57 protein-coding genes, 1 tRNA gene and 5 pseudogenes (2 of these 63 only partly in view) are annotated in these 54755 nt (G+C 67.1%); 33 read left to right on the top strand and 30 right to left on the bottom strand.

The annotated features are described in order from the left end of the window. The 3 genes in view from NC4_RS24350 to NC4_RS24340 are tightly spaced (each overlapping or abutting the next) and all read right to left on the bottom strand, a layout consistent with a single transcriptional unit that may run on beyond the window. On the bottom strand, positions 1–145 hold the beginning of the coding sequence (locus tag NC4_RS24350) for an aldehyde dehydrogenase family protein (protein WP_067542412.1). 1217 nt of this gene lie to the left of the window's left edge; 145 of the gene's 1362 nt are visible here — the first part of the coding sequence; it begins with the start codon at positions 143–145; its stop codon lies beyond the left edge, outside the window. Continuing rightward, positions 142–885 (bottom strand): gamma-glutamyl-gamma-aminobutyrate hydrolase family protein, encoded by a 744-nt coding sequence (locus NC4_RS24345; protein ID WP_067542409.1) that lies wholly within the window; start codon positions 883–885, stop codon positions 142–144. The genes NC4_RS24350 and NC4_RS24345 overlap by 4 nt, the downstream gene beginning before the upstream one ends. Continuing rightward, entirely contained in the window at positions 866–2230 is a 1365-nt protein-coding gene (locus NC4_RS24340) for a glutamine synthetase family protein (RefSeq protein ID WP_067542404.1), read from the bottom strand. The genes NC4_RS24345 and NC4_RS24340 overlap by 20 nt, the downstream gene beginning before the upstream one ends. A 203-nt stretch (positions 2231–2433) precedes the next feature. On the opposite strand from NC4_RS24340, the gene NC4_RS24335 reads away from it, so the two are divergent. Then, positions 2434–2814 (top strand): DUF4234 domain-containing protein, encoded by a 381-nt coding sequence (locus NC4_RS24335; RefSeq protein WP_067542401.1) that lies wholly within the window; start codon positions 2434–2436, stop codon positions 2812–2814. A gap of 56 nt (positions 2815–2870) precedes the next feature. Here NC4_RS24335 and NC4_RS24330 read toward each other — a convergent pair whose 3' ends face one another. Both NC4_RS24330 and NC4_RS24325 read right to left on the bottom strand, forming a co-directional pair. After that, positions 2871–3821, bottom strand: a complete 951-nt coding sequence (locus NC4_RS24330; protein WP_067542399.1) for an RNA-binding protein — start codon at positions 3819–3821, stop codon at positions 2871–2873. Further along, the gene (locus tag NC4_RS24325; protein WP_067542397.1) at positions 3818–5518 is read right to left on the bottom strand and encodes an ABC-F family ATP-binding cassette domain-containing protein; all 1701 of its coding nucleotides are present in this window, start codon (positions 5516–5518) and stop codon (positions 3818–3820) included. Before NC4_RS24325 ends, NC4_RS24330 begins: the two co-directional genes overlap by 4 nt. A 479-nt stretch (positions 5519–5997) precedes the next feature. Between NC4_RS24325 and NC4_RS24320 the strand changes: the two genes are divergently transcribed. Then, positions 5998–6213, top strand: coding sequence for a three-helix bundle dimerization domain-containing protein (locus NC4_RS24320; RefSeq protein ID WP_067542395.1), 216 nt, complete (start codon positions 5998–6000; stop codon positions 6211–6213). Between the two features lie 59 nt (positions 6214–6272). Here NC4_RS24320 and NC4_RS24315 read toward each other — a convergent pair whose 3' ends face one another. From NC4_RS24315 to NC4_RS44815, 3 genes are all read right to left on the bottom strand, one after another. Continuing rightward, complete coding sequence (locus NC4_RS24315) at positions 6273–6590, bottom strand: hypothetical protein (RefSeq protein ID WP_067542393.1); 318 nt, start codon at positions 6588–6590, stop codon at positions 6273–6275. 211 nt (positions 6591–6801) lie between these two features. Continuing rightward, the gene (locus NC4_RS41140) at positions 6802–7167 is read right to left on the bottom strand and encodes an MmyB family transcriptional regulator (protein ID WP_169814865.1); all 366 of its coding nucleotides are present in this window, start codon (positions 7165–7167) and stop codon (positions 6802–6804) included. Further along, positions 7104–7424, bottom strand: coding sequence for a helix-turn-helix domain-containing protein (locus NC4_RS44815; protein ID WP_157555177.1), 321 nt, complete (start codon positions 7422–7424; stop codon positions 7104–7106). The genes NC4_RS41140 and NC4_RS44815 overlap by 64 nt, the downstream gene beginning before the upstream one ends. A 225-nt stretch (positions 7425–7649) precedes the next feature. Here NC4_RS44815 and NC4_RS24305 point away from each other — a divergent pair. From NC4_RS24305 to NC4_RS40490, 5 genes are all read left to right on the top strand, one after another. Next, positions 7650–7723: transfer RNA gene (locus NC4_RS24305), tRNA-Pro, on the top strand. 679 nt (positions 7724–8402) lie between these two features. Next, positions 8403–9125 (top strand): helix-turn-helix domain-containing protein, encoded by a 723-nt coding sequence (locus NC4_RS24300; protein WP_157555175.1) that lies wholly within the window; start codon positions 8403–8405, stop codon positions 9123–9125. Between the two features lie 35 nt (positions 9126–9160). Next, positions 9161–9526, top strand: coding sequence for a hypothetical protein (locus NC4_RS24295; protein WP_157555173.1), 366 nt, complete (start codon positions 9161–9163; stop codon positions 9524–9526). Between the two features lie 7 nt (positions 9527–9533). Beyond that, the gene (locus NC4_RS24290; RefSeq protein ID WP_067542384.1) at positions 9534–10073 is read left to right on the top strand and encodes an ImmA/IrrE family metallo-endopeptidase; all 540 of its coding nucleotides are present in this window, start codon (positions 9534–9536) and stop codon (positions 10071–10073) included. Continuing rightward, on the top strand, positions 10070–10858 hold the full coding sequence (locus NC4_RS40490; RefSeq protein WP_157555171.1) for a hypothetical protein: 789 nt from the start codon (positions 10070–10072) through the stop codon (positions 10856–10858). The genes NC4_RS24290 and NC4_RS40490 overlap by 4 nt, the downstream gene beginning before the upstream one ends. Before the next feature lie 259 nt (positions 10859–11117). Here NC4_RS40490 and NC4_RS24275 read toward each other — a convergent pair whose 3' ends face one another. Together NC4_RS24275 and cysM are read right to left on the bottom strand one after the other, a co-directional pair. Continuing rightward, positions 11118–12299, bottom strand: coding sequence for a serine hydrolase domain-containing protein (locus NC4_RS24275; protein ID WP_218021277.1), 1182 nt, complete (start codon positions 12297–12299; stop codon positions 11118–11120). A 280-nt stretch (positions 12300–12579) separates the two neighbouring features. After that, positions 12580–12835: pseudogene (gene cysM, locus NC4_RS43115) on the bottom strand (cysteine synthase B); the annotation flags it as partial. Positions 12836–13853: 1018 nt separating this feature from the next. On the opposite strand from cysM, the gene NC4_RS24265 reads away from it, so the two are divergent. Beyond that, on the top strand, positions 13854–14144 hold the full coding sequence (locus tag NC4_RS24265) for a P-loop NTPase family protein (RefSeq protein WP_157555169.1): 291 nt from the start codon (positions 13854–13856) through the stop codon (positions 14142–14144). 26 nt (positions 14145–14170) lie between these two features. On the opposite strand, the gene NC4_RS39320 is transcribed toward NC4_RS24265, so the two are convergent. Beyond that, positions 14171–14614, bottom strand: coding sequence for an LppA family lipoprotein (locus NC4_RS39320; RefSeq protein WP_084529723.1), 444 nt, complete (start codon positions 14612–14614; stop codon positions 14171–14173). Between the two features lie 354 nt (positions 14615–14968). Here NC4_RS39320 and NC4_RS24255 point away from each other — a divergent pair, with 354 nt between their 5' ends. Next, positions 14969–15835, top strand: coding sequence for a hypothetical protein (locus NC4_RS24255; protein WP_157555167.1), 867 nt, complete (start codon positions 14969–14971; stop codon positions 15833–15835). A gap of 13 nt (positions 15836–15848) precedes the next feature. Here the strand turns inward: NC4_RS24255 and NC4_RS24250 are convergent, their stop codons facing one another. Next, positions 15849–16214, bottom strand: a complete 366-nt coding sequence (locus NC4_RS24250; protein ID WP_157555165.1) for a hypothetical protein — start codon at positions 16212–16214, stop codon at positions 15849–15851. 270 nt (positions 16215–16484) lie between these two features. Next, positions 16485–16673 (bottom strand): hypothetical protein, encoded by a 189-nt coding sequence (locus NC4_RS24245; RefSeq protein WP_067542352.1) that lies wholly within the window; start codon positions 16671–16673, stop codon positions 16485–16487. Positions 16674–16738: 65 nt separating this feature from the next. Between NC4_RS24245 and NC4_RS24240 the strand changes: the two genes are divergently transcribed. From NC4_RS24240 to NC4_RS24225, 4 genes are all read left to right on the top strand, one after another. Then, the gene (locus tag NC4_RS24240) at positions 16739–17623 is read left to right on the top strand and encodes a hypothetical protein (RefSeq protein ID WP_067542349.1); all 885 of its coding nucleotides are present in this window, start codon (positions 16739–16741) and stop codon (positions 17621–17623) included. Between the two features lies 1 nt (position 17624). Next, complete coding sequence (locus tag NC4_RS24235; protein ID WP_084529722.1) at positions 17625–19124, top strand: hypothetical protein; 1500 nt, start codon at positions 17625–17627, stop codon at positions 19122–19124. Then, entirely contained in the window at positions 19121–20596 is a 1476-nt protein-coding gene (locus NC4_RS24230; RefSeq protein WP_067542346.1) for a glycosyltransferase, read from the top strand. Before NC4_RS24235 ends, NC4_RS24230 begins: the two co-directional genes overlap by 4 nt. An 86-nt stretch (positions 20597–20682) precedes the next feature. Further along, positions 20683–22347 (top strand): ArnT family glycosyltransferase, encoded by a 1665-nt coding sequence (locus NC4_RS24225; protein ID WP_067542687.1) that lies wholly within the window; start codon positions 20683–20685, stop codon positions 22345–22347. 6 nt (positions 22348–22353) lie between these two features. Here NC4_RS24225 and NC4_RS24220 read toward each other — a convergent pair. Continuing rightward, positions 22354–23483 (bottom strand): annotated as a pseudogene (locus tag NC4_RS24220) (glycoside hydrolase 5 family protein). A gap of 173 nt (positions 23484–23656) precedes the next feature. Between NC4_RS24220 and NC4_RS45180 the strand changes: the two are divergent. After that, positions 23657–24559, top strand: coding sequence for a hypothetical protein (locus tag NC4_RS45180; RefSeq protein WP_439957551.1), 903 nt, complete (start codon positions 23657–23659; stop codon positions 24557–24559). Between the two features lie 14 nt (positions 24560–24573). Here the strand turns inward: NC4_RS45180 and NC4_RS39305 are convergent. Continuing rightward, positions 24574–25724 (bottom strand): annotated as a pseudogene (locus tag NC4_RS39305) (transcription termination factor Rho, short form); the annotation flags it as partial. A 401-nt stretch (positions 25725–26125) separates the two neighbouring features. On the opposite strand from NC4_RS39305, the gene NC4_RS24200 reads away from it, so the two are divergent. The 5 genes from NC4_RS24200 (at position 26126) to NC4_RS24180 (ending at position 31956) form a co-directional block, all read left to right on the top strand. Further along, the gene (locus NC4_RS24200; protein WP_084529721.1) at positions 26126–27475 is read left to right on the top strand and encodes a hypothetical protein; all 1350 of its coding nucleotides are present in this window, start codon (positions 26126–26128) and stop codon (positions 27473–27475) included. Beyond that, positions 27472–28968, top strand: a complete 1497-nt coding sequence (locus tag NC4_RS24195) for a phytoene desaturase family protein (RefSeq protein ID WP_067542336.1) — start codon at positions 27472–27474, stop codon at positions 28966–28968. The genes NC4_RS24200 and NC4_RS24195 overlap by 4 nt, the downstream gene beginning before the upstream one ends. After that, positions 28917–29693, top strand: a complete 777-nt coding sequence (locus NC4_RS24190; RefSeq protein ID WP_067542333.1) for a M50 family metallopeptidase — start codon at positions 28917–28919, stop codon at positions 29691–29693. The genes NC4_RS24195 and NC4_RS24190 overlap by 52 nt, the downstream gene beginning before the upstream one ends. A 146-nt stretch (positions 29694–29839) precedes the next feature. Continuing rightward, on the top strand, positions 29840–30649 hold the full coding sequence (locus NC4_RS24185; RefSeq protein ID WP_067542328.1) for an SAM-dependent methyltransferase: 810 nt from the start codon (positions 29840–29842) through the stop codon (positions 30647–30649). A 71-nt stretch (positions 30650–30720) separates the two neighbouring features. Beyond that, positions 30721–31956, top strand: a complete 1236-nt coding sequence (locus NC4_RS24180; protein ID WP_245721886.1) for a sensor domain-containing diguanylate cyclase — start codon at positions 30721–30723, stop codon at positions 31954–31956. On the opposite strand, the gene NC4_RS24175 is transcribed toward NC4_RS24180, so the two are convergent. Further along, positions 31953–32744, bottom strand: coding sequence for a phosphatidylethanolamine N-methyltransferase family domain-containing protein (locus NC4_RS24175; RefSeq protein WP_067542322.1), 792 nt, complete (start codon positions 32742–32744; stop codon positions 31953–31955). The two genes, NC4_RS24180 and NC4_RS24175, sit on opposite strands and share 4 nt — an antisense overlap. A 124-nt stretch (positions 32745–32868) precedes the next feature. Here NC4_RS24175 and NC4_RS24170 point away from each other — a divergent pair, with 124 nt between their 5' ends. After that, positions 32869–33873, top strand: coding sequence for a TY-Chap domain-containing protein (locus tag NC4_RS24170; RefSeq protein WP_067542319.1), 1005 nt, complete (start codon positions 32869–32871; stop codon positions 33871–33873). On the opposite strand, the gene NC4_RS24165 is transcribed toward NC4_RS24170, so the two are convergent. Next, entirely contained in the window at positions 33870–35264 is a 1395-nt protein-coding gene (locus tag NC4_RS24165) for a cytochrome P450 (protein ID WP_067542683.1), read from the bottom strand. The two genes, NC4_RS24170 and NC4_RS24165, sit on opposite strands and share 4 nt — an antisense overlap. 163 nt (positions 35265–35427) lie before the next feature. On the opposite strand from NC4_RS24165, the gene NC4_RS43110 reads away from it, so the two are divergent. Beyond that, complete coding sequence (locus tag NC4_RS43110; RefSeq protein WP_245721885.1) at positions 35428–35580, top strand: hypothetical protein; 153 nt, start codon at positions 35428–35430, stop codon at positions 35578–35580. Positions 35581–35685: 105 nt separating this feature from the next. After that, positions 35686–36087 carry a hypothetical protein gene (locus NC4_RS43105; protein ID WP_245721884.1) on the top strand — a complete coding sequence of 134 codons (402 nt, stop codon included), beginning with the start codon at positions 35686–35688 and terminating at the stop codon, positions 36085–36087. Between the two features lie 71 nt (positions 36088–36158). Here the strand turns inward: NC4_RS43105 and NC4_RS24155 are convergent, their stop codons facing one another. Beyond that, a complete protein-coding gene (locus NC4_RS24155) occupies positions 36159–36593 on the bottom strand; it encodes a VOC family protein (RefSeq protein ID WP_067542316.1) in 435 nt (144 codons plus the stop codon). A 193-nt stretch (positions 36594–36786) separates the two neighbouring features. Here NC4_RS24155 and NC4_RS43100 point away from each other — a divergent pair. Then, positions 36787–37002: pseudogene (locus tag NC4_RS43100) on the top strand (wyosine base formation domain-containing protein); the annotation flags it as partial. A gap of 865 nt (positions 37003–37867) precedes the next feature. Here the strand turns inward: NC4_RS43100 and NC4_RS24145 are convergent. Together NC4_RS24145 and NC4_RS24140 are read right to left on the bottom strand one after the other, a co-directional pair. Continuing rightward, positions 37868–38896 (bottom strand): GAF domain-containing protein, encoded by a 1029-nt coding sequence (locus NC4_RS24145; protein ID WP_067542310.1) that lies wholly within the window; start codon positions 38894–38896, stop codon positions 37868–37870. Positions 38897–38912: 16 nt separating this feature from the next. Then, positions 38913–39728 (bottom strand): SDR family NAD(P)-dependent oxidoreductase, encoded by an 816-nt coding sequence (locus NC4_RS24140; protein ID WP_067542307.1) that lies wholly within the window; start codon positions 39726–39728, stop codon positions 38913–38915. 219 nt (positions 39729–39947) lie between these two features. Between NC4_RS24140 and NC4_RS24135 the strand changes: the two genes are divergently transcribed. Beyond that, positions 39948–40550 carry an Rv1733c family protein gene (locus tag NC4_RS24135; protein ID WP_157555161.1) on the top strand — a complete coding sequence of 201 codons (603 nt, stop codon included), beginning with the start codon at positions 39948–39950 and terminating at the stop codon, positions 40548–40550. A gap of 22 nt (positions 40551–40572) precedes the next feature. On the opposite strand, the gene NC4_RS24130 is transcribed toward NC4_RS24135, so the two are convergent. The 3 genes from NC4_RS24130 to NC4_RS24125 are packed head-to-tail and all read right to left on the bottom strand — an operon-like array spanning position 40573 to position 42145. After that, positions 40573–41487, bottom strand: a complete 915-nt coding sequence (locus tag NC4_RS24130) for a 2-hydroxyacid dehydrogenase (RefSeq protein ID WP_067542301.1) — start codon at positions 41485–41487, stop codon at positions 40573–40575. Positions 41488–41540: 53 nt separating this feature from the next. Further along, complete coding sequence (locus tag NC4_RS41130) at positions 41541–41696, bottom strand: DUF6131 family protein (RefSeq protein WP_169814863.1); 156 nt, start codon at positions 41694–41696, stop codon at positions 41541–41543. Positions 41697–41704: 8 nt separating this feature from the next. Next, positions 41705–42145 carry a LapA family protein gene (locus NC4_RS24125; protein WP_067542298.1) on the bottom strand — a complete coding sequence of 147 codons (441 nt, stop codon included), beginning with the start codon at positions 42143–42145 and terminating at the stop codon, positions 41705–41707. A 236-nt stretch (positions 42146–42381) separates the two neighbouring features. On the opposite strand from NC4_RS24125, the pseudogene ligD reads away from it, so the two are divergent. The 4 genes and pseudogenes from ligD to NC4_RS24105 all read left to right on the top strand — a co-directional run bounded on the left by ligD (position 42382) and on the right by NC4_RS24105 (position 46853). Then, positions 42382–43319 (top strand): annotated as a pseudogene (gene ligD / locus NC4_RS24120) (non-homologous end-joining DNA ligase). Positions 43320–43412: 93 nt separating this feature from the next. Beyond that, entirely contained in the window at positions 43413–43871 is a 459-nt protein-coding gene (locus NC4_RS24115) for a pyridoxamine 5'-phosphate oxidase family protein (RefSeq protein ID WP_067542295.1), read from the top strand. Positions 43872–44019: 148 nt separating this feature from the next. After that, a complete protein-coding gene (locus NC4_RS24110) occupies positions 44020–45423 on the top strand; it encodes an amino acid permease (protein ID WP_067542292.1) in 1404 nt (467 codons plus the stop codon). A gap of 53 nt (positions 45424–45476) precedes the next feature. Beyond that, positions 45477–46853, top strand: coding sequence for a hydroxysqualene dehydroxylase (locus tag NC4_RS24105; RefSeq protein WP_067542289.1), 1377 nt, complete (start codon positions 45477–45479; stop codon positions 46851–46853). Positions 46854–46912: 59 nt separating this feature from the next. Here NC4_RS24105 and NC4_RS24100 read toward each other — a convergent pair whose 3' ends face one another. Continuing rightward, complete coding sequence (locus NC4_RS24100; protein ID WP_067542286.1) at positions 46913–47467, bottom strand: TetR/AcrR family transcriptional regulator; 555 nt, start codon at positions 47465–47467, stop codon at positions 46913–46915. A 161-nt stretch (positions 47468–47628) separates the two neighbouring features. Here NC4_RS24100 and NC4_RS24095 point away from each other — a divergent pair, with 161 nt between their 5' ends. Continuing rightward, entirely contained in the window at positions 47629–48708 is a 1080-nt protein-coding gene (locus NC4_RS24095) for an oxygenase MpaB family protein (RefSeq protein ID WP_169814862.1), read from the top strand. Continuing rightward, on the top strand, positions 48671–50020 hold the full coding sequence (locus NC4_RS24090; protein ID WP_067542283.1) for an oxygenase MpaB family protein: 1350 nt from the start codon (positions 48671–48673) through the stop codon (positions 50018–50020). The genes NC4_RS24095 and NC4_RS24090 overlap by 38 nt, the downstream gene beginning before the upstream one ends. 48 nt (positions 50021–50068) lie before the next feature. Here the strand turns inward: NC4_RS24090 and NC4_RS44100 are convergent, their stop codons facing one another. The 3 genes from NC4_RS44100 to NC4_RS24075 all read right to left on the bottom strand — a co-directional run bounded on the left by NC4_RS44100 (position 50069) and on the right by NC4_RS24075 (position 51988). Beyond that, the gene (locus NC4_RS44100) at positions 50069–50413 is read right to left on the bottom strand and encodes a hypothetical protein (RefSeq protein ID WP_067542280.1); all 345 of its coding nucleotides are present in this window, start codon (positions 50411–50413) and stop codon (positions 50069–50071) included. A gap of 132 nt (positions 50414–50545) precedes the next feature. Then, complete coding sequence (locus NC4_RS24080) at positions 50546–51187, bottom strand: LysE family translocator (protein WP_067542277.1); 642 nt, start codon at positions 51185–51187, stop codon at positions 50546–50548. Positions 51188–51229: 42 nt separating this feature from the next. Further along, positions 51230–51988: an SDR family oxidoreductase gene (locus NC4_RS24075; protein WP_067542274.1), complete on the bottom strand. Its 759-nt coding sequence runs from the start codon at positions 51986–51988 to the stop codon at positions 51230–51232. 56 nt (positions 51989–52044) lie between these two features. On the opposite strand from NC4_RS24075, the gene NC4_RS24070 reads away from it, so the two are divergent. From NC4_RS24070 to NC4_RS24060, 3 genes are all read left to right on the top strand, one after another. Next, positions 52045–52368 carry a winged helix-turn-helix transcriptional regulator gene (locus tag NC4_RS24070; protein ID WP_067542271.1) on the top strand — a complete coding sequence of 108 codons (324 nt, stop codon included), beginning with the start codon at positions 52045–52047 and terminating at the stop codon, positions 52366–52368. A gap of 8 nt (positions 52369–52376) precedes the next feature. Continuing rightward, the gene (locus NC4_RS24065; RefSeq protein WP_067542268.1) at positions 52377–53087 is read left to right on the top strand and encodes a polysaccharide deacetylase family protein; all 711 of its coding nucleotides are present in this window, start codon (positions 52377–52379) and stop codon (positions 53085–53087) included. Positions 53088–53168: 81 nt separating this feature from the next. Further along, positions 53169–53948, top strand: coding sequence for a GntR family transcriptional regulator (locus tag NC4_RS24060; RefSeq protein WP_067542265.1), 780 nt, complete (start codon positions 53169–53171; stop codon positions 53946–53948). A gap of 86 nt (positions 53949–54034) precedes the next feature. Here the strand turns inward: NC4_RS24060 and NC4_RS24055 are convergent, their stop codons facing one another. From NC4_RS24055 to NC4_RS24050, 3 genes are all read right to left on the bottom strand, one after another. Beyond that, the gene (locus tag NC4_RS24055) at positions 54035–54331 is read right to left on the bottom strand and encodes a hypothetical protein (protein ID WP_067542262.1); all 297 of its coding nucleotides are present in this window, start codon (positions 54329–54331) and stop codon (positions 54035–54037) included. A 106-nt stretch (positions 54332–54437) separates the two neighbouring features. Then, on the bottom strand, positions 54438–54563 hold the full coding sequence (locus NC4_RS44095) for a hypothetical protein (protein ID WP_281186383.1): 126 nt from the start codon (positions 54561–54563) through the stop codon (positions 54438–54440). A gap of 179 nt (positions 54564–54742) precedes the next feature. After that, positions 54743–54755, bottom strand: partial view of an SAM-dependent methyltransferase gene (locus NC4_RS24050; RefSeq protein WP_067542259.1) — the 3' end only. Its footprint extends 785 nt past the window's final position; the window shows 13 of its 798 coding nt (coding positions 786–798); its start codon lies beyond the right edge, outside the window; the stop codon is at positions 54743–54745.

The raw sequence follows: 54755 nt of genomic DNA, 5'->3' as shown, positions 1-54755 counted from the left end.
CCCGATCGCCCGGGGCCAGCGCCCGCCAGCCCGGCAGGGCCCGCTGCGCCCGCTCGATGGCCGCGTCGGTCGCCGCCGCGTCCGCCAATTCGATTGTCGCCAAGACCTTCTCGGTCGCGGGGTTGACGACATCGGTCGTTGTCACCGGTTGCGCTCCTCTCCATAACGTGCCGCCTGCTCCACCAGCGCCCGCAGGAGCCGGTGGTCGGCCGCGTTCTCCTCCGGATGCCACTGCACGCCCACCAGGAACGGGCCGGTCTCCGCCTCCACGGCCTCGATGGTGCCGTCGGCGGCATGCGCGGAGGCCGTGAGCCCCGGCGCGAGCCGGTCGATCGCCTGATGGTGGTGGCAGTGCGCCTTCACCTCCGGGCCGGTGATGGCGGCGACCCGGCTGCCCGGCTCCGTCCGCACCGTCGTGACGCCGAAGGCACCCGGACCGCCGGAATGGTCCGCGTGGCCGAGCCGGTCCGGAAGGTGCTGCACCAGGGTGCCGCCGAGTGCGACATTCACCAGTTGCAGGCCGCGGCACACCGCCAGCACCGGCATTCCGGCGGCGCGCGCCAGCGCGAAGAGCCCGAACTCGGACTCGTCGCGATCCGGCCGCAGGCCCGTGGTCGCGGGATCGGCGGCGGCGTCGTACCGGGCCGGATCGATATCGGCCCCGCCGGTGAGCACCAGGCCGTCCAGTCGCCGCACGAGCTCCGCGCGCGCGGGCCCGGCGGGTGGCAGCAGGACCGGAATCCCGCCCGCCCGCTCGGTCATGTCCACATAGGCGCGGGGGAGTACGGCGCTGTCCACATCCCAGTGGGTGTACCTGGTGCGTTCGGAATAGGTGGGCAGCCCGATGATCGGCCGCCGCGCGCCCTCAGAGTCGTTCGAACCCACGCATCCGCTCCCAATCGGTCACCGCGGCGTCGTAGGCGTCGAGTTCGACTTGCGCCGCATTCCGATAATGTCGCACGACCTCGTCACCGAACGCCGTGCGAGCCACCTTGCTGTCGCCGAACAGCTGTGCCGCATCCCGCAGGGTGCGCGGCACCCGCGGCCGATTGGACCGGTAGGCGTTCCCGTGGAACTCCGGCTCCAGCGGCAGCCGCTGTTCGATGCCGTGCAGACCCGCCGCGATCACCCCGGCGACGGCCAGATAGGGATTCACATCCGCGCCCGGCACCCGATTCTCCAAGCGCAGCGACGCCCCGTGCCCCACCACCCGGATCGAGCAGGTGCGGTTGTCCCGGCCCCAGGCCACGGCGGTGGGTGCGAAACTCCAGGCCTGGAAACGCTTGTAGGAGTTGATATTCGGCGCCAGAAGGTAGGTGAACTCGCGCAGGCAGTCCAGTTGGCCCGCCACGAAGTGGCGCATCAGCTCCGATTCCCCGCCCGTGCCGTCGCCCGCGAAGACCGGCTCTCCCGCCTCATTGCGCAGGCTGATGTGGATGTGGCACGAACTGCCTTCGCGCTCATTGTATTTGGCCATGAACGAGATGCTCCGCCCGTCCTGGGCCGCGATCTCCTTGGCTCCGGTCTTGTAGATGCTGTGGTTGTCGCAGGTGGCCAGGGCCTCGTCGTAGCGGAACGCGATCTCGTGCTGCCCCGGATTGCATTCCCCCTTGGCCGACTCCACATACATTCCCGCACCGGCCATCTCGTTGCGAATCCGCCGCAGCAGCGGCTCGATTCGCGCCGTACCCAGCATGGAGTAATCCACGTTGTACTGATTGGCGGGCCGCAGATCCCGGTAGCCGCCGCGGAAGGCGTCCTCGTAACTGTCGTCGAAGACCAGGAATTCGAGCTCGGTGCCCACATACGCCCGCAGCCCGTGCGCCGCCAGCCGATCCAGTTGTGACCGCAGCACCTGCCGGGGCGAGGCCACCGCCGGTGTCCCCGCGGGCTCCACCTGCTCCACATCGCACAACACCATGGCCGTGCCCGGCCACCACGGCACCATTCGCAGCGTCGCGAGATCCGGCCGCAGGACGAAGTCGCCGTATCCGGTGTCCCACGACGACATCGCGTACCCGTCCACCGTGGTCATCTCGACATCCACCGCGAGGAGGTAGTTGCACGCCTCGGTGGCGTGCTCGAGCACCTCCTCCACGAAATACCGCGCCGAACACCGCTTCCCCTGCAACCGCCCCTGCATATCGGTCATGGCCATCAGCACGGTGTCCACCGTCCCCGCATCGACCAATCGCACAAGCTCCGCAACACCCAGCATCCCGGCACGCATGAGGGTCCTCTCGACGTAGACCAGCTCACGCTAAGCGACCCCGGCCTCCGCCCGTGCCCGAATAACCAAGATCGTCTCCGGCGTGTCCGGCGCACGATCGGCCAACCTGGGAGAAATCACGATCCGTTCACGATGCCGCCGATACAGTGTGCCTGCCCGCGCTGATGGGTGTTCGAAATCGCACGACGACAATAGGTTTGGAAATGAATACTGCCCTCGTGGCATCGCCGGTGCGCAAGCGTAATCCGGTATTGGTGTGGCTGGTCTTCCCGTTGATCACGCTGGGGATCTACTTCTTCGTCTGGTACTACAAGATTCACAAGGAAATGGCGGAAGTGCGGCGGGATCCGGAGGCTCCGGTCACCGGCCCGCTGCTGGTCATGATCTTCCTGTCTTGGACGGGGATCGCGGCCATCATCAGCTTCTGGCGGACGGGTAACCGGATTCGTGAGGCTCAGGAGAGCGCGGGGATCGAGGGGTCCTGCAACCCGGTGATCGGGTTCGTGCTGAACTTCGTATTCGGACTGGGAATTCTGTACTACCAGCTGGAACTGAACAAGATCGCCGACCGGTTCGCGCAGTAGGCGCGGCGGTCATCGCCTGGCGGGCAGCGGCATTCGGCGGCTGCCCGCCTCGGCGTTCAGGGGGTCCAGCGGGCGCGCAGGACGCCGTCGGGGTCGGGGAGGACCGCGGCCGCGAGTGGTGCGGATTCGTCCTCGATACAGGAGATGATCAGGACCGCGCGGGCTTCGGCGAGTGCGGCGGGCAAGTCCGGATAGTGGGATTCGTCGACGATCAGACTGGTCAGATGGCCTTCGGGGTGCTGCCAGACGATCTCGTCGAGGCCCGCCTCGGATAGTCCGGACAGGGCCCCGGTGATGTCCGTGGTGAGGTCGGGCCAGATCCGCAGCCGCGCCCGCGGGGCGAGGCGGGCCCGGACCCCGGCGAGGTCGTCGAGGGTGATCCGGTGCCAGCGTGCGGCATTGTGGAGAAAGCCCTCCTCCAGCACCACCGCCCCGTACCGCCCGGCGAGATCGCCGACCTCGGTCCAGAATGCCGCTTCGGCCGGGCGCGCCGGAGGTTCTCCGTCGAGCTCCGGATTGTACGGGGACCGATCCACCGGCTCGGCGAAAAGGCCGCGGCGCCGGGCGAACTCGACCGCGCGCGGACACGGCCGCGGACTTCCGACCCAGACGTACTGGTCGTAGCCGACGTGGACGAAGAATCCGCTCTCGTCCTCCAATCGGCACCAGGCCCCGTTATCGCGCAACATGGCTCGCACCAGTTCGAGCCCGACATCGAGGGATGTCCGGGCGCCGTCGTGATAGCCGGTCAGATTATCGGGGAACAACCCGGCCAGCCCGTGACCGTCGATCGGTGGTTCGACGCCGAAGGTGACGAACCCGGCCAGGGCGGGTTCGCGGATGGTGAGCCGGGTGATGCCGCACTCCCGGGCGAAGGCGGCCACCGTCTCCAGATAGGCCGCCTCGACCGGTCCGTGATCGCTGGCCGTGTCCTCGGTCCCGATGTAGTGGCCGCGTTCGTCGCGATCGGCCGGGTCGTACTTGCTGAGCCGGTGGACCGTGCTCATCGGCCCATCCTGGCGACGGCCTCGTGTTTGCGGACGCCGTCGTCCCAGACCGGCGCATCGCTCTCGTAGACGACGCCGTCCGAGCCGAAGACCAGGAAGCGGTCGAACCCGCGGGCGAACCAGCGGTCGTGGGTGACGGTGACGACCGTGCCCGCGAATTCGGCGATGCCCTGCTCCAGGGCGTCGGCGGAGTGCAGGTCCAGGTTGTCGGTGGGCTCGTCGAGCAAAAGCAAGGTGACGCCGGACAATTCGAGCAGCAGGATCTGCAGGCGGGCCTGCTGGCCGCCGGAGAGATCGTCGAAGCGCTGCTCCGCGGCGCGGGCCAGGCCGTAGCGATCCAGTACCCGGCTGGCGGCCTCGCGGCCCATGCCGTCGCGGTGTTCGTTGCCGGTGTGCAGGATCTCCAGCAGGGTGCGGCCCGCCAGGTCGGGACGGGAATGCGTCTGCGCGAAATAGCCCGGGCGCACACGGGCTCCGAGCGTGGCGGCGCCGGTGTGCGTGACGGGCGCGAGTTCGAGGTCGCCGATGGGCCGGTGCTCGATATCGGGATCGGTGCCGCCAGTGGCGAGCAATCGCAGGAAGTGGGATTTCCCGGATCCATTGGCGCCCAGCACGGCAACGCGATCGCCGTACCAGACCTCGGTGTCGAACGGGCGCATCAGGCCGGTGAGCTCGAGACCGGTGCACACCAGCGCGCGTTTGCCGGTGCGGCCGCCGCGCAGCCGCACCGATACGTGCTGCCGCACCGGCACCGCCTCCGGCGGTCCGGCCTCCTCGAACTTGGCCAGCCGGGTCTGGGCGGCGTGGTAGCGCGCGGCCATGCCGTCGTTGAACTTCGCCTTCTCCCGCAGCCGCAGGACCAGGGCCCGCAGTTTGGCGTGTTCCTCGTCCCAGCGGCGGCGCAGCTCCGCCAGTCGGGCGGTCCGATCCTCGCGCGCCTGCTGATAGCTCGCGAAACCGCCGCCGTGAATCCACGAGGTCGCACCGCTGATGCCGGGTTCGAGGGTCACGATGCGATTGGCGGCATTGGCGATGAGCTCGCGGTCGTGGCTGACGAACAGGACCGACTTGTTCGATGCGGCGATGGTCCGCTCCAGCCACTGCTTGCCCGGCACATCCAGGTAGTTGTCCGGCTCGTCCAGCAGCAGCACCTCATCGGGCCCGGCGAACAGGGCCTCGAGCACCAGCCGCTTCTGCTCACCGCCGCTGAGCGTGCGCACCGAGCGCCATTTGGCGCGATCGAATCCGATGCCCAGGGCGGCGGTGGTGACGTTGTGCCAGAACGCTTCCACTTCATAACCGCCGACGTCACCCCAGCCGGTCAAGGCGTGGGAGTAGGCCAATTGCGTTGCCTCGTAATCGGTTTCGATCAAGGCGTCCTCGGTGGCGTCGAGCGCCCGCGCCGCCGAGCGCACGGCGGGGGAGGCGACCGACAACAGCAGATCCCGCACGGTCGATTCGTCGTCGACCTGTCCGATGAACTGCCGCATCACCCCGAGCGAGCCGGACCGGGTCACGGCCCCGTCATCCGGAGCCAGATCCCCGGCGATGATCCTGATCAAGGTCGTCTTGCCCGTGCCGTTCGGGCCGATCAGCGCGGCTTTCACACCATCCCCGATGCGAAAGCTCACCCCACTGAGCAACTGCCGTCCATCCGGAAGGAAACAGTCGATATCGGAGACATCCACGTGGGCCATGGGAATCCAGGCAACCCGACCCGCCCGGCTGTCGCAACCGAATTTCCATTCGGTAGCAATGCGGTCGGCCAGCTCTTACGCGCCCGCAGGAGCATGCCGAAATCCTGCTTGCCGCACTGGACGGTATGACAGTCCGCATCCTCGCCGGTCATCTGACCGCGGACGCGGCAGTCCTGGCCCTCGACGCCCATCTCGCGCGTGTCGGTGCGGTCTGCGGGTGAATGTCCCCGCCCGCCAATACGATTGCTTAAGCTTGCTTTCGATCTTCGGAGACGGCCGCTGGGACGGCTCCGGAAGGCGCTGTTGCAGTTGCAATTTCATTTGCTTTCGCATTCCCGGTTTCCGGCGACTTGCGGTGCCTAATTCCCGACAATTTGTGCCACAAAGGCTTTCGGAGGGGTTAAGTTGTCCACTTCACACGGCATCCGCTGGGGCGGTTGGGATGCCGGGTGTTCTCGTATTGGAGGTGAGGCTGAGGTATGACCGCACCTGATGAAGGGCAGCAGATCGACGAGCTCGTCAAGCGGCTGGCCGCCAGATTCCCCGACGTGACCTCGCGGCTGGTCGGCGAGGTGGTTCGCGGAATACATCGCGAATTCGACGGCCATCGGGTCCGGGAATTCGTGCCGTTGCTAGTCGAGCGGATCGCCGAAAGGCAGCTCAGCCGACGGGTGACCTATTTCTCGACGTTGTGATGGGTGAACCGGAAAACCCCTCGCCGACCCGGGTCGGCGAGGGGTTTTGCCCGGAGACGTCAGGCGCAGACGCGATTGAGCTCGGCGGTCACCGGGTCCAGATCGGCGATGTTCGGATCGACCAGGGCGTTCGCATAGGCGGCAATGGCATCGCGCTCCGGACCGGCGGTCACGGCGGCCAGAGTCGACAGCCGGTCGGACAGCTTCTGCGAGATCTCCTTGTCGAACGTGCCGCCCGACATCTCGACCGCCGCATTGATCATGGCAATTGCCTTGTCGCACGCCGGAGATGCGGCCTGGGCCGGCGCGGCGGGCGCCATCAGCAAAGTCGCGGCCGTCGCGGTCAGCAACGTGGCGGAGAACAGTTTGCTCATCATTCCTCTGGCTCTAACGGGTAGGCCCGCAAATCCCTCGTGCGAACCTCTCGACCGCATACCGTACCCGGTCACCCACCCCCGCACGGCCCCCAGATCCCGGGGCACAGCCCGGATGCGAACCACCAGCTATGCGATCGGCGTCATCGTGTACATCGTCCACTCCCGCCGCGGCTCCTCACTCCGCATGATCTGCACGTGCATCGCCGTCCATTCACCCCCCCTCGAGGGGCCGAATCCGCACCGGCCGCCACGTCAGATCCACCACCGAGATATCGGTACCCCACAGCCGCTCCCAATCCGGCGACTCCGCACACATCCGCGTGATCTCCGCAATCCGCCCCGGATCCACGAACCCCGCCGCCATATGCCGAAACGCCTGCACCATGATGTGCGCCTCCCGCTCCCAATCCTCCATCACCACCCGAGCCCGCGGATCCACCAACATCCACACCATCACATTCCCACCCGCCCCCACCCCCGGAAACGCCCGAGCAAACGCCCCATTGACCGCAATCACATCGAACCCCGGCGACGTCTGATAACTGGCCGGAAACGGCATCCCCTCCAGCAAAGCCAACTCCGCCACTGTGGGCCCACCCCCGCCCCCACCCCCAGAGCCAACTCCGGTTGCAATACGGCCCCGGCATATTCGCGATAAGCCCCCGGCACATCCAACACATCGAACAACACCCCCAACGCCCCCGAAGTAGGCGCCCGAGTCCCCTGCTCCAACTTCTGAATCAACCCCTTCGACACCCCCGCCCGCACCGCCAACTCCCCCCGACTCCACCCCAACGCCTCCCGCCTCCCCCGAACAAACCCCCCAATACCCATCTCCGGCCCAACCACCCAAACCCTCCAACCCGCAACACCACCACCAACCCGAAAACCTACTGAAACACCCCCACACCCAACACTTCTGACCCACCCCGCCCACCCCCACCCGCCCACCCACCCCCACCCCCGAAACCAGCCCCCCACGCGCCCAGAACCAGCCGATTTGGTCGAACAGGGGGGTCCTGATGTAATCTCATCGAGCACGAAGCGCAGCGAGTGCAGCGGGCTGTGGCGCAGCTTGGTAGCGCGCTTGACTGGGGGTCAAGTGGTCGCAGGTTCAAATCCTGTCAGCCCGACGCTGGAAACCCCCTCCCGACCTTGTCAGGAGGGGGTTTCTGTTCACTTCACCAGCCGTAGGCGGTGGCCATTTGGTGGCCGCTTCGGCGCCTCCAGATTTGCCGCCTGTGGTCGGAACTTTCGGCCCTGAGTTGAGCGATGCCGCCGGGTGAAGGGGGGAGTTGGCCCGGCGACATCGACATCAACGGCGGTTGCATACCGAGGAGTTGACGCGGCTTCATGGGGAGACAAGCCCAGGGGTCGGGCTGCCATCCCAACGCTCGATCGTACCGGTAACAACGTCAGACCGCGCAATTCCGCACTTGATCGCGAAATTGTCTGAACCCAATGCTGTTGGCATAGAAAGGATCTGGTCCACGCCGCCACCGACATCTGCCGTTGTTGGCGCGGCTGGGTGCTCACCGACCGCCCGAACTGCCGTCCCCCCTTCGGACGACATCTACTCGCACGGCCGGTGAACCGCCTCATCCTTCTGTCACCCATCGTGAAGCGGCGCTGGACTCCACTCGCCATCCATCGATTGGGCGTCGCAAACGTATCATGATCTCCCTGTGAGAGGTAAAAACTCGGCTATTGAGCTCGTTGCGGGGTACTGTGATCTTTCTGTGATGTCGTAACCGCGAGGTCGAGACGGTGAGGGAAGTCAACCATGTGGAGTCGCATAAGGTTCGGTTTGTGGTGACGAAGGGTCTGCAAGAGCGCTTCGGTCGAATCGTGGCCATGCGCCGTGAGGAGCTTGGGCTGTCGCGTCCAGATGTGCGTGTGGCCGGAGGGCCTTCCGTTGCGACGATGGCGCGGATCGAGAGCCCGCAAGGCGGCACGGCCCCGCCGAGCCCGGCGACGCTACGACTCCTCGATGCCGGTCTCCGTTGGGTCGAGGGCAGCGCAGCGAGAGCGCTCCATGGCGGCGAGCCGATGAAGCTGGATGCGCAGGCATTGCTCGCGGGCGCTCGTGCTCCGAGTGGGCGCGAACATGACCCGCTGAGTTTCCGCGTGATCGAGCTCGATATCGACGTTGTGGACGCACTAATCGCTGCGGCGGACAGTTGCTTCCAGCTCTGCGACCGTACCGATCTGCCTGTGGCAGCCCAAGACTGCGCACGTGCGGCGAAGGAGCAACTCGGAGTCGCCATCGGCAGGCTCGCGGCGGCGCAGGCAACCGAGGTGCTGGAGCGGGCCGGTGGGCCGAACAACGAGATTCCCAAGAACATTGAAAGGCTCATCGGTGCGTTATTGGCGGCACCGCCGACGGCCACGGGAATCGAACGGGAGAACCAGCAATACCGACGGTGGCTCGCGCGCACCGCGACGAATCTGGACCCCGCTCTCGAAGACCGCTTCGTCAGGCGATGGCAGTCTAAGCTGAACCGGATCGGCCTGATCGAGGGAGAAAATCGTTGAGCCCAGACAGCGGAGTCGTGCCGCTAGAGGACCGAGTGAACCTGCTGTTCTCTACCGTCATCGATGACGACGGCGTCGAGGTCAGCGCAGCGACTGTGGCGCAAGCGCTTTCGAAGTCCTTGGGTCGGCCGGTGGATTCCGAGGACATCAGGGCACTGCGGCTACCCGGGGCGGAACGACCGAGTTGCGACCTGCTCGACGGGGTGGCTCGCTACTTCGACATGCCCGGGAGCTTCCTGTCCGACGACCCTGATCGGTATTACAGCTCGTTCCGGCAGTTGTACCTGCTGATCGTGCAGCGCGACAAGGGAATTCCTTTCGTCGCTCTGCGTTCGAGCTCAGACCATATGGACGACAAGGCCTTACAGGAGCTGCAGAACTACCTTGAATCCCTCGACTAGAGACGGCGTGGACCAGGACCGATTGATCGCCGAGAGGGCTCTTGCGGAACTGACCGTGCGCCGCCCCTGGTCGATGCGTCGCTTCGTGGAAGAATTGAGCCTGCAGCGGGATCGGCCGATCGAGATCGTCGAAGGACTGGGGGAATTCGAGAGCCTCGACTACTCCGGCATCTGGATCCCACTCCCGGAGAAGGACCTTATCCGGCACCGCTCGGGCTTCACCCAGATCGAGCGCGACGGGATCATCGCGCACGAACTTGGGCACATCATCCTCGGCCATGAGGTCCCCCTCGATGAGCGTATCCAGTATTTCGAGCGAACCGCGCCGTCGATCCCAGCTGCCGTCATCAAGCGACTCATGGCCCAGCAGGCCTGTCTGCGCTCGAACTTCGATCTGCCCTTGGAACGTCAAGCCGAATGGTTCGCGACGCTGCTGATGGAGTCCGCGGCCTCGCTCAGCCAACCGTTGTTCCCGGACCGGGATCTCAACCCGAGACAGCGGCTCATGCTCGAACGGGCTGCCGCGATTTTCGGGTGGTCGGTATGAGCGTCGTCATCGGCGCGATAATCCCGGCAGTGCTTCTCACGCTGGCGGCACATCGCATTCGGTCCAACCGTCATGGCAGCCATCGCGGCACTCATACCGGGATCACCAACCCCCTGACACAGCTCCTGCTGCTTCTCGGTCTGGCGAAGCTGTGCCGGGTCCCGGTGCTGACCGACGACGTCATCAACCCGGTGCTGCGGGACGCGACCGGCGTTGCGAACGTCATGTCCCTTGCTGGAATGACATTCGGCGCGTTGTCGGCGATTCCGATCCTCGGCGTCAGCTCGTACATCACCGGCCGCAACCTCGTGCCACGCGCACAACTCGGTATTGCAGTCGTGATCGTCGTGGCGATGATCACGACATTCCTGCGCACGCCGATGGCGGATACCCCGACGTCGTATATGAGCAATGACTTTGCGGTGACGGGGCCCGTCATGGCGTACTGGGTTGCCTTCCTGGCTCCGCTTGCGAGCGCGCTGGTTCTCGGCTCCGGCTTATATTCTCCGCGAGCTGTGGTGGGTCCGCAGGGGCCCATTCGCGCGCGCGTTGGCCGCTATCGCCCTGTGCGAGGTGTTGGGGTTGGTGTACTGCGCGTTCAAGGTCTACAACCTCTACTTGCAGCATGCGGGGATCGACAACTTCTGGCATCGAAATGCCCCGCCGGTGTCGATTGCCCTCGGGCTTGCAGCGCTGATCGCGGCGGGGGTGTCGGCAGGAATCTATGCCACGCACATCCTGAAGGATCGTTTTCACCGCTATCGGCTGTTGAGGCGTTTCGGTGATCGGTGGCTGGCGGCTCGGGCGGCGAATCCCGATGTCGTACTGGATCGGTCCGATCCATTCCGTCCCACTCGGCCGATGTGCTGGGCGGCATCGCGCTCCGGGGCGACCGCATATCGGCTGCAGATCGAGCTGGCTGATCACGCACACCAGGCTGGGGGCCGAAGCGCCTCCGGCGCCCCCGCGATCACCTGACAACAACGCGATCGCAAGAGCGTGCGGGATACGTCGATGGCGTATCCCGCACGCACTGTGGTCGGCTCAGGTAAGTGCCGTACGCAGCGCGTCGGACCACGGCTGCCAGCGCGGGTCAGGGCCTCCCGTATCGTCACCGACCATGTTGGTGCATGTATAGCCAACGGCGACACCGGATTCGGGATGGGCGAATCCGACTCGCCCGCCGGTGCCGACCTGGCCGAACGCGCCATCACCGAGGAGCTGAGCGGGGCGGGTGAGTTCGTAGCCGTGGGCGAAGTAGTTGCCGCGCGGCATCACGGTCAGGGGCGCCGGATGGGTGAGGCCCTCGGTCTGCGGCCGGCGTGCCCGCTCGACTGCTTCCGGGCCGAGCAGTCGGATGCCGTCGACCTCACCGATCGTCGCCGCGAACATTCGCGCCACCGAACGCGCGTTCCCGATCCCATTGCCGGACGGGACCTCCGCCGCATGACCGTCTCGGGTATTCAGCAATGCGAGACCCTCATCCCGGGCCGCGACCGTCGCGAGCGTCGCACGAACCAGGCGCGCATCGACATCGACACCCATGCGGCTCAACATCGCTTCCACGTCGGCGGCGCCGGGCAGATGCCGGCGGGTGAACTGCGGAACGACACGGTGTTCCTGGCTTTCGGGCAAGGCGATCCACAGACTCAGCCCGAGCGGGTCGGCGATCTCGGCGGCGAGGAACTCGCCGACGCTCTTGCCGGAGACCCGGCGAATCAGTTCTCCGGCCAGGTAACCCCAGGTGAGGGAGTGGTAGTAGAACGCGGTCCCCGGCTGCCACAGCGGGGTCATCGATTCCAAAGCCGAGATGCACTTCGACCAGTCCGTCAATTCCCGTGCCCCGATACCGGATTCGGCATCGAAGCTGGACAGGCCGCCGCGATGCGACAGCACATCGGCGACCGTCATCTCCGCCTTGCCCCCTGCGGCGAACTCCGGCCAATAGTCCCGCACCGGCGCATCGAGGTCGAGCAGGCCCCGATCGGCGAGGATGTGCACGCACGTAGCGGTCATCCCCTTGGACACCGACATGAGCACCGTCAACGATTCCGCGTCCCAGGTCTTCCCCGATACCGGGTCCTGCCCCATCCACAGATCCACCACGACCCGCCCGCCGCGATACACACACAGCTGCGCGGCACCCTCATCATCATCGTGGGCGCGCACAAACCCGTCCCGGAGCCCTTCGAAACCGCGCTCGACAAATCCCTCCACCAACGCCACAAAGCCTCCTCGACCGGATACAGCGGGCACACCTTCGAGGCGAAACCCCTTCGCACCAATACGATATTCGACCGGTCTCCGGCCTGTTCCATGCCGTCTCTCCGGCCCTTGCAATCGCGGCAGTCTCCACCCGGCAAGGTGGCGCCACTCCTCGTTTTCCGCCTAGCTGCTCAATTTCTTGTGCTGTCACCAGTGGTGATGCATCGGCGTGCGGGACCAGGTCGCCAAGCAGGGGCGGCAGGGACTGCAATGAGATCATCACTCCTCTATCAGGATTCAGCTAGTACAGGGCCCAGAGTTGGCCGTCGAGTTTCTCTTCCGCTTGCTCGGGGTGCCGTCGTAGGCGCCGGTGGAGAGGTATCTTCCGCCGCTGTCGGCGAGTACGAAGGCGATGTCGGCGCGGGTGCCCGTCTTGATCGCTTTCTTGGCGACGCCCAGGCGGCGCGCAGGATGGCGCCGGTGGAGAAGCCGGCGAAAATGCCTTCCTCGAGCACCAATTCGCGGGTGCGGCGCACGGTGTCGTAGGGGCCGATGGAGTGGGGTGAGCGCTGGCCAGTGCCATTGCGACCCGGTCTTGTGCGCATAATCCGCGAGACCAGCCTTCCGTTCGCAACATGATCTGGCGGAGGTACGGCGGGGTCAATCGCGACATTGACTTGCTGTGGCGGGAGGTAATGCGCGACGGCCGCGATCCGAGAATGCTGGGAAGTCAGTGGCCGTGCTGAACCCCGGCAATCTGTTTCCCGCGAACCGCGAGTGATCTCGAGGCTCTTGGTCGCATACTGCGATAGTGGGATTCGATGAGCAGTTCGACGAACTGCAAGAGGACGCACGCCGACGAGCCAATGACCGAGCGAGACAAGAACAGGCACTCGAGGACTTTGTCGCCAAGCACAGCTCGGCGGTGATCCAAGAGATCGAAGCTGTGGGAGCCTCCGCCGTACGCAGGCTAACGGAAGCGGGCGTATCGCCCACGCCGGTAGTCACATACGACCCGACTCCGGATCGGTACTATCTCCCGCCTGGTTTCACGATCGGCGGAAACCCTTACCGTCGGTCACGGATCGCCGACTACGCATGGCCCGTGCGTGGCTTCGTTCTCACTACTTCTGGGGTCTTCTTTCAGCCCATGAGTGGCAGCCCTACGAATGTGAATCTCGTCGCTGGTCGCGGTGAGCGCCTCACTGAAGCCGGTGAGCGGCACAAGCGGCACACGGCCCACCTACTGCGTCGACTTCACCTGCCGGACTATCCCTTTTTCATCGACAACACCGTGTACTGGACCTCCAGCTGCAGATCGGGATGGACTGCCTGATCCCGTTTCCAGCGGGAAGCCCACGCGCCGCGGAGATCGCCGACGATGCACGTGTTTCAGCAATCCATAAACAGCTGAACGCTGCTGGCCTGCGCGGCAGTGCCTTCGGCATTATGCCCGACGGTCATGCCGCCTTCGTGAGTCTGGAACATAGCTCAGATGAAGGCAGCTACGTGCAGGGAGTACCTCTGAGTGCTTGGCTCGCGAGGGCTGTCCACGACTTGATGTAGGCATCCTCGATGCCGATCGCTATGGTGAGATGCTCGAACGCCTCACCGTCGCAGCGGAACACGCGCTGCACTTACAGCTTCGACCTGACCTTCGAACAGACCCTTGTTCGGCACGAGGGCCGTCCGCAGGCGTCGGAGTTTCAACCGGAGCAGATGGCGCGGTGGTATCACGGCTGGCAGCCGCTGCCGTTGGTCGACGAAGTCCGCATCGACGTCGGCTGGCCGTTGGAGATGGTTGTCGAAAGGATCCACAACGACCTAAGCGGTGCCGTCGGCACTGCGCTTCCGGCCGACCGATAATGCCGGTGGCGCCGATATGCTGTGCCTCAGGTCCCCACCGAGTGGGTTACCGGCGGATTGTTACGGGTGGGTGAGGTGGTGGGTGACTTCTTTGCGGCGGGAAGGTGGCATGCCGTCTCGGGCCCGATGACCGTGGCGATCTGGGTGCCGAAGTAGATGTTGATGCTGTTGCCCTGGCCGTAGATTTCGACGCTGTGGTCGCCGGGAAGGTCCGAGTACTGAGTCATCTGGTCGGCGCCGTGCTGTGCGGCGATCTCGCGGACTCGGCGCAGGGCTTCCGGCCACACCGCATCGGGGATCGGGATGTCGGAGACGAAGTTTCCCAGGGTTGCCGCTTCGCCGCCTGTCCCGTCGAAGGGGGCTGGCTCTCGCAGTTGACCAGGCCGGGTTCGCGGTTGTGGAACCAGGTCATGCCGGGGGTATGCCGCCGCAGATGCTCGTAGCCGAGCGCGGCGACCACTTCGTCCCAATGGGTCGTGCGTCGAAGAACGGTGGTCTGTATCCGCCCACCGCGGGGGCCGACGAAGAGTCGGGCCCTCCCGTACGCCTCGGCCCGTGCGGCCTCGTCCGCACTCTTCATCGCGGGATCGGCGTCTACCCGCGCGTGTGCCCGGGCAATTGCTCGTAGCACAATCGGCCGCAGTTCCTCGATGATCGGAATTCTCCGGGCGCGTTTACCTTTCGTCCCCTTGTCGACTTCACGGTGTCGGCAATGAAGCCAATCCAATTCGAGACCTACGATCTTGGTTGCGGTGCCAAGCTCGGTGTCAAGAAACCAGCTGATAGTGCTATAGCTTGAAGCGCGACGCGGGGGGAGGGATCCGATGGCTACGGTGCCGACGTGGGCCGTCATCACGTTACCGTTGATCAGTGCTGGAATAGGGTTCGTGGGCAGCTACTTTTCGGCGAAGCTGCTCCGGCGGACAGGGACCGAAACCGTTGCCACGATGAGAGAGAACATTCAGGTGACCCGTTCGGCCGCGGAGGCGTCGGAGCGGTCCGCCGCAGCCGCAGAGCGCTCATCGGTCACCGCAGAGAATGCCGAGCGTGAGCTGAGCAAGTTCAGGCTCCACGACGACACCATGCGGACGCTGTACTGGGCCGCCGACCACGCGATCAGTCAGGAGTCCAATCGTGCGCTGATGGGTCTCGAAGCCTTGGCGGTACTTGTTGAACAGGCGAAGCAGGACCTGAATTCGCGAGCCGGTGAACTGGTTGCTGCCACAGCGGAGGCCGTGCGGAAAGTGGCCGTTCCTACGTTCCTGGCGATCCTGGTCGCGTGGGCTGACAACGCGCAAGAAGCAGTTCGTCGCGGTCGTCGTGGTGACGATGTTGGGGGTGAAGGTGAGGGTGAAGTCAGCAGCGGCGGTGGTGGCCGGGTTTCGGCGGTCGAAATCAATTCTGCTTCCCTCCTATTGGCTCATGCTCCCGCGACCTATCTCGGCGCCGACCTCCGTACGGAGGTCGAGCAGATAGCCCACGCGATGCCCGGTAGCGAGATCGCTGTTGTCCACCTATGCACAGGCAGTCGGTTCGAGCAGTCGGAGAGATCACACGAAGCATCACAAGCAGCGATTAACGCTGCGGCGCAAAGGATGATGCGAAATGCGAATGAGCAGGCGATACGCCGCGATGCGGCCGAGCCCCGGCATCGAGAACCCCCGACGCGGGACATTGGGCTGGAACGGTAAGCGCATAGAAGCATCAGGTTTCGCTGGTGCTGCCGGTCTTGCCGGGGCTCGCGCCGACCGCGATTCTCGGCACCGTGCAGCTGCCGCCGCATGTGGTGCGGGGGACCATCGAGGTGGCATCCGGGGGGGGGCGGCTGGTGGATCGGGTGGAATTGCCGCTGGGCGCGCCCGCGCCGATTCGGCTCTCGCTGGCGGGGGCGCAGGTGAAGCAGAACGCGGTCGCGGTCACGCTGACGTCCTCGCTGGTGCCGGAGGCGGGGTGGTGTGTCACCGACTGGTGGGGGGTGCCGCTCACGCTGGCCGATGTCTCGGTGGTGTACTTCGGCGAGGAACAGCAGCCGACCACGGTGGCGGACTTCCTGCCGCCGATTCTGGGCAAGCTGACCATGTATCTGCCCGCTCAGCCGAGCCGAGTGGAGAGCAATGCCGCGCTCACGCTGGGCACGGCCGTCGTCGCGCGCTACGGACGCCAGCCCGTGGCGGTGGAGATCCGGCAACTCGGCGCGGACGGCCGGGCGCCCGACCATCCGCCCGGATTCCTGGAGCGGCAGGTGGTGATTCGCGAATCCGGCGAGGCCGGACTGCGGGTGGAGAATCCGGGGCCGGAGCCGGTGCTGCGGCTGAGCGGCGATGCCACCAGCCTGCCCGATCAGACCCGGCTGCTGGTGACCGATCTGTCGCAGATCGCGGTGTCCTCGGGCGCGGTGGCGGTGTCGCTGCCGAGCGCTCCGGTCGTGTCGCCGGACAGCGTCACCCTCGGCGAGCTCGGGCAGACCCAGCTCAGCGCGACCTCGCTGGGCAGCGTGCGCGTCGAGTTCGGCGTGGACCAGTCGCGCATCGGCCATCCGGTCAAGGATGTGCGAATTCGCCTGCTGGGCAACTACACCCCCCCTGCCGTCGATCATGAGCGGCGCGATCACCGTGGAGGCGAACGGCAAGTACATCGACAGCTGGCCGCTGGACACCGAGGGCCGCATCGACCGCTGGGTCTCGGTCCCGGACAAGCTGCTCACCCGATTCACCACCGTCGCCGTGACACTGCATCAAACCGGCGTGACCGAGGGCTGTGGCCTGGAACGCCCGGTCACGCTCGCGCTGCATCCCGACACCGAGGTGACCAGTCGTCCCGCGGCCCCGGCCATTCCGGGCGGCTTCGAGGCGCTGCCGCAGGCGCTGCAACCCGAGGTGCAGGTGGGCCTGCACGATCCCGGTTTCGCCGACACCGTGCGCGCGGCGACCATTCTCACCGGGCTGCAACGACTCTCGGTCATGCCGCTGAAACCCGATATCGTCGATTTCGGCACGGCGGTGCGCAGTTCGGTACCGGCGGTGCTGGTTTCGGCCAATGGCGACGGGCTGGAATCGATCGAACTGCCGCTGGATCCGGACAAGGACGATCTGACCCTGACCGTGAACGGCGACCGCGGTGATTCGGCCACCGTCCGCATCGATCCCGGGGTTCCCATCGGATCCCTGCAGACCACCTGGAGCGGCGGCCGCATGGTGGTCGTCGCCACCTCCACCGCCTCGTCCGCCCGATTGGATCGCGCCCTGGACTGGCTGCAGGCCGACCTGGAGCGCTGGCAGGAACTGCACGGCGACGCCCTGTTCCAGGCCGGTGACCGCGAGCCGGAGTTCTTCGACCCGGATGCGGCCATGGACACCGGCGCTGAATCACCGTCGCAGACCATCTCGCTCGCCCGCACCCTCACCATCGCGGGCGCCATCATCGCGCTGCTCGCCGTGGTGGCCGCCGCCATGGTCCTGATGCGCCGCCGCAAGAGCTGACATGTCCGCCCCCGCGACCGCAGATCACAGCCGCAGCACGATGGTCCGCATTGCGCTGCGGGTGGTGCTGATCATTGTCGCTACCGGAGTCGCGTTCTGGGACAAGTGGTTCCGCGTGGTTCAGGGCGTTCGCATCGGCTCCAGCATCGGCCAGGTGTTCGTGGTGATGGCGCTGGCGGCGCTGGCGGCCCTGGGCATCCTCGTGCGCCGCGGCCCGCAGCTGCCGATTCACGACCGGCAGACCGATGTGATCGTCGGCGGCATCCTGCTCGGCACCTCGGTCGCGGTCCAGGGCTTGCTCATGCCGCGCTACCGGTATCTCTACGAGGTGCTGCACCTGGATCTGCTGGCGGCCTGGCTGTTCCTGTTCGGCGCGGCGGTGCTGGTCTTCGGACTGCGGCCGACCTGGCAGTTCTGGCCGAGCTGGTTGTTGCTGCTGGCCATGTTCCCGGTGCCGTACCGGGCGCTGCGCTCGGCGCTGGGCGGCGATCCGCTGCAAGCGGGTATCGCCATGCTGCCGTTGACGGCCTTCGCCACGGCGGTCGCGGTGGGACGTACGCGCACCCGCGCGGCGGTCGGCGCGGTGGGTGCGCTGCTGATCGGGGCCCTGGTGCTCGCGGTCATGCACGACCGGTGGCCGCGCCAGCCCGTCATTGCCTATCAGGTGTTTCCCTCGCTGATCGCTTGCTTCCTCATGTGCCTGGTGATGTACGTCCAGGTGCGGCGCGGCGGTTCGCTCAAACCGCTTGCCCGGCCGGTGGATCCGCTGTCGGCGAAACAGGTCTGGAGCGGGGTGGCGACGGTGGTGGTGGTCGGCGCGGCCGTGGCCTTCCTGCCGATTCCCGAGGGCTACGACCGCGAATTCCCCCGTATCCCCGGACTGAATCTGGCCCGGCCGCACACCGTGCCGCAGGGCTGGACCCTGCTCGCCGAGCGTGACTATCCGTGGGCGAAACACTATTTCGGCAGTCCCGCGGAACTGAACCGGCTGCTCATTCGCTCGGAGACGCGGAATCCCGAGTGGGACAAGGATTCCCGCCGCCGCCGAGTCGTGGTCGACGTGGTCACCGCGCCCAATGGCTACGCCATCGACCGCCTGCCGGAGTTCGTGCTCTACTCCCTGAGCCAGCCGCGCATCACCCCGCCCACCCTGGTCGATCTGGGCAATGGGGTGACCGCGCGCATGAACACCGTGCTCGACGACCAGCGCCTGCTGAGCTGGACGTGGCTGAGCTGGAACTGGCGCGACGAGTACGGCGCCGAGCGGATCAGCCTCATCGCCGCGGACAACCACCTGTCCGACGCCGAATTCCCGCAACCGCAGCGATCGGGTTTCGGGCTGCTCGACAATATTCTCAATACGTTCTTCCGGGGCAGTGCGGTGGTGCTCGACTCCGACGCCGATCCCAGCCTGGTGGACGCCGATACCGAGCACAAGGACGGGCCGCTGCTGACCGAGCTCGCGCGCGAGATCGTGCGCGCGGGGACCGGGCAGCCATGAGCGACACCGAGTCCCCCGAACCGGATTCCGCGTCGGCGCGGGCGCTGCACTATGCCGTGCACGGGCTGCGCGAGAACGATCCCATGGCCTCGGCCTCGGTGGCTTTCCTGCCGTGGCAGCGCAATACGGCCATCGCGGCCCTGGTGCTCATCGTGGTGTGCGCGGTCCTCGCGCCCATGCCGACCTTCACGGTGCTCGTCGGCGTCTGCACGCTGGTGTATCTGGCGGGCATGCTGGACCGGGTCCTGATCTTCAAGCGCGGTCTGCCGCGCGACGCCGTCATGACGGTGGACGATGAACGGGCACTGGCGATTCCGGACTCGGATCTGCCGTCCTACACCATTCTGGTTCCGGCCTACGGCGAGCCCGAGGTGGTCGGCGATCTGCTCGGCGCGCTCGGCGGCCTGAACTATCCGCGCGACCGGATGCAGGTGCTGCTACTGCTCGAAGAGGACGACGAGCCGACCATCGCGGCCGCCCGCAAGGCCGGGATCGGCGGTGTGATCGACTACGTCACAATGGTTCTGGTTCCCGAAGCGCAGCCGCGCACCAAACCGAAGGCCTGCAATTACGGTATGCATCTGGCCACCGGCGACATCGTCACCATCTACGACGCCGAGGACATTCCCGATCCGCTCCAATTGCGCCGGGTGGTGGCCGCTTTCCGCGATCTGCCCGAGAACACCGCCTGCGTGCAGGCCAAACTGTCGTTCCACAATGCCCGGCAGAATCTGCTCACCGCCTGGTTCACCATGGACTACGGGTTGTGGTTCGGCTACCTGCTGCCGGGGCTCATGCGCAGTACGGCACCGATTCCCCTGGGCGGCACCTCGAATCACTTCAAGCGCAGCGTGCTCAAGGAACTCGGCGCGTGGGATCCCTACAACGTCACCGAGGACGCCGATCTCGGCGTGCGATTGGCGGTGCATGGCTACGCGACCGGCGTGCTCGACTCCACCACGCTGGAGGAGGCCAATCCCGATCCCATCAACTGGGTGCGGCAGCGCTCCCGCTGGTACAAGGGCTATCTGCAATCCTGGCTGGTGCACGCGCGGCGGCCGATCCAGCTCTACCGGGCGATCGGGGCGGTGAGCTTCATCCGGTTCACGCTGTTCCTGGCTGGCACACCGGTCATCGCCTGCCTGAACCTGGTGTTCTGGGGTATCTCGGTGGCCTGGATTCTGGGGCAGCCCAGCCTGATCGGGCGGCTGTTCCCGGCGGCGGTCTACTTCCCGGCGCTCATCGCGCTCATCATCGGCAATGCGGCGACCATCTACATGAACCTCATCGCCTGCCGGGAGAACAATCGCCCCGATCTGATCTGGGCGTGCCTGCTCTCGCCGCTGTACTGGCTCATGATGGCCGTCGCATCGGTGAAGGGCTGCTATCAGCTCATTCGCAATCCCTCTTACTGGGAGAAGACTTTTCACGGTCTCGGCACGACCTCGGATAGCGCGGAGGCGACGAGTTGACCGCCACCCTGGAGCGGACCTCCGCGACCCCCGACCATCCGGCGGCGGCGGAGTCCCGCGGCCCGTCTCGTCGCGTGCGGGTGTACGTGTTCGCCGCCGCCACACTGCTGTACGCCGGTGCCGCCGTGTATCTCAGTGTGGGGCACGGGTTCCTGATGGGTGATGCGCTGTCCCGCTCCCAGGTCACCGAGGCGGCGCTGTTCAGCCGGGACCCGCACCTGTCCTCCATCGGGTTCGTCTTCACGCCGCTGACCGCGCTGGCGCAACTGCCGTTCGTCGCCCTGGCGCCGCTGTTCCCGTGGATCACGTACTGGGGGCTCGCGGGTGCGTTCATGTCCGCGCTGTTCATGGCGGGCGCCGTGCTGATGATCCTGGGCATCGGCACCGACCGCGGTCTGCCGGGCTGGATGACCTGGGGTGTCACCGCGGCCTTCGCGCTCAACCCCATGATCGTCTTCTATGCCGCCAACGGTATGAGCGAGGCGCCGTTCCTGTTCTTCCTGTGCTGGGCCGTTCGCTGGCTCATCCGCTGGGTGCGCACCGATGACGTGCACGATCTCACCGCCTGCGGCGTCGCCTTCGGACTGGCGTACCTGACCCGCTACGACGCGGTGGCCCCGGCCGTGTGCGCCGGTGCGCTGGCCTGCGCGATCACCTATCGGCGCAGTGCGGGCGAGCCGCATCGCAGGCAGGCCGCGCTCATGGATCTGGTGCTGGTCGGCGCGCCCGGGGCCGTGGCCTTCTTCGTATGGGCGCTGACCAGTTGGCTGATCACCGGGCAAGCGTTCCAGCAGTTCACCTCCCAGTACGGCAATGCGTCGATCCTGGCCCAGGAGGGCGCCACGGGTGGGTCGGAAGCCGCTGCCGCACTGGAGTATTCGTTCGGCGCGGCGCTCATTCTGGGCCCCGCGCTGCCGCTGCTGATTCCGATCGTCGGCGCGTTGGCGTGGCGACGGCGGGATGCGGAAGTGCTGGTGCCGCTGCTGTTGTGCGGTTCCGTGCTCGCCTTCCAAGCATTCAGCTACGCCTCCGGTTCCACCTTCGCCTTCCTGCGGTTCTATATCGCCGCGATACCGCTGGCGGCGGTGCTGGCCATGCAGATCGCGGCCGCCCGTGGATTCCCGCCCAGCCGCAGGCCCGGCCGCCACGCGGTAATGAACGCTCCCGCACGGGCTTTCCCGCCCGGTCGGCATGCCAGCAGGCCCACGTTCGGATTGCCCGAGTCGGCCTTGGCCGGGACCTTGTGTCTGCTCGTCGCGTCGGTGCCGCTGACTGCCTGGGGTATGACCAGTCAGCCCATGGCGGTGCAGGAGTACGCCCTCGAAGAGGTGATCTTCCCGGATCCCGAGGACGCCTCCGCCTACAACGCCGATCAGCGTCGCATTGCCGCGATGTTCTCCACCGAACGCATCCTGGCCGACTATCTCGACTCCATGAACCTGCCGCGCGGCGCGGTATTGATGGACACCGTATACGGTTTCGCCGTCTCGGCGGCCTCCCGGCACACGGAGCAGTTCGTCGTGCCCTCCGACCGCGATTTCGTGCGCGTGCTCAACCGGCCCGCCGAGCGCGGCGTGAAATACATTCTCACGGTGCCGAATTCGGGTAGCGGCACCTCCGATGCCGTGAACCGCCGCTATCCGACCATCTACGAGAACGGGGCGGGCATCGCGACGCTGTGGCTGGAAATGCCCAATGCCGGTGCGGGTCAACCTGATTGGCGGATATACCGGGTGCTGGGCGCGCAGTGAGGCGGGTCAGGGGCCGAGCGTGATCCGCTCGGCGACCAGCGTCCACAGCGGATCGTGCGGGCCGATGTCGAGGGTGCACTGATCCTCGCGGGGGTCCGGGACGAACGCCCAGAACAGCGCCCCGGCCGCACCCGCCGTTCGCAAGGTGGCGAGCTTGACGGCCATATCGTCACGCCGGGCCGCCAGATCACGGCAGGACCCGGCCTTCTCGCCGACTTCGGCCAGCAGCAAGGGTTTTCCGAGTGCGCGCGCCTGCTCGAAGCGCACCGCCAGGCCGTCGCGCTGATCGCCGGGCAGCACCGCGGGATCCTTCGAATAGTCGTGATAGTCCAGCACATCCACATACGGTGACGCCCCCACGAACTGGTAGTCCGCGCCGGCCGTCCCGCACTGCCCGCCCCCGGTGAAGCCCGAGAAGATCAGCCTGCCCGGATCCAGCTGCCGCACGAGCGCGCCCGCCTCGTCGAAGAATCGCCGCAGCACCTGCGCCGCATCCGGCGGGCAGGTCCGGGCCGACAGCGCGCAATCGCGGCCCTCGCATTCGCTGGCCTCCGGTTCGCCCATCAACTCCCACCCCGCGAGCACCGGACTGTCCTGCCACCGCGACACTGCCGTCCGCACCCAATCCCGATAGCTCATGACCGACCGCCCCCGCACCGGCGTGAACTTCTTCCACCCCTCCACGTACCACTGCCGCTGCTTGAACCGCTCGTCACTGCACCCCCGTCCTGCGCGGACAACACCGGCAACACCACCTGCCCGTGCCGCTCGGCCGCCTCGAACACCGCGTCCACGGCGGTGAAGGTGAGCTCCCCGGTGGTCTTGTCCACCGCGAACGCCTGGAACAGGTTGAACCGGGTGAGCGCATTCTTCGGCAGCGACCCGAAGTACGCGTCCAGATCCACCTCGGCCCCGCACCCGAAATTGATCGACCAGTTGGTGGCCAGCTGTGGCGCATCGAATCCGGAAGGCCACCAATGCTTCCCGTCGAGAAACAGCCCGTCCGCGGTGGCGCGTATCGCCACCGGCTCGACAGTGTGCGCGGGCCGCTGCGCCGGTTCGGAGCACCCCGTCACCCCGACCGTAGCCCCCACCACCGTCACCGCCGCGAACCGTCGAATCCCAATCCGGGCCATTCGTCTCCAATCGGTGCGGTGCGGGGATCGAGCGCGAACGAGCACCCGATTCCACCACACACCCACCCCGATACCGACTGGTCAGACGCCTGGCGTGTTCGCGGCCGTGTCGGATCCGCCGCCGGTAACGTGCCGCGTCGCCACCCGATGCATGGACCATGATGGAGAGATCCGTGACCGGTCTGGTCATGGTGGCGGCCGAAGTGATGGTCACCGTCATTCGCGAGGAACAGCATCAGGCCGCGCTCGCACGGTATGCGCCGCCGCCGGGCCGGAACCGGCTGGTCGCCGCCGAACTCGTCTGGTGTGTGATTCCCAGCGGAAGGTACCGGGGGTTGCCCACGCTCGAGGTGCGCCTCGACGGAGATCGGGTGGGGGAGCTGACCTTCCCGATGTCGCAGCGATACGGGCCCATGGTGTCCTACCTGCACGGCCACGGGAGCCGGGCGGGCTGCGAGGCGGTGATCGCGCACGGCGTCGGAGGTTTGCGACTGACCGCGCGGCTGCCCCGCGACCCCACCGCGATGACCGCCGTACCGGGGGTCGCCCCGGCGAAGAACACCTTCACCAAGCATCCGAAAGCCTGGATCGGCGCCGGGAGCACGGTCGCGGTGCTCTTCCTCGCCGCCATCGCGAGCGGCAACGACGAGCCCGCCGTCTCGACGTCATCGTCCGGCAGACCGACGTCGACGATTGCCGCCGCGCCGACCACCACGGCCGCGGCCCTGCCGCCGCCCACTGTCGCCGAGACCACGACCCCGCCCACGGTCGCCGACGAGACCACGGACGTGCCGCCGACCACCGCCGAGGACACGACGCTGCCGCCGACCACCGACGTGGCGGCGCCACCGCTGCTCGAACCGACCGAAGAGCCCGCACCGCAACCATTCGAAGCGGAAGCGGCGCCGATCGGCGAATGCGACCCGAACTACGGCGGCTGCGTGCCGATCGCCTCGGACGTGGACTGCGCCGGAGGCAGCGGGAACGGTCCCGCGTACGTCGACGGCCCGATCGCGGTGATCGGCGCCGATATCTACGATCTCGATCGAGACAGCGACGGTATCGCCTGTGAGTGAGTCCCGGCGGTGCGTCACGCGGCGCTGTGCGCGCCATTGCCCGCCGAGCGGATCTGGGTCAGGAATTCGGTATTGGTGCGCGTCTGACGGAGTCCGGTCAGCAGGAGTTCCAGCGATTGGTGCGGGTCGCGGTCGGTGAGGGTGCGGCGCATGGCCGTGGTGGCGGCCAGTTCGTCGGGAGTGAGGAGCAGGTCGTCGCGACGGGTGCTGGACTGCGCGATATCGACGGCCGGAAACAGGCGGCGGTCGGCGCTGCGGCGATCGAGTTTGAGTTCGGAATTGCCGGTGCCCTTGTACTCCTCGAAGATGACGGTATCGGCGAGCGAACCGGTCTCGACCAGGGCGCTGGCGATAATGGTGAGCGAGCCGCCGTTCTCCATATTGCGGGCCGCGCCCAGGAACTTCTTCGGCGGGGCCAGGGCGGCGGCATCGACACCGCCGGACAGGACGCGCCCGGAGTTGGGGGCGGCCATATTGTAGGCGCGGGCCAGGCGAGTCAGTGAATCGAGCAGCACCACCACGTCGCGGCCCATTTCGACCAGGCGCTTGGCATGCTCGATGGCCAATTCGGCGACGGCGATCTGCTCGCGCGGGGGCTGATCGAAGGTGGCGGCGGCCACATCGGCGGGGACGCCCGCGACAGATCGGTGACCTCCTCGGGCCGCTCGCCGACGAGCACCAGCAGCAACTGGCACTCGGGATGGTTCTTGGCGATCCCGTGTGCAAAGGCTTGCAGCACAGAGGTTTTGCCCGCCTTGGGCGGGGCGACCACGAGTGCTCGCTGCCCCTTGCCGATCGGGCTCACCAGATCGGCGACACGCGTGGTCAATTCGTGCGGTTCGGTTTCGAGCCGAAGCCGCTGGTTCGGATAGATGGGGACCAGATCCTCGAAGTGGGGCCGGAGTTTCGCCTGTTCGGGAGCCAGTCCATTGACGGTGTCGACCCGCAGCAGGGGCGCGAGCTTGGTCCCGTCCCGGCGGTCCCCGGCCACACCGCCGACGATGTCGCCGCGGCGCAGTCCGTATTCGCGGATCAGCCGGTTGGTTACGTGGATGTCGTGCGGTCCGGCCTGATAGCCGTCGACTCGCACGGTTGCGTGATTGTCCGTGATATCGAGGATGCCGCTGATCGGCACCCGCGCATCACCGACATGAATCATGGTGTCAGTCATTGTCTTTTCTCTCATCGGAGTCGGATGGTCGAGTGAATGGATACGGCGAAGCGCCGTGAATGCAGCCCGGCTGCGGTGAATCCAGCCCGATGACGTCCTATGACGAATCTCGATCGGTGCTGGTGTTAGAAGAAGAATGTGGGAGGGAGATGCTCACCTACATCCACACGGTGACCACTAGAGCCGATCACCAACTAGATCCGCAGCCGAGGATACCGCCGCCCCCGAGATCGCGCAACAACCCCCGATCGGAAGCGCCATTGCGGGGGTAGTGCAGGCGCTACGACGGATTCGGGTGCCTGCCGTAGTGGATTCGGCGGGGATCGTTTCTAGCCTCGAGGGGGTGGATCCATGGCTTCCGGTGCGCCGGGGGGCTCGAGGAAGGGAGTTCGGGCGTGGGGACGGTTGCCGTTGTCGAGGCCGTGAAAACGGGGGGTGGCGAGGATGATTCGGGCACCGATCGGTGGGGATTGCCCACGCGGGTCGTGTTCCGGTTCTGCTTCGTCTACTTCGCGCTGTACTGTCTCGGCATTTCGCAGATGCTCAGAGGGCCGCTGGGGTTGGCCGGGCGGGATCTCGCGCCGGAGGACCTCGATTGGCCGCGAGCGATTGTCGAGTGGGTCGGGCCACACGTGTTCGGGGTCGATGCGCAATGGCGGCTGGTCGGGGGCGGGGACACCACCTATGACTGGGTGCTCGTCGGCACGTTTCTGATTGCGGCCGTTGCCATTACGGCCGTGTGGTCGGTGCTGGACCGGCGGCGTGACGGGTATCCGCGGTTGTACGCCTGGCTCCGGCTGGTGCTGCGGCTCGGGCTGGCGGGGCAGATGTTCCTGTACGGGATGGAGAAGGTCTTTCCCATCCAGATGTGGGTGCCGCTGGATCGGCTGCTACAGCCGCTCGGGGATCTGAGTCCCGCCGGGATCATGTGGGCGCAGGTGGGGGCTTCGCAGCCGTACGAGATCCTGCTGGGGTGTGCGGAAGTCGCGGGTGGGCTGTTGCTGCTCGTGCCGCGGACGGTCATGGCCGGTGCGCTGCTGAGTGCGGTGGCGATGGGGCAGGTGTTCCTGCTGGACATGGCGTACGACGTTCCGGTGAAACTGCATTCGTTCCATCTGCTGCTGATCGCACTGGTGCTGCTGGGCCCGGATTACTCGAAGCTGCTGGGATTCTTCACCGGTCGCGCGGTCCGCACGGCGCCGCGGCGGCCGCTGTTCTCCTCGCGGCGCGGCGCTGCCGTGGCATCGGCGCTGGCGGCGGCGGTGGGGCTGTGGATGCTGGGATCGCACTCGTACGATGCGGGCACGACGTGGAGGAGCCTGGTCGACGCACCGAAAACGGTGCCGCTGTACGGGATCTGGAACGTGGAGGAGTTCACCCGCGACGGTGTGCCGCAACCGCCGCTGGTCACCGATGCCGAACGCTGGCGGCACATTGTCTTCGAGTTGCCCGGGACCGCCACGGTGGTCCGGATGGACGATTCGCGGGAGGTCTACGCTGTGACAGTGGAGGAGGGCACGCGGACGGTCACCCTGATGCTGCCCGGAGCGCCGGATCGGACGGTGCCGCTGCGGTTCGAGCAGCCCGGCCCCGACCGGCTGATCCTCGACGGTCAGGGGATGCACATGAGCGCCACGCGGATCGATCCCGACTCGTTCGCGCTGCGCCGCGGCGGGTTCCACTGGGTGCAGAACGAGGACGGTCATCCGCTGTTCCCGGTCCCGGCCGCCTCGGGTGCGCGATGACCACCGCCATCGTGGTCGGCGCGGGGCCCAATGGCCTCGCCGCCGCGGTGACCCTGGCCCGGCACGGCGTCCATGTGACCGTTCTGGAGGGCTCCGATGCCATCGGCGGCGGTACCCGCAGCGGGGAGTACACCGTGCCCGGACTGCTGCACGACCACTGCTCGGCGGGCCATCCGTCCGCCGCGGCCTCGCCCTTCCTGCGCGGCCTCGACCTCGAAAAGCACGGTCTCACGTGGCTTCGTGCTCCGATCGACCTGGCGCATCCGCTCGACGGCGGGACGGCGGGCATGCTGGCCGGTTCGGTCGCCGAGACCGCCGCGGGGCTGGGTGTCGACGAGCAGCGCTGGAATCGGTTGTACGGCACGGTTTCTACGCGCATTGACGACATCATCGGGGAGATATTCCAGTCGCCCTTCCATGTGCCACGGCATCCGATCAGCCTGGCGCGCTTGGGCATACCGTCGCTGGCTTCGGCCGCGCTGCTCGCCCGCCTGTGGCGGACCGAGGAGACGAAGGCGCTGTTCGGCGGTGCGTGCGCGCACTCGTTCCAGCCGTTGACCAGCCCGCTCTCCGCGGCCCTGGGCCTCATGTTCGTGGCCGTGAACGAGCGCTACGGCTGGCCGGTGGCGCAGGGCGGTTCGCGTGCCATCACCGATGCCCTGGCGGCACTGCTGATCTCACTGGGCGGGCGCATCGAGACCGGCGTGCGCGTCACCTCGCCCGCTGATCTGCCGCCCGCCGACATCACCGTGTTCAATCTCGGGCCGCGCGCGGTTGCGGATCTGATCAGCGATCGCATGCCGAGCCGGATCCAACGCGCCTATCGCCGATACCCTTGCGGCCCTGGCGAATTCAAACTGGACCTGGCTGTCGAAGGTGGCATCCCGTGGGCGAACGAACAGTGCCGCCGCGCCGGAACCGTCCATTTCGCAGGCTCTTTCACCGAGATGGTGGCTTCCGAACGCGACACCAATGCCGGGCGTATGCCCACCCGGCCGTTCATCATCGTCGGCCAGCAGTATCTCGCCGACCTCGCCCGTTCGCGCGGTGACCTCCATCCGGTCTACGCCTACGCCCATGTGCCGAACGGCTTCACCGGGGACGCCACCGAGGCCATGCTCGAGCACATCGAACGTTTCGCCCCCGGCTTCCGCGACCGCATCATCGCGACAACGGTGACGAGCACCGCGGACCTGGCGGCCGCCAACCCGAATTTCGTGGGCGGCGATGTGATCGGCGGCGCGGCCACACCCATGAATCTGCTGACCCGCCCGCGCATCGCACTCGACCCTTACTACACCGGCGTCCCGGGCATGTTCCTCTGCTCTGCCGCCACCCCGCCCGGCGCGGGCGCGCACGGGATGGGCGGCCACAATGCCGCCCTGTCCGCCCTGCGCCGCCTCGAACGGCCGGATGCCCGGCGGTTCGCTATGGTTCGGCGATGGACACCGCAGAGTTCGTCGAACGCGGCAGTTCGATCATCGATCGGCTGACCACCACCCAGACCCCGCCACCGGTGGAATTGGTGATTGGAACCGGCGTGCTCGCGCTCCTACTCGTCGCGTTCCGGCCCACCTGGCGGATCCTGCGCAATGTGGTGACCCTGGCGCACGAGGGCGGGCACGCCTTCACCGCGCTGCTCACCGGCCGTCGGCTCAACAGCATCCGATTGCATTCCGACACTTCCGGACTCACCGTGTCCAGCGGCAAACCCTATGGGCTGGGCATGATTCTGACCAGCGCGGCCGGATATCCCGCACCGGCGCTGCTCGGGCTGGCCTACGCCGCCCTGCTGGGCGCGCATCGGATCACGCTCTTGCTGTGGCTGACCATTGCCCTGCTGCTCATCCTGCTGGTGAAGGTGCGCAATCTCTACGGCGTGCTCAGCGTGTTCGTGATCGGCGGCATCGTGTTCGCCGTGTCCTGGTTCGGCACCGATGTCACCCAGGCCGGGCTGGCGTATCTGGCGGCCTGGTTCCTGATGCTGGCCGCGGCGCGCCCGGTGCTGGAACTACAGCGCAACCGGCGGCACGAACCGAACTCCGATGCCGACCAGCTGGCCCGGCTCACCCGCATTCCGGGACTGCTGTGGGTAGTGCTGTTCGGCGCGATCGCGGTGTGCTCGCTGCTGCTGGGCGGTCGGTTGCTGCTGGCGGATATGACGGGGGTGTGCGTGCCCGGCATCACGCAGAGCACCTGTGCGGCCGCCGCCGGGTAGCAAGGATCTTCGCACGTCACAACGACATTGGCACCGACGCGAGATTTCTTGAGAACGGGGGCTAACATTCGCTTTACACCGTCCGGGTGATCGGGAGCACGGGATCGACCGGCCGGGTTTCGATCGTGATCGCAGGAGGGTTCGACATGGACAGACCGGCATGGGCTCCGGAAGGCGTGGACATGACGCAGGCGAGCCCGGCTCGCATGTACGACGCGCTGCTGGGCGGTTCGCACAACTTCGAGATCGACCGGAAAGCCGCGGAAATGGGAAAGATGCTGGTCCCGGACCTGCCGCGGGTGGCGCTGAGCAACCGGGCCTTCCTGCGCCGGGCCGTGCGATACCTGGTGGATTCGGGCGTGCGGAAGTTTCTGGACATCGGTTCGGGCATCCCGACCGCGGGCAATGTGCACGAGGTGGCGCAGGAGATCGATCCCGGCTTCCGGGTGCTCTATGCCGATATCGATCCGGTGGCCATCGCGCACGCGCGGGCGATCCTGGTGGACAACGAGCAGGCCGGGGCCATCGAGGCCGATCTGCGCAAGCCCGCCGACCTGCTGGATCAGGCCCAGGCCACGGGCATGATCGATTTCTCGCAACCGGTCGGCGTGCTCATGATCGCGGTGCTGCACCTGCTCGGCGACAATGACCTACCCGGTGATCAGGTGGCGGCCGTGCGCGCCGCGGTGCCCGCGGGCAGTTTCCTCGCCCTGTCCCATCTCACCTCGGCCACCCGCCCGGAGGATGCCGCCAAACTGGGCGCCAACGCCGCGAACGAAAACAAAGTCGGCATTCACTTCCGCTCCTGCGAAGCGATCACCGGCTTCTTCGACGGCTGGGATCTGATCGAGCCCGGCGTGGTCGAACTGCCGTTGTGGCGACCGGAATCCGATCGCGATCAACACGAAACCCCGGGCCGTTCGCTGGGTCTGGCGGGCGTGGGCCGCAAAGCCTGAGCGGCGCGGACGATCCGGCGCAGGGGGTTCCGATGGGTACGGCACACGAACTGGCGGTCCGATGGGCCGGCATGCTCGACGGTGCCGTCGCGCCCACCATCACCCGGGCGCAGGTGGAGGAGCTGCTGGAGGGGTACGCCGCGCGCCTGATGGGGGCGGTGCGGGGCACCGAGGACGTCACGGTGGCCCGGGAGGCCGCGGCGGCGCTGGTCGCGGCCAACTACCGGGATCCGCTCGCCGTGCACCGGTCGGTGCTGGTGTTGTGCAAGGACCTGGTGCGCGCGGTCTGTCCCGATCCCGAATGTCCGGATTACGATCCGGTGCGGGATCGGGCCATCGAGGTGGCGGCCGAATTCGCCGCCGAATTCACCGCGGGTCTGCGCAATGCCGCGCTGGCCGAACAGGAGACCACGCTGGCCGCCGCGCTCACGGCCGCGCGCGAGGCCGAGGCGCGGCGGCAATTGTCCGAAGCTCGGTTCCAGGCGATATTCGCGGGCGCCTCGGTCGGCATCGGCACCGTGGATATCAGCACCGGCCGGGTGGTGGATGTGAACCGGGCCATGGCCGAGACCCTGGGCGTGCCCGCCGAGGATATGCCCGGCCGGTCGGTCGCCGAGATTCTGGGTCCGGCCAATATCGGCGATGCCTTCGAGAAGTTCCAGCGATTGATCTCCGGGCAGATCGCGAGCTTCCGCACCGAGACCAAGCACACCCGGCCCGACGGCGGTACCGCCATTGTCGACCTGTCCATGTCGGTGGTGCGCGACAGCAATGGGAAGCCGCGGTTCCTGGTCGGTGTCACCGTCGATGTCACCGAGCGTACGAAGCTGGCGGATCAGCTCTGGCACGACGCGCACCACGATTCGCTCACCGGTCTGCCGAACCGGCTGCTGTTCTTCGACCGGCTAGCGGCGGCCAGCGGCCGGATCGGCGTCTGCTATCTGGATCTGGACGGGTTCAAGGAGATCAACGATCAGCGCGGTCACACCGCCGGGGATCAGGTGCTGCGCGAGGTGGCGCGGCGGTTGGCCACGGTGCTGCCCACCAAGGCGGTGGCGGCGCGGCTGGGCGGGGACGAATTCATCGTGCTGGTCGAAAACTGTTCCAATCAGGAGGAATTGACCACGGTCGCCGATGACATTCTGGCGGCGCTGCTGAAACCGTTCAAGATGATCGGAATGTCGGTGACCGTCGGGGCAAGCATCGGCACCGCGCTGGTGGATGTCGATTCGACGGCCATCGACGAGCTCATGCATGCCGTGGACAGCGCCATGTACCGCGACAAGGCGCTGCGGCAGGGCCGCTAGATCACATACGGCACCAAGGCTTTTCGCTCGGCCGGGTAGTCGGTGAACTTCTCCCGGTACCAGGTGTGGGTGGCGAAGGCGCGCGGCACCAGATTGCCGAAGGTGATGAGGAAGATGACCACGCCCGGCAGTGCCCAGGTGAGGATGGCGAATCCGGCCCAGGCCACCAGCTCGCCCAGATAGGTGGGGCTGGTGACGAATCGGAAGCCGCCGCCGAAGGGGATCCTGTATTCCGTTGCGCCCGGATTGTTCTTGTCGCGCAGATTGCGAACGATCCACTCGGAGTTCACCAGCAGCGCGAACCCGCTCAGGTACACCACCAGTCCGATCAGGAACCGCGGATCGGTCAGCCAGCCGGACCCGTACTGCCCCAGGTAATCATGGCTGAACAGCGCGCCGTTGAGATATCCGTGCAGCGCCGTCACGAACATGCCCATGCCGAGCACCGAGACATTGAAACTGCTGGTCTTGCCCGGCACTTGGCGAATCGACAGGGGGAAGAACCAGCCGCGATTGCCGTAGTGCAGAATCCAGATGGCCGCCAGCGCCAGCGCAGCCGGTTCGAACCGATTCGGCCCACTGAGGTACGCGATGGCGAACACCACCGTGGCCGGAATCTCCATCAGCCACCACCCGAGCTTCGGATTCAGATTGAACCCCAGCTTGGCGGTGGCGAACCGGCCGTACGGGCTCTGCCCGAACAGCCCGCCCACCAGGACGAACGCCGCGAATCCGAAGGCGATCGTCAAGACGGTGTCGTAGACGGTATTACCGGTGTACCAGTTCATGCGCGTTGGTCCTTCATCGAAAACTAGAACAGGTTCTACCACGCCGAGGCGGCATCCGACACCCATACCCCGACGGAGCGCCAGACCGCCCGGTAGGTTGGCGATAGCCTGGAGGGAGGCGTAGATGGGTGTGCAGGGATGGGATGTCCTGCTGAAATGGATGCCGTTCTTTCTGGAGGACGGGGCGGAGAACGCGGATTCGGGGCTGGAATGGAATCCGCGGTTCATCCAGGTGCGCGACGAGGGTATCGGGCGGCATGTGCATTTCGCGCAACAGGGGAGCGATGTGGAAATCCTGCTCGCGGTGCCCGATGACGCCGCCGATGTGGAGACGGTGCTGGCGGTGCTGAAGGCGCAGCCGGAGGGGATCTGGGATCCGGTGCCGTTACCGCTGGAATCGGATGAGGCGGTGCCGGATCCGCAATGGCGGGCGGTGCGGCGGGTGCGGGAGCAACCGGGGCTGGCGCGGGAATGGAGTACCGGGTGGCGGCAGGGGACCGGGATCGATGCGCGCAGGCGGATCGCGGACTCGGTGGTGGCGGTGCTGCGCGAGGGGCTGGATATGGATCCGGATCGGCTGCGGATCGCGGCGTGGAGTCTGGACGTGCCCGAGACGGGGACCTTCGGGCTGACCGCGGATCGGCCGAGTGAGCGGCGTGCGCCCGTATCCTGTTCGGACTGGGGCGATTTCGAGGATCGGCTGGCGTGGGCGCTGACCACGCTGCCGTGGGACGGGGTGATCAATCTGAGCACGCCGCATCCCGGGCCGGATCCGTGTTTCGTGCAGTTCCTGCACGGGCGGCAATTGTTCAACGAGGCCAGCGGCTGGGATGTGGCGGGGGTCGGCGCGGGCGAATTCGACAGGCGCATGCGCGATCTCGGCTGGAGTTTCGCGCCGCACAGCGTGCCGGGCGGCGCCGCGCTCATCTGGGAGGGGCCGGTGGCGCGGGCCGGGTACAACCCGTGCCTGCACGGGGCGCCGCGGCGGACGGTGGCGACCTTCCGGGACGTGTTCGCGGTGCGGCATCCGCAGGATCTGGTGTTCCGGGCCTTCCGCAACGGGCGGCGGCGCGATCCCGAATTGGGTTATCTGGATATCGAACTCGGGATTCCGCGCGATGTGCGCTAGCGCGCTCGCAGGTGGATGGGCAGACCGTCGGCGGGCAGTGGTCCGGTGCCGGAGGTGAGTGGGACGCGGTAGCCCGGCGGCACGGTCCAGCGGTAGTGGCGCAGCATGCGGTGCAGGACCGACTTGACGGTCATGCCGCCGAAGTACATGCCGATGCACTTGTGCGCGCCGCCGCCGAAGGGCGACCAGGCGTAGCGGTGCGAACCGTCCTCGTGGCGTTCGGCATTGAAGCGTTCCGGGTCGAAGGCGTCCGGGTCCGACCAGTAGTCCTCGTGGCGCATGAGCGGGACCGCGCCGATCATGATCAGCGTGCCGCGCGGGACGTAGTAGCCGAGAATGTCGGTGTCGGCGATGGTTTCGCGCACCTCCTGGCCGACCGGCGCGTGCAGGCGCAGGGTTTCCCGGAAGGCCATATCCAGGCCGGGCAGCCGGGCGAGGTCGTCGTAGTCGAGGGAATCCGAGTCCAGGGCAAGGGATTCGGCGCGTAGCCGCTCCTGCCATTCGGGGTGGCGGGCGAGTTCGTAGACCAGCATGGAGATGGCGATGGTGCTGGTGTCGTGCGCGGCCATCATGACGAAGATCATGTGCGAGATGATGTCCTCGTCGGTGAAGTCGTCCTCGCGGGCGGCGGCCCGGCACAGCACCCTGAACAGGTCGGCCCCGTCGCCCGCGCGCTTGCGGGGTAGCTCGCGGCGGAAGTACTCCTCGAGAATGCGCCGCCCGCGCAGGCCGCGCGACCAGACGCCGCCGGGCACGTTCGCGCGGATCATGGCCTGGCCGCCGCGCACGGCGTCCTCGAACGCGTAGCCGAGGCGGGTGCCTTCCGGGCCGAGCCGGGCGCCCGCGAACACCACCGTGGCCTGTTCCAGCAGTAGCTGTTTCGCGTGGTCGTAGAGGCGGAAATCGCGGCCCGGGCGCCACTGGGCCATTGCGACTTCCAGATGAGGCGTGGTGAGATCCAGATAGCCGACGAGACTCACCCGCCCGAACGCCTGCTGCAGGATGCGGCGGTGGTGCAGGTGTTCGTCGAAGTCGCGCAACAGGACTCCGCCGTGGAAGAACGGGCCGATGAGATATTCGTAGCCGCGCTGTGCCGAGAACACCCGTTTGCGGTCCAGCAGTACGACTTCCGCCGCCTCCGGGCTGCCGATGCCGACGACCGGGCGGCCGAAGATCCCGAACCAGCTGACCGGGCCGAAGCGTTCGAAGCGGGCGCGGGAGAAGTCGAGCGAATCACCGAGCGAACTGAACAGGTGCCCGATTCCGGGCAATCCGGCGTCGCCCATGACGGGCCGCAGCCCGCTTCCCGGCGGCGGCACGGCCAGTGCCCGCGGTGTCGAGGGGTATGCCCTCGACACTCTCGCCGCGGCGCGCCGGGCACGCAGATTCATCAGTGCGCGCACATGATGGGCACGTAGCGTTCCCGCGACCGGAAGATCAATGGGCACAAGGAGATTCATCGTCGGTTCTCCCTCCGGGGGCCTCCTCCCACGGTATCGGAAACAGTTGTTTCCGTAAATGGTCGTTTCCGGACATCTATGCCAAGCTGGCAGGGTGACGCGGGAATTCAGCGGAACCTATCGCGGAACCACCACCGACGAACGCCGGGAACAACGCCGCCGCCGATTACTCGACGCCGCCCTGGACATCGTCGGCTCCCAGGGCCTGTCCGCCCTCACCGTCCGCGGCGTCTGCGAACAGGCCTGAGTCGGCCCCCGCTTCTTCTACGAATCCTTCCCCGACCTCGACGCCCTGGCGGGCGCCCTCCTCACCGAAGTCCAACAGGAAGCCCTGGACCGAACCCGCCTCACCATGTCCGCCACCCCCGGCGGCGCCGAAGAAAAACTCCGCGCGGGCGTAGCGGCCCTCATCATCTCCGTCACCGACGACCCCCGCCGCGCCAATATCGCCTTCGCCCAGGCCTACGGCAGCGAAGCCCGCATGCGCCGCCGCTTCGCGGGCATGCGCGAAGTAGCCGAACTCATCATCGAACAAACCCGCCTCCTCCTCGACATCCCCGAAGGCGAAGACACCGCCATCACCGCCCTCGCCCAACTGATCACCGGCGGCGCAGCGGAACTCACCCTCGTCTGGCTCGACGGCGGCCTAAAGGTCGACCGCCCAATACTCATAGACATCGTCGCCGACTACGTAGTAGCCATGGTCGACCGCCTCCCAGGCATGGCCGACAAACTGCAACCCCTGGACGGTTGATCACCGGGAGCTGGTGGCGGTTTTTCCGGAGTAGGGTCCGCCACCAGTTCCCGGTCGGGGGTGTTTCGGATTCAGTCGAGGCAGAATTCGTTGCCTTCGATGTCTTGCATGTTCTGGCAGGATTCGTTGAATTCGTCGGCGGTGAGCAGTTGGCCGCGGATGGCGCCGAGTTTTTCCAGGCGGGTGCATTCGGCTTCGAGGGCGGCCAGGCGCTCTTCGCCTACGAGGCCCGTGGCGACTCGCGCGTCGAGGTGGACGCGATTCTTGACGACCTTGCCTTCGGGGACGCGCTGGAAGTACAGGCGCGGTCCGGCGCCGGTGGGATCGGCGCAACTGAACGACGTGCCCTGACGGTCGGGCGGGAGTGACCTTTCGTAAGCGGCCCAGTCGGCGAAACCCTTGGGCGGCGGCGGTACGACGTACCCCAGGACATCACACCAGAAGCGGGCGACGCGCTCGGGATCGGCGCAGTCGAAAGTGACTTGGACCTGTTTGATCGATGTCATCGGTACACCATAGGGGCGGGGAAGGGCGGGGGCGTAGTTACTTTGGATTGGGACCGTGTTCGACCTCGTGATGAAGGTGATGCTGGATTACGGCCTCGACATGTCCGATGTGCGGCGCGATCTCGCGCTGCCCGATCTGGTGGCCGAAGGGGATGAGCTGGACGCCCTTGTGCCGGGGCACGACGACTGCCAACTACCCACTCCAGCGGAGCCGTTCCGCGTCGAGTTGAAGGCCCCCGACGGCGACACCTGGACGTGGGGCCCGAAGGATGCGGCACAACGGATTCAGGGCAGCGCTCTCGACTTCTGCCTCCGAGTCAGCCACCGCAGACCCCTCGCCGCCACCGATCTCACCGCCGTCGGCCCGGACGCGCAGCAGTGGCTCGAAATCGCCCGCGTCTTCCTGTGAAGCGGCGGGATTGCGGGTGGGGTGTCGAGGATGCGCCGCCGATCGTTTCCGGATAACCGCGATCGTCTTCTCGGGCAGGCCGACCGCCTTGGCCAGTTTCCGATCCGGCCACTCCGTATAGAACGACAGCGCTCGCTCGGCGGCGGCCTTGCGATCGGCGGCCGACAACGGCAGACCGTGGGTGTTGTTCAGGCGCACCGCGAGCAGGAATGCCTGCCCGTCGTCACCGTGGAAATACACCACGTCGATCCACTGTGCCCCGCAGGCCAGTGCCGCCCGCACCCGGTGAGCGCCGTCGATGACGGTCATCCGGGGCCGGTGCACGACGATCGGCGGCAGGGCTTCCATGACATCCGAGAGCGCGTCGACATGCCGCGCGTCCTCACCCGATCTGCGAACCATGTTCTCGATACGCAAGCGGTACAAGGGGATTCGCGCGATCTCAGGCGACGGGAGGGGTTCGGGTTGCAAGTGACCCGGGCCCGGCCGAGTCGGCGCCGGGATCTCTCCCGGCAGCCCGGGCCAGGCCGCGATCCGCTGCCGGAAACTCCCGCGAGAGTGCACCCACCGCGCTGTGTTCAGTCCGAGCATGACCACCGCCGTCCCCACGCCGAGCAGCCCTGCTTCCCGGGGAACGTCGGTAGGCGTTCCGGGCAGGGCTCATCAACGACGCGGCAGGCGGCATCACAGGGGACTACCGGCAGGATTCCCGCTCGCGCGGGTGCGTACGGAAGGCACTGTATCGATTCCGCGCTGCGCTCCTCAACCGAGCAAATCCGTTGATGTCCTGCGTATTTCGGTGATACTCGCACTGAACTGGTGTGGGCCGCGGATGGGCGTTCGATCGATGTAACCTACGCAACATTCATTGCGAGTGGTCTGTTTGCTGGCCGGGCTCCGGTTCCCGAATGGTGACCAGTGCGGCGGTGGTGTACTGGTCGAGCGCCATGAGGGCGGTGCGGGCATGAACCAGCTTCCAGTCGCCCGCGAGTGTTCTGAGCCGGAGCAGTCCGGCGGTGCGGGTATGAGCGAGGTTGCGGCTCATGGTCTTTGCCCTCGCGAGGTCGTCCGGGTGGATCTCCGGCTCGGGCTCTCCCCGGAGCGATTGCCAGGCGATCTCCGGCATGGCGGGGCCCATCCAGCGCAGGAGCCGCAGGGTGCGCAGGTCGACGATGGCGCGGTATTCGCCATCGGCCGCGGCGGCGTCGAGCACGCGGTGCTCGAGAATCACCGGTGGCGGCGCGGCGCTGATGTCGGTGGCGTCGCCGATATCGTGGGTGACTCCACGCAGGAGCACCTCGGATTCGCCTGCGGCATTGCGTTCTTCGAGCATGCGGCAGGAGAAGTGCGCCGCACGCAGGGCGCCGTCGTCACGGCGGACCGTCCACACCGCTTGGTGTTCGGTGCCCGGGGCCGATCGGACGACCTTGGCCAGTGCGTCCGACTCGTCGCTATTGGTGATGACGCGAGTGAAAACGCCCGCGATCGCATGCTCGCGTGCGCGTTGCTCCGGGGCCACGCCGTAGAGATCCAGCAGCTCGTCGGATCGGGTGGACTTCGACGTGGCGAGGTTGAAGTACCATGCCCCCACCGGATCTCGCGGCGGGATCTCCTCGTCGACCGGTCCCGACCACACGAGTACGGCATGCATCCGGTCGGGTGTGATCAGTCGCGGCACCGTCACGGTGCGGCGGCGGCCGTCCTCGCTCACGAACTCCGAAGGCGCGAGCGCGCCCGCGGTTTCGGCGAGCGCGCCACGAATCGTCGCGAGGGTCTCACGGTGCCGGAACATCTGCGTGAGCGGTACGAATTTCCTTGGCGCACTGCCGAGTCCGATAACCGTGGGCTCGCCGCCGCCGAAGGTTTCGATCAGCAGCCATCGCGTACCTGCCATTGCCGTGCATTCCCCTTCATCCCCGGACCACAAGCCGAATCAGCTTCTCGTACTGCCCGCCTGCCATCCTGGCGGCGGTGTCGGCGAGGATCGCGTCGGGTCCAATGAGAACACGACTCTTGCCCCGTTCGATACCGCGCAGCATCACGTCCGCGGCCTTCCCCGGGTGGGTGCGGGCGATATGCCGGTCGAATCGTGCTGCCGCCCTGTGCCTGTCGACTCCGGCTGCCGCCAGCGCCGACCACGCGATACCGGTCTTCACCCCTCCCGGGTACACGCAGGTCACCGCCACATTCGGATGCTCCCGCAGTTCCGATCGCAGTGATTCGGTGAATCCCCGAACCGCGAACTTGGCCGCCGTGTACGGCGCCGCCCCGCCGAGACCGATAAGCCCGTACGCCGAGGACAGATTCGCGATCCGCCCGCGCGCCGATTTCAACACGAACGGCAGGAAAGCCTTCGTACTCGCCACGGCCGCACCGAAATTCGCCCGCATCACCGCATCGAAATCCGCGGGCTCGGACTCGGTCACCCCGCCGTAGTACAGCCGCCCGGCATTGTTGATCAGCACATCCACACCCCCCAGCCGCCCGGCGACCTCGCCCGCGACCGCATCCATCCGCTCGGCATCGGCGGCATCCGCGACCACCCCGACGACCTCCCCGCCTGCGCCCCGCACCATCTCCACGGTCGCGCCCAGCCCCTCCGCATCGATATCCACCAGCCCCACCGAGGCCCCCACGCGAACCAGCCCCATCGCGAGCTCCCGCCCGATCCCGGCCCCCGCCCCGGTGACAACCGCAACCCGACCCGCATAAAAACCACGATTCATACCCCCGAGTCTGCCCACCCCCTCGCCTTCTCGCGCGGGATGCCGGGGATGAACCTGGTTCGTCCGGGCGCGTGGGCGGCGCAGAGGAGACGCCTGGGTTGCAGTTCAGGCGGGTATGAGTCGCTGACCTTGACTTTTCCTATGTTCGGGGCGTATCAGAGTGGGTACTGCTACTGATGTATCTGGTGACGGTGGACGCCGTGGAGAGAGGCGGTCCAGGTGTCTGAGAGTTCTTGGGCCATGCGCCTGTGGCGGGTGCGGCCGTGGAATCCCAGTCCGCTGATGCGTGTCTCGGACCGGTTCGAGTTCGTGCTGCGCGCGTTGGCGGTGCTGGTGGTGATTGTCGCCGTGCCGGTGGCGGGGGCGTTCGGGACCGTCAGCTATACGAATGCCGCCGATCGGATCGCGGGGGAGGACGCCGGGAAGACCCGGATTACGGCGACCGTCACCGAGGAGCCGCGCTTGCTGCGCGATCCCGGACGCAATGGCGTGCACGAGGATCGGTACGAGGCCGCCGTGGCGTGGGATCACGACGGGCGGGCGGGGACGGCGACCATCGATATTCCGGGACCGCAGGAGGTCGGGAGTCCGGTCTCGCTGTGGGTCGACCGGGAGGGGCAGCCGACGACCGAACCCGCCAGGGCGGGCGCGGCGGCGGCCGAGGGGATCGGCACGGGGCTGGCGATCCTCGTCGAAAGCTGGTGCGCGGCGGCGGCATCGGTGTGGATCACCGGGGCCGTGCTGGATGCCCGGCGCAATGCGCGGTGGGATCGGGAGTGGCGGCTGCTCAATGACCGAACCATCGGGAAGGACTCGCTGTAGGTTCGCGATCCCGTGCGGGCGATCAGTATTCGCCGTGCACCAGATTGTGCGGCGTCTCCCCGGCCAGGTAGCGGGCGATCTCGGCGGTGGCAATGGCCCAGCCGCGCTCCCGGCTGCCGCGGCTGCTGCCGCCCACGTGCGGGGTGAGCAGCAGGCCGGGAGCGTCCCAGAGCGAATGCCCGGCGGGCAGCGGCTCCGGGTCGGTGACATCGAGAATCGCCCGCAGCCTGTGGTTTCGCAGTTCGGCCAGCAGGTCGTCGGTCCGTACCACCGGACCGCGGGCGGCATTGACCAGGATCGCCCCGTCGGCCATGCGCGCCAGGAACGCGGCGTCGACCATACCGGTGGTGGCGCTGGTGACGGGCACCATGAGCACCACGGCATCGAAATCGCCCAGCAGCGACGGCAGTTCGTCCACGCCGTGCACGCCCGCGCGCGCCCGCGTGCCCACCACCGCGACGGTGGTGTCGAAGGGAGCCAGCATGCGCCGCAGCTCATCGGCCAGATTGCCCGCGCCGACAATCAGAATCCGCTTGCCGTGCAGGGTGTCGGTCTGATGCTGGGTCCAGCGGTGCTCGCGCTGCGCCACCGCGAACTCGGTGAATTCCCGGTAGACCGTGAGCAATCCGGTCATGACCCATTCCGCGGTGCTGGCTCCGTGCGCCCCGCGCGCAATGGACAGCAGCACTCCCTCGGGCAGCCTCCCGGTCCAGGATTCCGCACCGGCGGTGAGCAATTGCACCAGCCGCAGCTTCGGCAGCTGCCACGCCATGGCGACCGCCTCCGGTCCGACCAGGAAACCGGGCACCAGCACCTCGGCCTCGTCCGCTCCGGCGGGCAGCGGCTCGCCGAGGGTGAAGCGCAGCGCCCGCGCCCCCGCCACGCGCGACACCGCCGCGAGCCCGTCATCGTCCGGAACCAGCACCGTCACCGTCATGGTGCCAAGCTATCGGACACGGCTCGCGGCGGTCGCGGGGTGTCGAATCGGTGTTAGTAGTAATGTCGCCGACCGCCGACGGGACGACCGGAGTAGCCGAGCACCCAGAAGACGATGCCGACGATCAGCACGATAATGCCGATGGTGGTCAGGATGGAGATGCCGAGCAGCCACCCGGCGACGATCAGGATCAAACCTAGAATGACCATGGGACAACCTATTTCGATACGGACGGCGCCGGTGGTTTGACGCCGGGCCTGTGCAGGAACCGGTTGACCGACCACACGGGTTTGGACCCGGCGGGTTGCGCGGGCTTCTCCGCGGGGGCGGCCGGTTTCTTCGCCGCGGGTGGCGGCTTGCTCAGTTCGCGCCGGGCCGCGGCCATTTCGCGCTTGGATTGGCGCAGTTCGCGGCGGGCGAGAACACCACGCCGGGACATGGTCCACAGTCCGGCGAGCAGCATGATGAGCCCGCAGGTGCCGATGGCTCCGACCAGGATGCCGTAGGCGAACAGCAGTCCGGACGAGCCCGTGTAGGTGTGATCGAACACCGTGAACCCGTTCGTGACGGTATGGCCGTCTCCGCTGTTGGCCTGGATTCCGGCCACCCCCACGGTGAGGGCGCCGAGGAGGGCGATGAGCCCGATGATGGTGAACATATCGTGGCGATTCCCGCACGATGGATCGTCAAACCCGCAGGACGGCGAGTTGTCCGGCAGGTCGCCCGCGGGTGTCGATACGACGTTTCCGCAGGTAACGACTCTGCCGAGCCCGGCGGGTCGCCGCTCGAGTCTGGCTATCTGTCGGCAAACTGTGCGGCATGTCCCTGTCGCCCGATTGTCGGCGCGGGTAGCGGCCCGCCGTGGCCGGGTTCCCGCTCGGTGTCCCGCTGCCCATGCTGGCGGTCGGCGGAACACCGCCGGACGGGCCCGGGTGGGCGGTCGAGATGAAGTGGGACGGTATCCGGGTCGTCGTCGTCCGCGACGCGGGCGCGGGCCGGATCTACAGCCGCAGCGGCCGCGAGGTGAGCACGGCCTACCCCGAGCTCGTCGCCGCACTGAAAGCCTTGCCGAGCACAGGATCTCTGATTCTCGACGGTGAGGTGGTGGCCCAGGAGCCGGACGGCGCGCCCTCGTTCGGCCGACTGCAGCGGCGTATGCACGTGGCCCGCCCGGGGGAGCAGTTGCTCGCCGAGGTTCCGGTCCAGCTATTCGCCTTCGATCTGCTCGTCGCCGACGGCCGCGACCTCATGGCCGAACCGTATCTCGCACGCCGCGAACGCCTCGCGGAATTGCCGCTCACCGCACCGCTGTCCGCGCCGCCGCACTGGGTTGGAGTGGATGCCCAGAAGTTGCTGATCGTGGCGCGCGAGCATCGGCTGGAAGGCATCGTCTCCAAACGGGTCGAATCGGTCTATCTGCCCGGTCGCCGCTCCCCGGCCTGGATCAAGACCCCGCTGCGCAACAACACCGAGGTGGTGGTCGCGGGCTGGACCCCGGGGGCGGGCGGATTCCAGCACACCTTCGGCTCGCTGGTGCTGGGCGCCTACGACGACACCGGCCGCTTCGTGTACATCGGCAATGTCGGCACCGGCTTCACCCAGGCCGCCCGCCGTGCCATTCGCGGCGCGCTCGACGAAATAGGAGTCTCGACAAGTCCTTTCGAACATCCCCGCCGGAGGCCGCGGCGGCGGGCTGGCACTGGGTGGAACCGATCCTGGTCGGCGACGTCGAATTCCGCGAATTCTCCGGCGAACGGCTGCGCATGCCCAGCTGGAAGGGTCTGCGCGTGGATAAGGCTCCGGTGCAGGTCCAGGCGCCGCCGCGGCGCTGATCGGACCTTACGCGGCGGTAGAGTCGCCGGGTGAACCTGCCGTTGCGGCAACACAATTGGCGTAAACCGGGGCAATGGACCACAATCGGAAATATGGGCGGCGAAGGGCAAAGAAAGCTGCGCGAGCTCTCTGCTGCCGACTCACTGAAGCGGCTGGCGGGCGCGCAATATGGGCGAATCGCTTTCTCGCGCCGTGGAGTTCCCGTTATTCGGCCGGTGAACCATATCGTGGAAGCCGATGCCGTGGTGGTGCGGGCGAACCTGGGCGCGAGCCTGCTGCGCGGTGGCGGGCAGGTGGTCGCGTACGAGGCCGACGACTTCGACGAGAACACCAGGCGCGGCTGGAGTGTCATCGTCACCGGGGTCGCGCGGGTGGTCATGGACCGGGACCAGTTGCGGCGCTACGAGACGTTGCTGGACCCGTGGATCACCATGCCCGCCGACCACGTCATCCGCATCGAAACCGAGATCGTGACCGGCGTCGAACTCGTCGACGGCACCGACGATCAACTCCCGCCCGGCGGCGCGCCGATCCGCGAAGTCCGGCGCTGATGCGGAATCCCCTGAGACCCCTCCGGTAGTGTGACACGCTGTTGGCCCGAGCTCGGCAACCCGTCGGCAAGCTCGGCGCGGCCGTGGGGATCTCGTGCGCACAATGACGAGGCGTCGGCGGCCGCACGCACGTGGGAAGGGAACACCATTGACAGCCTCTGAAAAGCAGGCCGCCACCGAGCCATCGGACGAGGGGTATTCGCGCGGACTCTCCCCGCGCACCATCCAGATGATCGCCATCGGCGGCGCCATCGGCACCGGCCTGTTCTACGGCGCGGGCGGCGCCATCGAACAGGCGGGTCCGGCGCTCATCCTGGCCTATCTGGCGGCCGGTCTGGCCATCTTCGTGATCATGCGGGCGCTGGGCGAACTGCTCACCTATCGCCCCGTCACCGGCAGCTTCGCCGAATACGCGAACGAGTTCCTGGGCCGCTTCGCAGGCTTCGCCACCGGCTGGACCTATTGGGCGGTCTGGGTCGCGACCTGCATGGCCGAGATCACCGTGGCCGGTAAGTACGTGCAGTACTGGTTCGACATCCCGCAGTGGGTGACCGCGCTGGTGGTGCTGGGCATCATGTTCGTGGCGAACCTGGTGTCGGTGAAGCTGTTCGGCGAGGGCGAATTCTGGTTCTCCGCCATCAAGGTCACCGCCATTGTCTTCATGATCGTCATCGGTATCGGCGTGCTCGTCTTCGGTTTCGGCCATGCCGCCGATCCGACGGTCACCAATCTGTGGAACGACGGCGGCGTCTTCCCCAACGGCTTCGGCCAGGCGCTGCTGGTGCTGCAGATCGTGCTGTTCGCCTATGTCGGCGTGGAACTGGTCGGCGTGACCGCGGGCGAGGCGCGCGATCCGAAGAAGACGCTGCGCAAGGCCATCAACACCCTGCCCTTCCGCATCGGCCTGTTCTATGTGGGCGCGCTCATCGTCATCATGTCGGTGTCGAGCTGGCGCAACTTCCACGCGGGCAAGAGCCCGTTCGTGGAGGTGTTCCAGCAGATCGGCATTCCGGGCGCGGCGGGCATCATCAACTTCGTGCTGCTGACCGCGGCGCTGTCCTCGTGCAACTCCGGCATCTACTCCACCGGGCGCATGCTGCGCAGCCTGGCGCAGCGCGAGGAGGCCCCCGAGGCGCTCGGCGCGCTGAGCAAGCGATCGGTCCCGGCCGCGGGCATCGCGCTCTCGGCGGCCATCATGGTGATCGGCGTGGCGGTGAACTACTTCTCGCCGGACAAGGCCTTCGCCTACATCACCTCGGTGTCCACCATCGGCATCATCTTCGTGTGGGGCATCATCCTGGTCTGCCACTGGATCTACCGTGCGCGTGTGCGGCAGGGTCTGCTCCCGGCCAGCGACTACCGGCTGCCGGGCGCGCCCGTGACCACTGTGCTGGCATTGGCCTTCCTGGTACTGGTCGTGGTGCTGCTCTTCTTCACCGAGGCCGGGCGCTCGGCCGTCGTCGTCGGCGTGGTCTGGGGCGCACTGGTGTGCGCGGGCTATCCGCTGCTGGCCCGCAAACATCGCTCAGCAGAGAGCATTTCGCGGACGTAGTCCGAACCCGGGGACTACCTTGCCTTGTGTAGGTTCGGTTCTCGGGAGCGCTCATGCACGATCCGCGTCGATATGTCGTGATCGGAGGCGGGCTGGCCGGGCTCGCCTCCGCCGTCTGGCTGGCCGAAGCAGGCAAACAGGTGACCCTGCTGGAACGGCGCGGTCGCCTGGGCGGCCGCACGCACGCGCTGGAGGTGCCGACGCTGCACGACGTGCCCGACAACGGCCAGCACGTCATTGCCAGCGGCTACGACCACCTGTTCCGCTATCTGGAGAGCGTCGGCACCCGCAAGTACGTGAGATTCCCGAACGAGGGCGTGCTGCGCTGGCCCGACGGCCGCCACACCACTATGGGCACCAAGGGTTCACAGGCCCTGCGCACCCTGTTCGGGGCGCATCCGGACGCGAGTCCCGCCGACCGGATCCACGCGGCCGTGGCGACGGTGTGCATGGGCTGGGAATGCCTCAATCAGCCCGCCGATCTGGCAGATATCAGCACCGAGCAATGGTTTCAGCGCGTCGGCATGCCCGCCACCGCGCGCGAGGCGCTGTGGGATTGGCTGGCGCTGGGTATTGCCGCCGAACCGGTGCACCAGGAATCGGCGAAGGTCTTCGCGGATGTGATGGCGACCGGAATTCGCTTGGGCGTCAAGCATCGCCGCCCCGCCACCATCGGCTATCCCTCCGTCGATCTCGACACCCTGTTCGTCACCGGGGCGCAGGAGGTGTTCCGGCGCTACGGGGTCCGTGTCGAACACCGCGCGGTGGCGCGCCGCATTCTCATCGAGGACGGGGCGGTGACCGGGGTGTTCATGGCCGACGGCGATGTGGTGCCCGCCGACGCCGTGGTGTGCGCGGTGCCCAACTCGAATATCGGGGGTCTGCTGGACCAGCTGCCCGAACACGATGAGATCTATTCCGCCGCCGACAAACTCGGCTACACGCCGATCGTGAGCACCAACCTCTACCTGGACCGTCCGCTGGGGACGAAGAGCGAGTTCGAGGCGCTCATCGGCGGGCAGGGCGTCATCGACGAGGTCTTCGACCGGCAGCGCATGCACGGCCGCTCCACCGCGCACGGCTGGCTCTACTGCCTGACCACCAGCGGCGCGTACGAGCAGATCCACAAACCGCACGACGCGGTGGTGGCCGAGCAGATGGCGCTGCTGTGCCGGTACTATCCGGCCGCCGTGGACGCGAAAGTCCTGCACGCCCAGGTCGTTCCGATGCCGCGCGCCACGTTCTCCCAGGTCGTCGGCACGGCCGGGCTGCGGCCGGGACAGCGCACCTCGGTGCCGACCCTGGTGCTCGCGGGTGACTGGACCAGCACCGATTGGTCGGCGACCATGGAAAGCGCGGCCCAGAGCGCGGCCCGCGCGGTGGAACTGCTACTGAAACTCCCAGCGGCCCCGATTCCGTCCACGGCCTGACCAGTCGGCCGACTTGCTCGCGTTCCACTCGCGCCGGGCCTCTGCGGACGTCGTCGGGCTCAGCGGAAGTAGTTGAGCACCAGTCGGGTGATATCGGCCAGGAACCGCTCCCGGGCAATGGGCGGATCGTCGAGCAGATAGCGGATGGTGAGATGTTCGACCGCCCGCACCAGCATCCAGGCCGCGGCATCGGAATCCACCTCCGCCGGGACCGCGCGGGCCCGCATGGTCAGCGCCGCCCGCGCCAGCTCGCCGATCTGCTGCTCGAAGGCGAAAACCGTGGCGCCGGTGGACAATCGTGGGGTCTGCTCGACCACCGCGCGCAACAGCTCCCGATGATTGCCCAGCGCGTCGAGCAGCTCGGCAATGGTCTCCGGCACGGCGACTTCCGGCCTTCTCGCCAGGTTGGCCAGCACCCGCGCGCGGACGCGGTCGGCGACCTCCGTGGTGTACCGCTCGATGACCGCCGCCACCACGGCGTCCTTGTTCGGGAAGTACTGATACAGCGAGCCGGGACTGATGCCCGCCACCGCGGCAATGCGATTGGTCGACGCGCCGTCGTAGCCGTGCGCGATGAGCACCTGCTGCCCGGCGTCGACAATGCGCGCCACCATGAGGCGCGAACGCTCCTGCTGCGGGGCGCGGCGCGGTTCGGCGGGTGTTTTCCGAGGTGGGCCAGGTATTTTGGATGCTTGTCGTTTCGGTGGCATGTCGTTTCCGCCGCGATCTCGAATGCGAATTGAACGCGAGTAATTATTCGTGTCAGCCTGGGGTCATGGTGTCAGAAAGCGCAATGGAGCGCTCGGAAAACCGGACACGTGTGCCGCGTCCGGACCCGGTGCCGCTGGGCCCGGACTCCTTGACCTGGAAGATCTTCGGATCGCTCTACTTCGTCCCGAGCGGGCTGTTCATGGGCATGGTGCAGAACATGCATCCGGGTCTGGGCGCGGGCGTGGAATTCCACTCCGAGATCAAGGGCGAGTTCTATCAACGGGTCATCCGCTCCGGATATCCGATCGTCGGGGTGGTGTTCGACGGGCCGCGCGCCCGGGAGACCGCCCGCGAGATCGTCGGCTACCACCGCACCATCAAGGGCGTCGACGCCCGGGGCCGCCGCTATCACGCGCTGGATCCGGGGACGTTCTACTGGGCGCATGCGGTGTTCTTCATGGAGACGCTGCGGTCGGCCGAGTTGTTCATGGGCGGGCTCAGCGCCGCGCAGCACGAACAACTCTGGCGTGAGCACTACCAGTGGTACGAGATGTACGGCATGCCCATGCGGGTGGTGCCGGAAAGCTGGCCGGAGTTCCGGCGCTACTGGCGCGATATCTGCCGCGACACCCTCGAACCCACCAAGGCGGCCTGGGATATCTTCCATCTCGCCGACGAGGCCCCGGTACCGCCGTTCCCGGTCTTGCGCCACCTGCCGGAACCCTTGTGGGAGAGGCTGATTCGACCGTCCGGCGCTCGGTTCTACAAGTTCGTCACCATCGGACTGTGCGATCCGGCCATTCGCCGCACCTTGGGATTCACCTGGACCGAGCGCGATCAATGGATGTTCGACCGGTTGTGCCGGGCCTTGTCGGCCATGAACCGGGTCACCCCCCGACGGGGTGAAGTACGCCTTCCCGCGCATACGCGCCGCCCGCCGCCGCGTGGCCGGGAAGCGTCCCGGCTGGATGCCGCCGCCGGAAGCCCCCGAACTGCTGTGGCCCGCACCCGAATACCGCGACGATCCCAAGCGCTACTGTCCCGTGCACGCCGATTCCGGCCGGGACGCCGTCACCCGATTCCGCCAGCTCACAGGGTCGTGAAATATGCAGCTGCGCACCGAAATCCGGTCCACCGAGGGTGAACACCGCTACGACTACTACTACCGGCCCGGGATGCCGTTGCGCCCGCCGCCACCGCGCGCCGTGCCCTCCGATCTCTGGCTCGAACCTCGAAAAGCCTTGCTGGGGCCGTGGATCGATGTCCGCCGCGAACCCGTCGAGACGCCGCGTACACGGCTCATGGCCGACCACCTGTGGCAGGGCGACGAACCCATGGACGACCTCGTGGCCGCGTTCCGGCGGCTCGGTTCGGCGGGTGGACGCCGCATGCTGAACCAGGCGTTGCGGCACGGGATCGACAGCGTGGACGACCCGCTGCCGGAGCTGGTGAATCTCTGTGCACGACTGGACACTCCGCCGTCGTGGTACGATCCGGACGTGTGGGAGTACGGCCGCCGACTCTGGATCAATATCTCCCTGGCCGGGAAGATGGCCATGGGCGTACAGGACTTCATGGGCACCTTCGTCGGCGCGGAGGTCGCCTCCGCGGTGGGCGCGACGGGTCGATTCGTGAACGACCCGTACCGGCGCAATCTCGAATCCTCGGTGTGGTTCCGCAGTGTCACCGCACCCCGGGCCCTGGATCGCCGATCGCCGATCTTCCACGACACCGTGCGGGTGCGGCTCATGCACGCCCAGGTGCGCGCCATGCTGCGCCGCAAGTTCGGCGACGAGCACTTCGCCGGGCACGGCAACCCCATCTCCAATGCCACCACGATGGGCGCGGCCGTCACCTTCGGGCTGTCGCCCATCTGCTTCGACCACGTGCACGGCCGCCGTTGCACCACAAGGCAACTCGACGCCGTCATGCACTACTGGGCGTATATCGACCATGTTTTCGGCGTCGCCGACGAACTCATTCCCCGCTCGGCCGCCGAGGGCATGGAAATGGCGGACTACATGGTCGCCACCGCGGGCGTCGCACCGCCGTGGACCGCGACCATGGCCGGTGCCGTCACCCGCCGGTTCACCGATGCCACCCTGACGGGACGCCTCCAAATCGCCGCCACCGCAGCACTACTCGGCGCACTGTCGTACTACAGCGGTGAGCCCCTGGTGCGCGCACTGCTCGCCGACACCCCGCTGCGTTCGGTCCCGACCCGGCCCTGGCGCACCCTGACCGGTCTGGCCGCGAATACGGAGGTCCGCCTGCGCGCCCTAGACGACCGCCTGCCCGGCGCGCGTCACCGCATGATCCGCCGCGCCCGCCACATCGACCCCATGTGGGACCGCAATACCAAGATCGCCCGCTACCTCGCCGCCCGCGTCGGCATTCGCGGCACCCCCTTCGACCAGCACGACAAGACCGCCGACAGCGTCCGCTGCCCGGTCTGACCCGGCCGCGATCCCGCCGGGCACGGGCGAGATCCCGCGAGTCGCCGCTCAGCCGCCCGCGACCGACAGATACAACACCATCAGCACCAGCAGAAACCACCCCGCGCCCTGCCAGATGGGCCAAGCGCGCCCGGCCCGCCACGCCCGCACGGTGAGCACAAAGGCCCCGAGCCCGCCCGTCAGCAGAATGCCGCCCGGAATCAACCCCACCACCAGCCGCGACGGCGTATCGCACAGCATGGACTCCGCATCGAGACACGCATCCCGCGCCGACGCCCACACCACCGCCAGCCCGGCGGCCACCGCCGTCACCACCAGCACGCCGACCACGTATTTCACCGCCTGCCGAAACAACTCCGGATCGCGCCACCGCTTCTCGACGTCATCGACCATTGGGCCACACCTCCTCGCCGCGGAGTTTCCCACCTGGACGGTCTTGAATCGGCCGCTTTGCCCAGGGCTCGCCGTGATCGCCCGGACACCGGGCGGGTCGGGTGAGCGCGCACGGGCGGCGGGTGGGCCGGATTATCGCGCTTCGGCGGCCAGTCCGAAGCCGAGCGCCACCAGGACGGCGGCCAGGGCGCGTTCGACGCGCTGGCGAATGCCGGTGCGCCGCAGCCATTGTCCGGCGCGGTCGGCTACCAGCACGATGCCCACGCACCAGGCGGTGTCGATCACCAGCTGGATGGTGATCAGGATGACCAGGGTGGTGAAAACCGGGCCCTCGCTCGGGAGGAATTGCGGCAGGATGGTCAGGCCGAAGACCGCCGCCTTGGGGTTGGCCGCGATCGAGATCAGCGAGACTCGGAAGGCCGCGCCGGGGGTGCGGCCGCGGGGGACGACCGAATCCATGGCCGTGCCGAACGCGTCGTCTTTCCGACTGCCGCGCCAGGCTTGGATGCCCAGCCAGATCAGGACCAGCGCGCGGAGGATGTGCACCGCCTTGTTGAGAACTTGATTGGCGACCAGTAGTGCGGACAATCCGGCGCCACCGGCCAGGGTCCAGCCGAAGATGCCGATCTCATTGCCCGCCACCGCCGCCAGTCCGGCCGCGCGGCCGTCGCGCACCGAGCGCTGGAGGAAGAGGGCGGTCGCGGGGCCGGGGATGGCGGCCAGGACCAGGCAGGCGAGGACGAAGGCGGGGAGGACTTGGACCCAGTGCGGCATTTCTCGATGCTGTCACGGCGTCGGTGGGGGTGACCAGTGGAATTAGATCTTCGCACCCGCGAGGTAGTCCTGGCCGCCGACATAGACGGTGCGCCCGTGGTCGCCGGGCATCGTGGTGGTGTCGGCCACGGCGGTGGCGAATTCCTTGACCGTCGGGAGGTCGCCGTGGTCGCGGCGGGCGGTCACCGCCTCCGGATCGCGGCGCTCGAGCAGCCGGACGATAATGGTGCCGTCGATCATGTCGCCCGCGACCATCACGAAATCGATTCCGCGCTCTGCGAATTCGGGAATCATGGCCCGCAGGGCGTCCTCACCGGCCCGCTTGCTCGCGGCGATGAGCTCGTAGCCAGCGGGCGCCTCCCGGGTGGGGGAGAAGTGGGCCTGGTGGCTGGTGACGAAGACGATGCGGCCGCCCGCCGGAAGGTGGGGCAGCGCCAGTCGCGCCAGGCCGGTCTGGGCGTCGCGATTGAGCCGCATGGCGTAATCCGGCGCGGCCTCGCGCTCCAAACCGCCGGAGGCATTGAGCACCAGCACATCCAGGCGGCCGAACTCCGTCACCACGGTATCGATCAATGCCGCGGCGCTCGCCGGATCGGAGATGTCGGCACCGGCCGTCGAGGCGCTGCCGCCCGCCGTAATGATCTCCGCCGCAAGGGTTTCCGCCCGCTTGCGCTTCTCCCGGTAGTTGACGACCACATGGTCGCCCCGCGCCGCCAGCACCCGCGCGGTATCGGCCCCGATACCGCGAGAAGCGCCGGTGACCAACACGATTCGTTTCCGGCCCGATTCCTCCACCGCCATGACAGACCTCCAGCCGCTCGAGTGCTTCTGATTTAGAACCACTATGTTGGTTCGAAATGAGAAGTGCAAGCCAGCCACAGCTCACCGCCATGGACCTGCTCGGTCAGCGGTGGATGCTGCGCGTGATCTGGGAGCTCGAGCCGGGCCCGCTGGGATTCCTGGAACTGCGCCGCCGCATGGGCAACTGCTCGTCGAGCATGCTGTCGGTGCGATTGCAGCGCCTCCAGGAGGCGGGCGTGGTAGCCAAGAAGACCGACAAGTCCTATGAGCTGACCATGGCCGGAAAGCAACTCGGCCGGGCGCTCGAACCGCTGTGGCAATGGTCGGAGCGCTGGGCGCCGGAACTGGACCGGGCCGGAGCAGCGGGAGACGATACCTAGGGATCGGTATGAAACGCAAGTTGCTCATCTGGGGTGCGCTCGCCGTCACGGTGCTGGTGCTGGTGCTGATCTGCGTCGGGCTCTATGCGCTCATGAATTCGCGCACCTACCAGGTGGCCGGGCGCATCGTGCCGCGCGTGGACACGGAGGAGAAGGTCGTCGCACTGACCTTCGACGACGGCCCGACCGCGCACACGCCGCAGATCCTGCGGGCGCTGGCCGAGGCCGGAGTGCCCGCGACCTTCTATCTGATCGGCTCGGAACTGGCGGCCGCGCCCGCACAGGGCGCGGCCATCGCACGCGCGGGCCACGAGATAGGCAATCACAGCTACAGCCATGAGCGCATGGTCTTCGTCGGTCCGGGGACCGTGCGCGATGAGATCGAGCGCACCGATGCCGAAATCGCGAAGACCGGATATACCGGACCCATTACCTTCCGCCCGCCGTTCGGCAAGAAATTGGTCGCCTTGCCGCGGTACCTGTCCCGGCACGATCGCACCACGGTCATGTGGGATGTGGAGCCCGACTCCGGGAAACAGGCGAGCTCCGAGGCCATCGTCGCCGAGGCGGTGGCGCAGGTGCGCCCCGGCTCGATCATCCTGCTGCACGCCATGTACGAGTCCGGTGCGGCGTCATTGGGCGCGATTCCCGGCATCATCACCGAGTTGCGAGCGCGCGGAGATCGATTCGTCACGGTGTCGCAGTTGTTAACGCGGTAGAAGAAGCTCACAAGACTTGTGCGGTTGACCGAATCTGCACATACACTGTCTGGGACGTAGACGAAAGTGGAGAGGTGCACGATGGGAGACCGGACGGTCGTCGCCGACGTTGCCGATGAATTGGCGCGCCGCGTGGCATCCGGGCAATACGCGCCCGGTGGTCTGATGCCGTCCGTCCGACAGGTCGCCGACGAGTTCGACCTGAATCGTGCGACGGCGCAATTGATTCTGGGCCGCTTGGAGTCCTACGGCTTCGTGGACGCCCATCGCGGTAAGGGATTCGTCATCCGGGATGTGCGGGCCGAGGGCGGGGTGGACGTGTACCGCCGCTTGTTCCGGCTGTCAATGCCGACGCCCGAGATCGCCGCGGACATGTTCGCCAATATCGTCGACGAGGAACGCGGTATCGCGCTGGAGGCCTTGCTCGCCTACACCGGCGGCGAACGCGGCATCGATCCGGCCGAACTCAAGTCCGCCGTCGACGAATTGGAAACCCTTGCGCGCAGCGCGGATCCGGACCCGAGCCGGATACTGCGCATCGAACTCGAACTACTACGCAAACTGCTGACCGATCTCAAGCATTCGGTGCAGCGCGCGGTGCTCAACTCCATCGGTGAGATGGTCCTGGAGGTGCCCGAGGCGGTCGCGGCCTACTTCGCGGTCTCACCGGATCTGCACGTGCTGGTGTGGCGGGCGCTGGTGGCGGTCTGGGAGTCCGAGGGCGGGCCCAGTCAGGCGCAGCTGGCGCTGTTCGAGGATCTGTTCGGCATGTACCACCAGAAGGTGGTGGCGCGATTCGACGAACTGGTCGGTATTGACGCACTGGCCGACGAGGAGACGCCGCACGCCGCCACGGCGTGAGTCGCCGCGGCGTGCGCCGATACGGGAGTGCCCGAGGCGCTACGGGGGTTGACGTCTCAGACAACAACCCGGCCCGGTAACGGCATTCAGGCGCCGATGACGGCATTCATGATGGTGCCCGCGCTCGTCGCGATGACCCCGCCGACGAGCGCCCCGGCCACTTGCTTGGGCGCCTGCAGCGCCGACCCGGACCACTTCTCCCACGCGAACCGGCCGCCCGCGTAGACGATGGCCAGGGTCCCCGATAACAGGACGAACCAGGTGAAATAGCGGACCAGCCGCATGAGCTTGTCCGCCGCGGGCGGGGTCTCCGGGGTGGGATTGAAAACCTGTGCCAGCAGATCCTGCTGGACGAGCAGATCGTTCGCAGCTAAAAGAAACATCTCGGCGCTCTTCCGCGGGGAGGGCAGTTCCCTATCCGGAGTACCCGCCACCAACCGTGTGGCGCAAGGGCATCCGATATCGCCGCGTGAGCGGAATCCGCGGAGATCAGTCGACGTCGTTGTCCGCCGACAGGTACGCCACGGCGGCTAGATACTGCCGACAGGCGAAATGCTGATCATGGGCGCGCAGAATGGCGCGGGCCTGGCGGTAGTTGAGGACGCGGGGATCCACGTCGCAATCACCTGAGATATCAGTACAGGGGGCGAGCATCTGTGTCATTGGATGCCTCTGGCCGATAGGGAGGGTGGGTGCACTGAGTTTAGAAGCGCGGATCGTGCAGATGCAAGTGCATCTGCACGTCCAATTCCCGTGTCGGGAGGCTATTCGTCCGTTTCGGTGTTGTTGTGGAGTCAGGGTTTCCGC

This window comes from Nocardia crassostreae (genome assembly GCF_001613405.1).
Taxonomy (GTDB): Bacteria; Actinomycetota; Actinomycetes; order Mycobacteriales; family Mycobacteriaceae; genus Nocardia; species Nocardia crassostreae.
The sequence above is the reverse complement of the archived record's forward strand: the minus strand, read 5'-3'. Positions and strand labels throughout refer to the sequence as shown.

Excerpts from the sequence above, each read along its gene's own strand:
- NC4_RS24070 (WP_067542271.1), top strand. The coding sequence starts at position 52,045 with ATGAGAAGTGCAAGCCAGCCACAGCTCACCGCCATGGACCTGCTCGGT.
- NC4_RS40490 (WP_157555171.1), top strand. The coding sequence starts at position 10,070 with ATGAGCGTCGTCATCGGCGCGATAATCCCGGCAGTGCTTCTCACGCTG.
- NC4_RS24170 (WP_067542319.1), top strand. The coding sequence starts at position 32,869 with ATGGGTGTGCAGGGATGGGATGTCCTGCTGAAATGGATGCCGTTCTTT.
- NC4_RS24330 (WP_067542399.1), bottom strand. The coding sequence starts at position 3,821 with ATGAGCACGGTCCACCGGCTCAGCAAGTACGACCCGGCCGATCGCGAC.
- NC4_RS24105 (WP_067542289.1), top strand. The coding sequence starts at position 45,477 with ATGCACGATCCGCGTCGATATGTCGTGATCGGAGGCGGGCTGGCCGGG.
- NC4_RS24185 (WP_067542328.1), top strand. The coding sequence starts at position 29,840 with ATGGACAGACCGGCATGGGCTCCGGAAGGCGTGGACATGACGCAGGCG.
- NC4_RS24100 (WP_067542286.1), bottom strand. The coding sequence starts at position 47,467 with ATGGTGGCGCGCATTGTCGACGCCGGGCAGCAGGTGCTCATCGCGCAC.
- NC4_RS24080 (WP_067542277.1), bottom strand. The coding sequence starts at position 51,187 with ATGCCGCACTGGGTCCAAGTCCTCCCCGCCTTCGTCCTCGCCTGCCTG.
- NC4_RS41130 (WP_169814863.1), bottom strand. The coding sequence starts at position 41,696 with ATGGTCATTCTAGGTTTGATCCTGATCGTCGCCGGGTGGCTGCTCGGC.
- NC4_RS24195 (WP_067542336.1), top strand. The coding sequence starts at position 27,472 with ATGACCACCGCCATCGTGGTCGGCGCGGGGCCCAATGGCCTCGCCGCC.
- NC4_RS24230 (WP_067542346.1), top strand. The coding sequence starts at position 19,121 with ATGAGCGACACCGAGTCCCCCGAACCGGATTCCGCGTCGGCGCGGGCG.
- NC4_RS24130 (WP_067542301.1), bottom strand. The coding sequence starts at position 41,487 with ATGACGGTGACGGTGCTGGTTCCGGACGATGACGGGCTCGCGGCGGTG.
- NC4_RS43105 (WP_245721884.1), top strand. The coding sequence starts at position 35,686 with ATGTCCGCCACCCCCGGCGGCGCCGAAGAAAAACTCCGCGCGGGCGTA.
- NC4_RS24115 (WP_067542295.1), top strand. The coding sequence starts at position 43,413 with ATGGGCGGCGAAGGGCAAAGAAAGCTGCGCGAGCTCTCTGCTGCCGAC.
- NC4_RS24255 (WP_157555167.1), top strand. The coding sequence starts at position 14,969 with ATGGCTACGGTGCCGACGTGGGCCGTCATCACGTTACCGTTGATCAGT.
- NC4_RS24325 (WP_067542397.1), bottom strand. The coding sequence starts at position 5,518 with ATGGCCCACGTGGATGTCTCCGATATCGACTGTTTCCTTCCGGATGGA.
- NC4_RS24090 (WP_067542283.1), top strand. The coding sequence starts at position 48,671 with ATGCAGCTGCGCACCGAAATCCGGTCCACCGAGGGTGAACACCGCTAC.
- NC4_RS24340 (WP_067542404.1), bottom strand. The coding sequence starts at position 2,230 with ATGCGTGCCGGGATGCTGGGTGTTGCGGAGCTTGTGCGATTGGTCGAT.
- NC4_RS24095 (WP_169814862.1), top strand. The coding sequence starts at position 47,629 with ATGGTGTCAGAAAGCGCAATGGAGCGCTCGGAAAACCGGACACGTGTG.
- NC4_RS24335 (WP_067542401.1), top strand. The coding sequence starts at position 2,434 with ATGAATACTGCCCTCGTGGCATCGCCGGTGCGCAAGCGTAATCCGGTA.
- NC4_RS24240 (WP_067542349.1), top strand. The coding sequence starts at position 16,739 with ATGAGCGGCGCGATCACCGTGGAGGCGAACGGCAAGTACATCGACAGC.
- NC4_RS24265 (WP_157555169.1), top strand. The coding sequence starts at position 13,854 with ATGCCGATCGCTATGGTGAGATGCTCGAACGCCTCACCGTCGCAGCGG.
- NC4_RS24075 (WP_067542274.1), bottom strand. The coding sequence starts at position 51,988 with ATGGCGGTGGAGGAATCGGGCCGGAAACGAATCGTGTTGGTCACCGGC.
- NC4_RS24055 (WP_067542262.1), bottom strand. The coding sequence starts at position 54,331 with ATGTTTCTTTTAGCTGCGAACGATCTGCTCGTCCAGCAGGATCTGCTG.
- NC4_RS24140 (WP_067542307.1), bottom strand. The coding sequence starts at position 39,728 with ATGAATCGTGGTTTTTATGCGGGTCGGGTTGCGGTTGTCACCGGGGCG.
- NC4_RS24190 (WP_067542333.1), top strand. The coding sequence starts at position 28,917 with ATGGACACCGCAGAGTTCGTCGAACGCGGCAGTTCGATCATCGATCGG.
- NC4_RS24165 (WP_067542683.1), bottom strand. The coding sequence starts at position 35,264 with ATGAATCTGCGTGCCCGGCGCGCCGCGGCGAGAGTGTCGAGGGCATAC.
- NC4_RS24320 (WP_067542395.1), top strand. The coding sequence starts at position 5,998 with ATGACCGCACCTGATGAAGGGCAGCAGATCGACGAGCTCGTCAAGCGG.
- NC4_RS24060 (WP_067542265.1), top strand. The coding sequence starts at position 53,169 with ATGGGAGACCGGACGGTCGTCGCCGACGTTGCCGATGAATTGGCGCGC.
- NC4_RS24065 (WP_067542268.1), top strand. The coding sequence starts at position 52,377 with ATGAAACGCAAGTTGCTCATCTGGGGTGCGCTCGCCGTCACGGTGCTG.
- NC4_RS24245 (WP_067542352.1), bottom strand. The coding sequence starts at position 16,673 with ATGCGCGACTGGTCCACGCCGAACTCGACGCGCACGCTGCCCAGCGAG.
- NC4_RS24180 (WP_245721886.1), top strand. The coding sequence starts at position 30,721 with ATGCTCGACGGTGCCGTCGCGCCCACCATCACCCGGGCGCAGGTGGAG.
- NC4_RS24235 (WP_084529722.1), top strand. The coding sequence starts at position 17,625 with ATGTCCGCCCCCGCGACCGCAGATCACAGCCGCAGCACGATGGTCCGC.
- NC4_RS24315 (WP_067542393.1), bottom strand. The coding sequence starts at position 6,590 with ATGATGAGCAAACTGTTCTCCGCCACGTTGCTGACCGCGACGGCCGCG.
- NC4_RS24145 (WP_067542310.1), bottom strand. The coding sequence starts at position 38,896 with ATGGCAGGTACGCGATGGCTGCTGATCGAAACCTTCGGCGGCGGCGAG.
- NC4_RS24175 (WP_067542322.1), bottom strand. The coding sequence starts at position 32,744 with ATGAACTGGTACACCGGTAATACCGTCTACGACACCGTCTTGACGATC.
- NC4_RS44100 (WP_067542280.1), bottom strand. The coding sequence starts at position 50,413 with ATGGTCGATGACGTCGAGAAGCGGTGGCGCGATCCGGAGTTGTTTCGG.
- NC4_RS44815 (WP_157555177.1), bottom strand. The coding sequence starts at position 7,424 with ATGGGTATTGGGGGGTTTGTTCGGGGGAGGCGGGAGGCGTTGGGGTGG.
- NC4_RS24125 (WP_067542298.1), bottom strand. The coding sequence starts at position 42,145 with ATGTTCACCATCATCGGGCTCATCGCCCTCCTCGGCGCCCTCACCGTG.
- NC4_RS24155 (WP_067542316.1), bottom strand. The coding sequence starts at position 36,593 with ATGACATCGATCAAACAGGTCCAAGTCACTTTCGACTGCGCCGATCCC.